This window comes from Wolbachia endosymbiont of Tribolium confusum (genome assembly GCF_020405475.1).
Taxonomy (GTDB): Bacteria; Pseudomonadota; Alphaproteobacteria; order Rickettsiales; family Anaplasmataceae; genus Wolbachia.
Genome location: NZ_JAIZNT010000002.1, coordinates 1 through 57,671 on the forward strand (window position 1 = coordinate 1; position 57,671 = coordinate 57,671).

The window sequence follows — 57,671 nt, forward strand, 5'->3', positions numbered from 1 at the left end:
CAGTCATTTTATATTCAAAATCTTTTTTATATTTGAAATTTAGTATTAGATAATTCTTGTAATGAGTTTGTAATCTCTTCAGTTAGCGCCATATGAATCTTTTCAGTGTCACTCAGTGATGCAAGCAGTGCTGAAACTCTATTTGGAATATTAAGCAAATTATTACGGACAACTCTTGCTACGTTAAATGCTTCAGTTTTTACCTCTTCAATTGACACAAATTTGCCTATTTCAGCTTTCACTTTAGCTTCCAAAAGTTTACCACGCTCGGTTTCATTTTTTATTCGCGTTTTTAGCAATATCGTTGAAAGTGTTTCTCCGCGCTCTTTTCTCCTAAGTGGTTGACTTGGATCTCTTATTGCTGCTACCGCTTCATTTGCTTGTTCTCGGTCAATAAGTCCATCTTCCAGCTCAACTATTCCTTTTTTTACTAAAGAACAGACATATTGCCTCGAAAACCCTTTTTCCCTTGCCCATTCTGCTTGCGTAATTCTCACCTTTTTTTCTCCTTTTTTAGCACTGCTCAGCTATAATTTCGTAAGTAGTTAACATTTGAAATATATCTAACGCTAAAGAAGGCCCGAGGTCGGGACCACCAAACCCTCCAGCTTGGCCAAAAGGACCCACTTTTTATGATATTTCCAACATATTAAAATCTTTACTAAAATTCATAACATAGAACATTAAAGCTAAAGAATCTGCTTCATTATCATCTGTTGGACAAAAACCCTTTTCCTGCACTGCTTCAATTACATCAGCTTTACTTGCATTACCCTTGCCAGTTATAAAACGTTTAATAGTCTTAACCGAAACACCTTGATAGGGAATATTGCTTTCCTCACACCAAGCAGAAAGGTGTGCTAAAAACCCTCCATAGATATGTGCAGCATCAGTTCCTAGATGTCTTCTCACTTCTTCAAAGTACACAACTTCAATACCTGGAAATTTATACTTAAGTGCATTAAGCCAATTACGAAAGTTTAAAAACTGCACTCCACCACCACTAAACCTGCTAACATGAAAACTCTTACTTCCACTTTGTACTATTCCATCATGTAAAATAGTCCAACCAGTTTGTTTACCAAGATCTAGTGTAAGCATTCCCCTTTCAATTGCCGAGTACATATATATACAAGATTTGAAAAAATTACGTCCAAAAAATCTTTAATTTTCGAAATTTAACAACCAACATGAAAACTCTTTTACAGCCAGTTTGTTTACCAAATCTTTCAATTGCCGAGTACATATATATACAAGATTTGGAAAATTTTCGTCCAAAAAATCTTCAATTTTTGAAAACCTTATTTATCCCCAACATGATTTTTCTACTTTCAGAGGTTCTTTTATTATTCTAATCTGATATTTTATATGTTTTTATATATGTGTATATTTTTATATATGTATTATATATATATATTATATATAAGGGTTTCAGGAAGCTAGAATCCTCCATATTGGCGGACTTCAGATATGCCGTTCCTAGGAACGGTTTTAGGAACGCATGGTGAAAACCAGCCATACAGGCTAGTTCTAGATTCCTGATTCCTAATTCCTGATTTAGGAAGCCAGTAATTAGGAACGGAACTTAAGGTTATAGAGAGCATACTTTTCAACTATTTTCCTCTTAAAAATTTAAGCTATTCTTTTAATAGCGAAATCCACATTTTTAGCTCTTTAGGTGATATTGAATTTCAAAATATGAAATTCTTATATGTTTTTAATATAACTTTAGGAAGCTTGAGCTACCCATTCTTTGAAATCCATTCAAAATAGGTTCCAAAAACCTGAACTGTATTATTTTAAATTGCACCGGTATTATTCTCAAAAAAAAATAACAGAATATCAATAGATTAAAAATCGCATCAGTATTATTTATTTTTGCTCTTGTCCTACATAAGGGCATTAATAACTCCCATCCTTAAAGCATTAATTTGTTTTAGGGAAAACCATGAAATCAAAAAATATAGCTATAATTGTTAAAAACGTAAAATACCAAGCCTATAGACTAAAACTTGCCAAGTGCTTTGTTGATGAGAATAACGAAGACCTTGAGCAAGAACTCTTCTGTGAAATTTGGCCATGCCTTGATCAGTATGATGAAGATAAAAGTAGCTTTAACACCTTTGTAGCAAGGTTAACTGAAAATAAAGCTATTAACCTGTTAAAGAAACAGCAATGTGCAAAACGTAATATCAATAACTATCTTAGCATTGATGTAGCAGAGCTATTTGAGGGTGAAATAACAAAACGCATTGATGTAGACTATATGATCTCGGTTTTACCAAAGAAATGGCAAAATATATGTGAGCAACTTAAGTTTTTCAACTTACATGAAGTTGCCAAAATGAACAACGTTTCAAGAACCACTTTAAACAATATTATCAAGAAGATACGTGCCAAACTTTCTCCTATTTACTACGAAGGCAAAAAGAAAAATTGAACAAAATTTTTGCCTTTCTTGTATATATATACATCGTAGCATGGATAAATAATGGTTCTTAAAATTTTGAATAATAATGAAAGATTGCAAACAATATCAACTGTAAAAATGGTCATCTTTGGTCCTTATGGTATTGGTAAAACAAGTCTCCTAAAGACCGTAGATGAACCAACACTTTGCCTTGATTTTGAAGCAGGGCTTCTTGCCGTTCAAGATTGGCAAGGAAGTCTTCGCACTTGGAATGAAGCTAGAGATATTGCTTGTCTTATAGGGGCTGCGCTGAAGTATGATCAAGCATATAGCCAAAGACACCATGAACATGTATCTGGTAAGTACAAAGATCTTTTCCCTGAGTTTTCTAAATACCGATGCATCTTTGTAGATAGTATAACCGTTGCTTCACGTTTATGTCTATTATGGGCAAAAATGCAACCTGAGGCTTTTTCTGAGAGATCGGGAAAACAGGACATGAGAGCTGCATATGGATTACTTGCTCAGGAGATGATGGCTTGGCTCAATCAATTTCAACATATCAGAGACAAAGACATCATCATAGTTGGTACTTTAGGTCAGTATTTAGACGATTTTAATCGTCCAAACTGGCTACCTCAATGCGAAGGGGCTAAAACTGCTAGTGAAATTCCTGGAATAGTTGACGAAGTAATCAGTATGGTTGGAATCAAGAAAGATGATGGAACGGAGAAGCGCTCTTTTGTTTGCCACACTTTAAACCCTTGGCAGCTAAAGACCGCAGTGGACGCCTGAGTATGGTTGAACTTAGGCAAGCTACTTACAAAGATTAAAAGCAAGTTTTAAAATTTAAACATGGAGAGTGATATATGTTACAAAACCTATTAACTGATTTTAACACTGTAAAACCGCAAAGTAGATTGATACCAAAAGGTACAATAGTAAAGGTAAAAATGACAATCAAGCCTGGAGGTTATGAGCATTGGTTTACTAAAAGCCCCACTACCGGTAGCATTTATTTAAATACAGAATTTACCGTTATTGAAGGCCCATACGCAAAGCACAAAATTTATCAAATAATTGGTATTAAAAGTAGTAAAGCAGAAGATACTTGGGGAGAAATGGGTCGTTCTATGCTTCGCAGTATCTTGGAATCGGCACGTGACATTCATCCACATGATAACTCAGAAAATGCAATCCTTGCTCGTAAGTTAAATTCAGTTGCAGAATTAAATGGCTTAGAGTTTACAGTAAAGGTAGGTGTTATAACTGATGAATATGGAGAGAAGAACAAAATTGCTTCGGTAGTTACTCCAGAATACCGCAAAAATTATGAAATTGACAGAGTACCATTTTGAAGTACGACGAGGAAAAGCTTTGGTCTGCTGTCGTTACTAGAGGTATTCAGGACGCAGTAGGAAAAAACCCAAAGCTAAGAGAAGAAGCAATTCATTGGCTGAATTCAAAATCTTTTGAAACTGTTTGTGAGCTAGCTAATCTTAACTTTACACGTATGAAAAATATGTATGGGAATTTTATGTCTAAAAAGCAAAAAGAGTTAAAGATGTTATTGATTGATAATATCAAGGAGTGTGTTTCTTACCTACTTCCAAATGGTGAGTTTTACCGAGATAAAACTTATATTGGAGACTTAAATGGAAATACAATTACAGTTAAAATAGTAGGTAAGGAAGCTGGTGATTGGCGTAATTTTACTGAAGGAACTGATGGTGATATTATTGATCTTTGGATTTTAATTAAGGGTGATATATATTCTGCTAGAAAGTGGCTCAATAAAAAATCAAAGAGTGGAGAAAAAAAGGGGGGGAAAAGAGAAGAAAAAATATTTTCTGTAAAGCAGTACTTAAGTGATCAATCACCAATACCAGAAGATATAATAGCTCCACGAATTCTCACTCCAGGTGGTCTTTTAGTCATTGGTGGTACGCCAAAGGTTGGCAAAAGTTATTTTCTTCTCTCTTTGCTTGCACATCTTGCAGCAGGAGTGTCGTTTCTTAAGATGAAGTCAGCAAGGCCACTAAAAATAATCTATCTGCAAAATGAGATGGAGTACAATTATATCAGGGAACGCATACAACAAATCATAACTAATCAAAGGCTGCCAAATCTAGCAGAGGAAAACTTGATTGTTACTACAAAGATGAGATTAACTTTAAATGATGAAGGTATAGAGAGAATAAAAGATATAATAGGAGAAAAATTTAAAACGATAGATCTTATCGTTTTGGATTCTCTTGACTATGAAAATATGTTTTCTGGCCTGCAAAGCAGAGTAGAAAAACTACGTTCTGTAATTAATCCTATGGCTGGAATCATTATTACACGTCATACCAGAAAAGTATCCACAGCTACACTCGCAAAAAGTCCTTTTCAAGCTTTAATTGGTGCTAATGCTTTAAGAAGTTTTTATACGTCTGGTATGGTAATGTTTCAACCAAATAAACGTGCAAATGTCTTGCAAGTAGTATATGAGCTAAGAAACGGTAAATCAATACCAGCAAAATTCATTAGCAGAGTAAATGGGCGTTGGCAGAACTCTAAAGTTATAGCTACGGCTTAATTTATCCACAAAAACCGACACTATGCTAGAGCTAAAAACTCAGCTTTTGCAAAACATCAGATCTTGTCTTTTTCATCTTTTACCAAGAGGGACATTTCGTGGTGATAAGTTTTATGTAGGTGATGTACAGGGTAACAAAGGCAAAAGTACTGTAATAGAATTAACAGGCGAAAGAGCCGGATTATGGAAAGATTTTGCAACAGGAGAAGGTGGTGACATTATTGACCTTTGGGCAACAGTACACGGGAAGAATGCGAAAACAGAATTTCCTGAAGTAATGCTTTCAATAAGTGAATGGCTCGGCATCAAAGAAAAAAATAATACTAGAGATTTAGAACAATACCTGACTTGTAGCTGGAACTACTACGACGAGAGCAATCAAGTAATCGTAATAGTCTACCGTTATGATCCTCCTTTAGAGAAAAAACAATTTAAACCATTTGATGTTAAAAAACAAAGATTCAAAGAGCCGGAGATAAGGCCACTCTACAACATTCCAGGTATTTTAAAGTCCGATAAGGTTATTCTGGTTGAAGGAGAAAAATGCGCAGAAGCACTTATAGAGAAAGGAATAACTGCAACAACTGCGATGTTTGGAGCAAATGCTACCCTTGATAAAACAGATTGGACTCCGCTAAAAGGTAAACATATTATCATTTGGCCAGACAACGATGAAGCAGGTAATAAATATGCCAAAAATGCTGAAAAGAAGCTTTTAGAACTTGGTGTTGCATCACTTGCTACGCTTAAGATTCCACCGAATAAACCAAGGAGTTGGGATGCTGCTGATTGTGTGTTAGAGGGAATAAATATTGAAGAATTTATCGAAAAAAACTCAAGAAAAATAATTATTAAACCACCACTTGATATTTTTAGCTGGAGCGTAGAGCGTTTTGTAGGTCCAGTACCAAAGCAAAGATTCTTAGTTGAAGGATTATTTCCTTTGGGTGTAACCTCCATTTTGGCTGCAATGGGAGATACAGGCAAAGGTATGCTTCTTCTTGACCTAGCCCTCAAGGTTGCAAGTAGCATAGACCAGGTGTGTGGATTTGGCCCACCTGTTACTGAGCATGGGTCTGTGGTGATATTTTCCGCAGAGGATGATACAAATGAAATACATCGTCGCTTAGAACGACTTGATCCAAAATGCGAGAGATTAAAATATAAAGATAGGCTATTTATTGTACCATTGCCAAATATAGGAGGATCATTTACCATACTTAAGAATGTTCGCGGTAAAGTTGTAGAAATATCTCCAGAATTTGAGTCGGTAATGAAGCAGCTGAGCAGAATAAAGGATTTAAAGCTCATTATATTTGATCCCCTTGCTTCTTTCATTCATGCAGATTTAAATGCTGATCCAGCAGTAGGGGATTATCTCATGTGTTTATTATCTGATTTAGCATGTAGCACTGGAGCTTCAATAATTACTGCACATCATATGAGAAAGCTGAAGGGAGAAAAGCCTATATCAACAGTAGAGCAAGCACGAGATGCTATTCGAGGTACTTCTGCTCTCGTAAATGGAGTCAGGTGTTCTTTTGCTTTTTGGCCTGTTGAAGATATGACTAAACCAATGATTTTTAGGTCAATTGGAAAAATCCCAAGACAAAATGCACTATTTTATGGAGCTGTTGTTAAAGCAAATGGCCTGGCTGATCGTACCATACGCACTTACCTAAGAAATGAAGAAACAGGACTATTGGAAGACATTACTGAACAATTAAAAGCTCAAAATATTAGCGATAAAGATCTTAAAATATATCTTATTGATTCAATTGCGCGAGCTGCTATTTCAGGACATCCATTTACTCATACAGGAAGTGCAGGAATACATAAACAACGACATAGATTGCCTGAAGTTTTTCATAGTATGGGAAGGGATAGACTAGAGCGTATAGTGCAAGAGCTTTTACAAGCAAAGCAAATAGTTAAAGGAATGGCTAATGGTTCAAAAGAAGATAAATGGCTTGATGTAAAAACAGGACCATTTGCACGTGGAGTTGGAAAATTTACTCATGGAGCTGAAAATTTTTAAAATCAGGAAATTCTATTTTTTTATAGTCAAAGTAAAAGGGTTAATACGATAACCATATGATGATCTTTGCCAACCAAGGGTTTGTATTACATCATCACGTTCAATACTTAATCCTAATTTCTCAGCAAGTGTAGATTTGATTGTTCTTTGCATCTTATTTAATGGCTTTCTGATTTGTTGTTCTAAATCTGCTTCTAAACTAAGTCCCAAGAGTTTTTCTAACCGATTAATATTGAGAAGTGTATGTTTTTCAGGTGGTAATTCTTTCTCACAGTCATGTAAAAACTGCCTAAATAATATTCGAAAAATATTAAGACATGATGCAGCTTTTTTATTTATAACTTCAATACTATTAACATATACCATACCTTTAACTACCTGTAACTCCAAAAGCTTTGTTGGTATAATTGGTTCAACACGTTTAAGCGAAATATATGAAGCTGGTAAAACTTGCAAAGAAGTATTTTCTACTACCTTTGCTACTCCTCTTTTAGCTGCTTCTTGAAATATCTCAATTAAAGTCTTATACTGGCAAAATAGTTCTGCCATTCGCACTACATATAGGCTCAATAATAGATTAGGTATATCTTTTTTTAGAGTGATGAGAACTGTCGGATGGACTCTCAGTTTATCTATAGTTAAAAATATCGCATCAGTACAAAAATCAAGGATTATTAGATTTACAATACGACCTTGATTACAAATATAATAAACTCCTTTTTCCACTTTTTCCCACATAAGTCTTGAATCATTCAACTTTGTTTCAAACCAGTCTATGATTTTCTCTATATTTAAGTATATGGATAAGAGATGAAATCTCTGTTTTTTATAAGTATTAGGCAAAATATGACGAGAACAGTTTTCACAAATAGCGTCATCACATGCTTCATCAAAGTCTGGATCGATAAAAATCTCATTGCTACAACTTGGATCAATTACATTTGGCCAATCAAGATGATCTTCTTCACGAGAGCAAACAATATAGTACCTTTCTTGCATTTTTATCAATCCAAGATCAAATAAGTATCTTGCTGCTTTAATGTGATTTTGACTTGGATTAACCCAAGAACTATTTGAACTTAAAAGATCAGCAATTTGCTCGTGAAAGGATTTTAAGACCATAAGATTGTTCCATATGTTTCTTCAGGTCCTCTCTTTCTTTTTTATTGAGCGGATGCTCTGAATAATAAATTTCCCCACTTGATTTGAAAGAAAATGTTACCTTTTTGTTTTGGAACATTACTTTAGCTGATTGAATAGATTGTAGTATGTTGCCAATAGACGGCTTTAAAATATGTAACTCTGGTGCAATAGGATCGTACGGCTTTACACTCAAAGTAAGATATGTATTACTATTTTTAAAATAATCTGACTTAAAATTTAACTCAAATATACAAATATTAGGGTCAGAACCCTCTATACATGCTTGAAGGAATTTATGCACTTGTAGTAGAAAGTTCTTATCCTGTATATTTACAAAAGTACATTCGCAGTTAAAATAACCACTTACAATACTATTTGCTATTTCCACAGCTTTATTGGTATTTTTAGCACAGAGATTAACCTTTGTACCATCAATCGAAAAATCTAAAATCATCCACTCAGGTTTATGGCCATGAACAACTTTGTTTGAATTAAGCAGTAAATCCATGTCACTTCCTCGACGTACAAACATATATATCCGATCTTGATGATGGAAAAAACCCTGCAATTGGTTTTCAAACTTCAGTATCTGCTCTACAGCTTCTTGTGACATAAATTCCTTGAATGAAGTGTTTATTTGTCTTGGTGATTTCTGTAGAGCAAATGATACGAAACCTCTCTTTTGTACTTTATCAAAGTGATAGACAGATTTTAGAAGTTCACAATTTATGTGAAACAGTAAAAATAACAAGGATCTTTTATCATACTTAGTATTATTTTTTATCAGGTACGATCTCATTAACTCTTGAGTGAGGGCAAATCTTGCTACTTCACTGACTGTAGCTTCAAGTTTCGTACGATCAAAGTAGCTAATGAGATAATAGTTAAAAAGAGAGTCAGAGTAACTGGCAAGTATCTTACGTTTTTGTTGAGTGGATCTATCATCGTAGTCTCCGTCTTGAAAAAGTTGTCCATTTAAATGATTTTTAAAGCAATGCTGAAAAATAATGCTCAGTTGTTTACCAGAAAGGGAATCTAACCAAGACTGACGTATATTAGAATCCTGAAAACGATCTAATAAAAGGTTAACAGGAACTTCTAAGTCGCTCTCCCAGAATTTATGACTTGGATAAATCTCCATAACATATTAAATAAGCCATGTTATACATAATATGATGATTTAGGCAAAGATTTTTTGGACATAATTTCTTCAAATCTTGTATATTTATTAGGGAGAATTTGTGTGAACTAGATAGCTTTCTTAAACGAAACATAAGGTGTGCATTGGTTTAGTTTAATAGAAGTCTCCTAACCTATAAAAAAATTCACAGGAAGAAAAACATGCAAAAGGGAGAGTTGGCTATTTATTGGGGTTATAAACCTAATAGGTTGGCAGATACATATTTGGCAGATGCTTATGAACAATTATTAAAATGTAAAACAAAGGAGGTAGAAGAAAATGACAACGGTAAGCTTGTATGCAAGAGTTTCATCAAGACAACAGGCACAGGAGAATACAATAGAGAGTCAGATTGTAGAATTGGAGCGTCGCATTAGTAGTGATGGACATGAATTGTTAGATGAGCATAGGTTCATCGATAATGGTTACAGTGGATCAAATTTAGAACGTCCTGGCTTAGAGAGTTTACGTGATAGAGTAGCAGAAGGTAAGATTGATAAGATATACATTCATTCACCTGATCGGCTATCACGGAAATCTGCATACCAAGCGCTCTTACTCGAAGAATTTAGAAAAGCAGGATCAGAGGTTATTTTTCTAAACCACAAATTTGAGGATAACCCAGAATCTAATATGTTTTTAGGAATTCAAGGATTAGTAGCAGAGTATGAGCGTGCAAAAATTATGGAACGTAATCGCAGGGGAAAACTTCATGCAGCTAAAACTGGTCGCATAAGCGTAATGAGTAATGCACCTTATGGTTATCGCTACATAGCAAAACATGTAGGTGAAGGAAGTGCTCAGTTTGAAATTAATCAAGAAGAAGCGGATGTAGTGTGCAAAATATTTAATTGGATTGGCCAAGAAAGAGTAAGCATCAATGAAGTTATACGTAGACTTAGCGAGATACCGGTAATAACACAAACAGGAAAAGAACGTTGGAAAAGAAGTACTATCTGGAAAATGTTAAGAAATCCTGCTTATATAGGACGAGCAGCTTATGGTAAAACTAAGGTATGCTCGAAGCCACAAGTAAGGAAATCAAAAAAAGGAACTTGTGGTAAACTCAAAAATGGTCATTTTAGTAATGATAAAGAGAACTGGATTTATGTTTCAGTGCCAAAAATAATCAGTGATAATTTATTTGATTCAGTGCAAGTACAGCTAACTGAAAATAGACAAAGAGCAAGAGTACGGGAAAGAAAAGAAACGTTTTTGTTGCGGAGTTTAACAGTATGTCAGCGCTGCCAATATACTTATTGTGGTGCATATAGTAGAAATCAACGTTATTCTTACTACCGTTGTTCTGGCTCCAGGTTTAATGGCAACAGAGTATGTGACAATAAATCAATACGTACTGATGTACTCGATACAGTTATATGGGAAGAAGTTAAGAGTATATTAAAAGAGCCAGATAGGATTGCAAATGAATATCAACGTAGATTGTTAGAGAACAAAAAGCCTTTACATAATCAAACACGTGAAAAGCAAGAAAGTAAGCTAAGATTAAGTATCAAAAAATTTATTGATAGCTATGCCAAAGGGTTTATAAGCCAAGAAGAATTTGAGCCAAGAATTACAACAATGAAACAACATTTAAAAGAAATTGAGGAGGAAAAAGAAAAAGTACTTGATCAAAAGAAATTACAACAAGAATTGAGCCTTGTTACAGATAGCTTGAAAAACTTTTCCTCAAGCGTCGAATCAAAACTTGATCTAGTAGATTGGCAGACTAAACAAAATATTATTAGAATGTTAATTCATCAAATTGAAATCAATCACAATCACTTGTATATAGTATTTCGCATAAAAAGTCTTGCAAATTTTGATCAAAATAGCCATAATAGAATTATGCAATGTTGTACTGGCAGTCAATATTGTTGGACTGCCGGATAAAACTGTTGCAGAATCCAGAGAGCGTATCAGAGCAGCGTTAAATTCAATCAATCTTCTGTTACCTCCAAAAAGGATTACGGTTAATCTTTCCCCTGCGGATTTGCTTAAAGAAGGTAGTCATTATGACTTAGCTATTGCTGTTGGATTACTTGTTGTAATGAATGTGATACCAGTTGAAAAAGTTCAGTCTTATATAATTATGGGCGAGCTTGCACTAGACAGCAGAGTCATACCAATCTCAGGAGTACTTCCAACAGCAATCAATGCAAAACAGGCAAATAAAGGAGTAATTTGCCCAAGGGGAAATGGAGTAGAAGCTTCATGGGTAAAGAATGTTTCTATTCTAGCTATAGAAAAGTTAACTGATATTGTCAGGCATTTTAAAGGTGAGCAGTTAATTGAGCCAATAGTTTTTAACTATCGTGATGTACCTAAGGAGAAAAGGTTGGCTTCAGATATGAAAGATATTAAAGGCCAAATTGTTGCAAAAAGAGCAGCTGAAATTGCAGCAGCAGGTGGACACAATATGCTTCTTGTTGGACCTCCTGGTACTGGAAAGTCAATGCTTGCTAAGAGATTTATAGGGCTATTACCCGATTTGACTGAACAAGAGATGATTGATGTTAATATTCTCTCTAGCATAACAAAAGCCGGTAACGAAACATTTAAAGTAACTCGTCCCTTTCGTGAACCTCATCACTCATGCTCGATGTCAGCGATGATAGGAGGAGGGAAAAATGCAAAGCCTGGGGAAATCACCATGGCTCACAATGGTGTGTTATTTCTTGATGAGCTACCTGAATTTCCAAGGCTTGTGCTTGATTCTCTACGCCAACCACTTGAAGATAGAAAGGTAACTATTGCACGTGCAAATGCTCACATTACTTATCCAGCTAATTTTCAACTTATAGCTGCAATGAACCCTTGCAGGTGCGGTTATTTAGGTGATGTAAGCAGATCGTGCAATAAAGCTCCAAAATGCGGCACAGATTATAGAAATAAAATATCAGGACCTTTGCTTGATAGAATAGATATATGCATTGAAATGCCAAACGTTAATATACTCTCTCCTGAAATTTCTTCAGAAGGAGAAAGCACTGAGAACATTAGAAAAAGAGTGATAGCAGCGAGAAAAATTCAAGCTGAGCGTTATAGTAAATTTAATATTCGTTGCAATGCAGAAGTCAGTGGTGAAGCATTAAATAAATTCACTGAACCAGATCAGGAAGGGTTAGAATTGCTAAAGTACGTACTGAAAGAAAATTATATTTCTAATCGAGGCTACACACGCATATTAAGAGTCGCAAGAACCATTGCAGATCTTGTGAAAAGTGAGGAAATAAAAAGAGCACACATTGCAGAAGCGCTGAATTACAGAATAAGAATGTATAAATAAATTAATTTACTTGACGGGCAGCTTTTTTTTGCTATATACTGCCGTTAGTGAAATTTTAATATTTTAGGAGCAGATTTATGACAAGAATTGAAATGATAAAAAATAAATACAAAAGTGAAGGGCTTTGGTCAGCAGCTAAAGAAGTTCCTGTGCAAAGTTGGGATCTTGTAAAAGAAAATCCGCGTAAAACAGCTGGTACTTTTGTAGCAATTGCAGCAGTAGCTTCGCTTACGGCTGCTTATTTTTTAAGTCCAGCTTATGCAACTTTTGTTGGTACAGTTGGAACGAAAGCTGCAACACTTGTTAGTCCTGCTATTACTGCAATGTCTGCATTTGCAGTTGCTCATCCACTTATTGCTAGTTTGGTAGTCCTTGCTGCAGTAGCAGCTTTAATAACTGCACCTGTGCTTGCATATAAAAACAGTGGTAAATCAGAGGAAATTAAAGCCCTCAATGGCAATATTGATACAATACGAACAATAGTAAAGGATGGGGATAAAGAACCAGACACTAAGATTAATGAACTTAAAGTACATCCTTGCTTGGCAGTTCGTTCTGTAAGTTAGTTTTCAACAAAAGGGATAGGTTTCTGTCCCTTTTTAAATTTTAAGTAGAGTTATCTGAAAATCTATAATTATCACATCTATTAATGTTAAGAATAAGTAAATCTTATTTACTATTTGCATATGTCAAAATGAAAAATGTTTGCATATTGTTAAAAAAGCAGTAACTTGTTATCAAGTGAATTCACTAATATTTGAGTAAAGTTTAAATGTCAATTGACCTTAGTTTACCAGAGCTACCTGTATTACACCCAAGGATTACCGTTGTGGGAGTGGGTGGTGCTGGTGGAAATGCTGTGAATAACATGATTCAATCCAATTTGCAAGGAGTAAATTTTGTTGTAGCAAATACTGATGCTCAAGCGTTAGAGAAGTCATTATGTGATAAAAAAATTCAGCTTGGTATTAACTTAACTAAGGGTCTTGGTGCCGGCGCTTTGCCTGATGTTGGTAAAGGTGCAGCAGAAGAATCAATTGATGAAATTATGGAGCATATAAAAGATAGCCATATGCTCTTTATCACAGCAGGGATGGGTGGTGGTACTGGAACAGGTGCTGCACCGGTAATTGCAAAGGCAGCCAGAGAAGCAAGAGCGATAGTTAAAGATAAAGGAGCAAAAGAAAAAAAGATACTGACTGTTGGAGTTGTAACTAAGCCGTTCGGTTTTGAAGGTGTGCGACGTATGCGCATTGCAGAGCTTGGACTTGAAGAGTTGCAAAAATACGTAGATACACTTATTGTCATTCCCAATCAAAATTTATTTAGAATTGCTAACGAGAAAACTACATTTGCTGACGCATTTCAACTCGCCGATAATGTTCTGCATATTGGCATAAGAGGAGTAACTGATTTGATGATCATGCCAGGACTGATTAATCTTGATTTTGCTGATATAGAAACAGTAATGAGTGAGATGGGTAAGGCAATGATTGGTACTGGAGAGGCAGAAGGAGAAGATAGGGCAATTAGTGCTGCAGAGGCTGCGATATCTAATCCATTGCTTGATAATGTATCAATGAAAGGTGCGCAAGGAATATTGATTAATATTACTGGTGGTGGAGATATGACTCTATTTGAAGTTGATGCTGCAGCCAATAGAGTGCGTGAAGAAGTGGATGAAAATGCAAATATAATATTTGGTGCCACTTTTGATCAGGCGATGGAGGGAAGAGTTAGAGTTTCTGTTCTTGCAACTGGCATTGATAGCTATAATGACAAGCCAGAAGCTTCATCTATTAATCAAAACAAGATCCCAGCAGAGGAAAAAAATTTTAAATGGCCTTATAATCAAATTCCAATATCAGAAACAAAAGAATATGCTCCAACTGAGCAAACAAACGAAAGAGTTAAGTGGGGTAGCAATGTTTATGATATACCAGCTTATTTAAGAAGAAAAAAATAATGCAATTTTGGCTACTCAAGTCAGAACCAAGGGAATACTCGTGGCAAAAAATGGGAGAGGAGCAGGTGACGCAGTGGAATGGTGTATGCAATTATCAAGCTCAAAATTACATGAGAGCTATGAGATTAGGCGATCTTGCATTTTTTTATCATACAGGTAAAGAGAGAGTTATACTTGGAATAGTTGAAGTATTAAAGGAGTATTATCATGTTTATAATTCCAAATTTGGACTAGTGAATGTAAAACTTTTGAAACCTTTAAGTAACAAAGTGACGTTAAACAGTATAAAACAAAACCCACTTTTGAAAAATATGGCTATATTAAAACAATCACGTTTATCAGTTTCTCCGGTTTTAGAGGCTGAATGGAATGAAATAATAAGGATGAGTGATGTGTAATACCTGTTGCCAAACAATATTACCTCAGCACACAACATACAACTGTATGAGTGTTTGTTTCGAAGTAGCCGATTTTGCATCGAACACAAAGCAGTGCTTGAGGCTGGAATCCAGCTGTAATGCAACCACATTAAAAATATTGTGTTTTAATATAGCTTTTATATTCACTTACCTAATGTCTAATCAGAATTCCTGGATCCTAGTGTCGAGGCACTGGGATGACATCCTTCTAGTGTACAATATTCGTATAGTTGTGTGTATGATACGATGGTCTATAATTCTTCTTTTTTGGATTCCAATGTTAAGTTATGGGATAATGTCCTTTCTGGTGCTTTATTCATGTTAGAAGTAAATATTCTTGATAAGAGGTGGCATAGTATTACGAAGGACCCACAGAGTTTTGTATTAAATATTATTAATGCTTCTCTAAAAGAATTAAAAATAGATCATTATAAACCAAATATATCAATAGCTCTCGCTGATGATAACTTGCTACATCAACTTAATCTTAAGTTTAGAGAAATAGATAAGCCAACTAATGTACTATCATTTCCATGCGAACAGTTATCTAGTGAATGTGATCTAGGAGACATAGCAATTGCAGTAGATACAATAGAAAGAGAGTCTCATGAGTACTGTATATCTATCCTCACTCACACTGCACACATGTTAGTTCATGGATTGCTGCATTTACTTGGCTATGATCATCAAAAAGAAGATGAAGAAATTATAATGAAAAGTTTAGAGAGCAAGATTTTAGCTTTGCTTGAATTTGAAAAGGAAAAGTATGGTAGATAATACCAAAATATGTTATTTACAAAAAAGGGGTTTTAGCTGTAAAAGGTAAGCAATATGGTTCAGTTTTCTTTACCAAAAAATTCTAAAGTTAATAAAAAGGGCAAGATTTATCCTACTCCTACTGGAGCAAAAAATATTAGAAGATTTCAAATTTATCGTTGGTCTGCTGATGATGATAAAAATCCAAGAATAGACACATTTTTTATCGATATGGATAATTGTGGCCCTATGGTACTTGATGTATTAATAAAAATAAAGGATGAAATAGATTCAACCTTAACTTTTAGACGCTCTTGCAGAGAAGGAATATGCGGATCTTGTGCAATGAACATTGATGGTACTAACACTCTTGCATGCACTAAATCTATACATGATATAAAAGGTGAAGTAAAAATATATCCACTACCTCATATGTATATAGTAAAGGATCTAGTTCCAGATCTAAGCCAATTTTATGAGCAATACAAATCGATTAAACCTTGGTTACAAACAGATAAATCTGCCTTACAAAATAAAGAATACTTTCAATCTCCTGAAGATAGAAAAAAATTGGATGGTCTGTCTGATTGTATACTATGTGCTTGCTGTTCGACTGGTTGCCCAAGCTATTGGTGGAATGGTGATAAATTTTTAGGGCCAGCGATATTACTGCAAGCTTATAGATGGATTGCTGACAGTCGTGATAATAAGAAAGAAGAAAGACTTGCTTCTTTAAACGATCCATTTAAGTTGTATCGTTGTCATACAATAATGAATTGTACAAAAACCTGCCCGAAAGGGCTTAACCCAGCAAAAGCGATAGCGAAAGTAAAACAGCTTATGGTAGAGAGAGAAGGAATTTGAGTGTTATTTCTGGCACTCTTCGTAAGAAAATAGTAGACCCTCTGAAGCATAGGGTATTGTTAATACTCTAAATGTTCTTCCATTCATGAAATGTATTGTTTCACCATATGATTCCAGTAATCTTTTGAACAACTCATGTCTTTGATTATTAATAGTTTGAAAATCCTTTTTTCCTAAAAGCTTTTTAGATTCAAATAGGTAAAGCATAATCTCGTGATAAGTTGGATAAGACTCCAAAAATTTTGGATCAAACTGAAAAGTTTTTATAAAAGCATTATTATAAAATTTTAGCTTTTGATTCTTACTATATATCGCTACAGCAATCGATAGCTTCTCAAGCAAATTTTCTTGTGCAGCTAAACAATTGCTTAGCTCAGTATGTAATTTTTTTTCATCACTAATATCTTTTCCATACATTACTATGCTATTAGAATTTTGCATTGGAACTTCAACAAAATTAAAAACCTTAGGTTCGTTCTTGTAAGTTATTACACACTCTCCTGGTTTTACGTTATAGGAGCCACTCGCAACAGTAAATTTTTTAGAGCTGCCTATATATTTATCATAAAATAAGTTATAAAACCTTACTTTTTTATTCTTATTGTGCTTCAGTATTGGAAATGGTAAAGAGTCAAAAATTTTTTTATAGTTCTCCAATTCTCGCATAAGCTTACTATTTTCTAACTCAAGTTCATTAGCTTTTATCTTATAATCGGAGATATTCCTTATCCATAACAACACACCAATCACATTATTAGAATAATCTATTATGCTTTTACCATAACATGTGCAATAAACCTCACTGTCTTTTGACTTTAAATCTAGAGTAAAAGATTTATTTATTTCCTTTGCCTCAGCAAAACTTTTAATTAAGTTTTCTGATTGCTCAAAAAAATTTACAAACTCATTAAATGAATAAAAAACAGTATTAAGCAAAATTAGTAAATTGGGAGAAAATTTTTCTATACGTTTTTTTGCGTCCCAAATATAAAATCCATCATTTACAGTATCTATTAAATTATTTATGATAACATTTTGATGTTGTAAGTCCTTAATTTTATTACTAATTTTTAATTTAGAATATGAGAAAAAGAAGAATACTAGAATTAGTAGTAAAACTATTTCATACAAAAAAAACATGGCATTCTAAAACAAATATAAAAATTTGTAACCTCTCAGCAAAGAGATTGTACTGAAGAGGTATACAAGTAAAGATTGCCCAATACCCTAAAGCCTAATCTCTTATAAAGGTTTACAGAAGGTTTCATGCAATGTGCTACTATGTATTTGCATTCAAATTGCCTAGCTATCTTTATTCTTTCTAGCACCATTTGAGTTCCTATTCCACGACCCCTGTAAATTGGTAAAACTCCATCGCTATAAAAACCAGCTATGCTGTCTTGAATATAAAGACCGCATGTTCCAACAATTTCGTTATTTAGCATTACAAGAAAAAATCTTAACCTTGAGCTCTTATCATCATAATTCGATAATTGGCGAAAAAATGTGCTAACAATACTAATTCTGTGATAAAAAATTTTAGAAGTGTGTAAATCTAATTGCTCTAAGAGCTCACTACTATTTACAACATTGAACTTCAAATTTGGAACAGCATCATCAGGCAAAAAATAATCTTTTATATTGAGTAAAACTTTTTTTGGTGTACTAACGTGTTTTATTTCGCATTTTTCTAAAATACCCCCTATTTTTATACGTGGACTTATTATCCATGTTGCTTCTATATTTCGTGCTTTGAGATAATCTAGAGTTCTGCATATGGAAAGCTCAGTACATTGATCTTCACAAAACACAAAATTAAATAACGATTCTCTGGTACCACTTACTGTAAATATAACATTATCAAATTCGTCATGTATTTCCCACTTGGACAAATTCGTTGCATAAAGTATATAATCCTTTAGGTTCTGAATAATTAAGCTTGAATAACAAATTTTTTTATTCTGCATAAACCAACAATAAACAATAAAAGGCTCCTATAAAAACAAAGGCTAAAATTGCAGCTACAACATCATCTAGCATAATACCTAAAGGACCTTTTGTATTTTTATCAATCAAATTTATAGGCCACACTTTTATTATATCAAAAAACCTAAAGGAGAAAAAGCACACCAACAATACAGAGCTATTCATTTCTTGTTCTAATAATATTGAAACTAGAAGTACTGTCAGCAATTGACCAACTACTTCATCAATTACTACCTCTTTTGGGTCATGCGGAGCTTTGTAATGTTGTATATAATTGCCTGTAGACCATAATCCAACTAAGAATAAAAAAAAAATAATTGCTGTACCTAAAATTCTGTCATTGAGTAATATAGGAACAATTGGGTAAGCAGCCAAGCTGCCTATAGTACCTGGCATGTTTTTTACTGTGCCAGATAGCCACCATGTTGATATTAATTTATATAAAAATTTCACAATATACCAAAATATAAAACTAATTTATAAGAACAGAAATAGTATCTTCTATAGAAGTATTTTCATATAGCAATCTATAGATCGCTTCACATATGGGCATTTTTATCTTTAGCTTTTCTGCTAAATCAAATGCAGACTTAGCAGTGTTAAAACCTTCAATTACCGACTTACCCTCTGATAAAATCTGCTGAGCACTAGAACCATTACTATTAGCTACTTTAGACCCAAAAGATAGATTTCTTGAATTTAATGATGTGCATGTCACAACCAAATCGCCTAAGCATGCTGGTCCAAGTAGTGTACTTATATCTACATTGCCGTCACCAACTTTTGCTGAGTATAAAGCCTTAATTTCACTCATACTTTTCGTAATTAATGCTGCATGAGCATTAAACCCAAACCTACCTAGAACAACCCCACATGCTATAGCAAAAACATTCTTTAACGCTGCACAAACCTGTATTCCTATAACATCGCTACTAAGGTACAATTTAATATTTTCTTGCTGTAGCTCTGATACTAATTTTGAACCTAATACTTCATTTTGACATGCAAGAACCATCGAATATGGTAATTTTCTTGCAACTTCTATAGCAAAGCTAGGACCAGAAAAAACAGCAAGAGGATTATTAGGTAAAACTTCATTGACTACTTCACTAGGTAATTTTAATGTAGATTTTTCTATTCCCTTACAAGCCAAAATTATTGCTACATTTTTTTTTAGGTTACAATCATTCAATTGATAACATATCTCCCTTAGAGACTGAGTGGGAACAGCTAGAATTATTACTGAAGCATTAACTGCATCTTCAATAGCTAATTTTACTGATACATTATCAGAAATTGGACAATCAGGTAGCTTGTCACTTTCTCTTTTCTCTTTAATTGATTCAAATATGGCCTTATTGCGAGTCCACAAAATTACATTTTTCTTACTACTTAATGAAATCGCAATTGCTGTACCCCATGCGCCAGCACCTAAAACTGATATTACCACTCAATATTCCTGAAAGTATTACTTATAATTAAAAACTGTAGAATAAGTAAATTAAAAATATAACATAGAAGTATAAAATAGTTTAAATATCTATTAACCTAAGTATTCTTTTAATAAAAATAGCTTCTATTCAATATTTACTAAAAATAGTATTATTATAGTATATCTATTGTATTTTAGATCTATTTGTATAATTTTGGAACAACACATTAACTATTAATTAATAAGTGTAATTTCTATTATTCATTAATAAAAATTTGATTTGTTACTTTCCTTGGTTATATATATTACTAAAATTATAAATTATTTATGGGGTGTAAAATATGCGTATATTATTAATTGAAGATGATCAAGTAAGTGCAAGGACTGTAGTTAATGCCTTAACTTCTGATGGACATTTTTGCGACGTTGTTACTTCTGCACAAGATTATAACAATAATATGGTTTCCTCGGGTGGAGACTATTACGATCTAGTTATTCTAGATATACACTTGCCTGGTGATATTGATGGATATGATATACTGTTAAGATTAAGAAGTGCAAAAATCAAAGTTCCTGTTTTAATACTTTCGTGTATCTCCGCTGCCAACCATAAAGCTAAAGGACTTGGGTATGGTGCCGACGATTACTTAACCAAGCCATTTCACAAGAGCGAATTATTAGCTCGAATTAAGGCTATAGTCCGACGTACTAAAGGTCATCCCGAATCAGTGATAAAGATTGGTAATATGAATATCAATTTTGATCACAGGGTTGTTGAGGTAAAAGGCAAAACAGTTCACCTTACTAACAAAGAGTATTCCATGATAGAATTGCTGGCATTGCGTAAAGGAGCAGTGTTGACAAAAGAAATGTTTTTAAACCATCTTTACAATGGCTTGGACGAACCTTCAGACAACAAAATAGTTGATGTTTTTATGTGTAAATTACGTAAAAAACTTGAAAGTGCAAATGATGGAATAAGCCACATAGAAACCGTTTGGGGTAGAGGATATGTTCTAAAAGAGTATGTTGACGATGAAGAATATTCTAGTGCTAATATAAGCGAAAGCAGTAGTGACTATCAAGCAGAACAAGTGAAGGACAGCGCATGAAATGCTTTATTCACCCATTCATTGAAGCAACAAAATAGGTAGATGAAATAAGATAAAAACCAATCGTAAAAGTGAGGTAACATGGTTAGTCTTTTAGAACTTTACAAAGGCTTGCAGCAAAAAATAGAAAAGTTGGAAGCTAAGCTAAAAAGTTATAGGTAAGAAAATAAGGTTTTAGAGATAGAGGGTGATGAGTTAAAGGAAAAGCTTTGTTAAGTTCAAAAGGAAATACAAAAAGAGATAAGCCAAGAAGTAAAAGGAATATAGGTGGTCAAATTGAGCGTACAGGATATGTGAAATGTTTGATACATTCACATAGTACGACTGACATTCATGTATTGCCTAGGTGAAATATAAGCCGAGTTCTGTTTATGTAGCTATTTATCTAGAGTAAATGTTACCATTTACTTCATGCGATTTACCCGAGTAGATATGAGAAAAACATAGAATCTACTTCTATTTAATCTTGCTCCTAGTGTTGGTTACTTGACTACCAATGTTGCCATTGTTATGGTGTGCTCTTACCACACCTTTTCACCCTTGCCTAATAATATTTAGGCGGTAATTTTCTGTAGCCCTATAACTGGAGTTACCTCCGGCGGGCGTTACCCGTCACTATTTTTCCTTGGAGCTCGGACTTTCCTCTGCTGTGTTTATCACACAACAGCAGCTACTTATTTCACCCAGGAGTTATATTTTAACACGAAAATCATAAAAGCAAAAGAAAATTTCCTAACAGTCTACATACTAAAAACATTCAGACAAATAGCTAAAGGTGATATTCCGGTACATCATCGCTATCCCAAGATAAGCTTTTTTGGGAGTGTTAAATAAACTGTGTCAAACCAAGAAATAAAAATATAATTGATATAAAAAAATGGAGGTTTGACATGAGTCAAGTAAACAGAACTACCGGTTTGGTAGACTATAAAGAACTGGAAGCAAATATTCTATCATCGATAAGAGAAGGAAGGCCGCTGACGGGAAGAGATGGAGCATTAACACCGTTTATAAAAAGGTTGCTAGAGGCAAGTCTGGAAGGTGAAATAGAAAGCCACATGTCAGCTAAAAGTGAAGAAAATAACCGAAGAAATGGGAGAAACGCAAAAACTTTACGCACGAGTGGAGGCTCATTTGAGTTGTTAACACCTAGAGACAGGGAAGGAAGCTTTGAACCCCAAATAGTTAGAAAAAGACAAACAAGCCTACATCCAGAACTTGAAGCAAAGGTCTTAAGCACATTTGCCAGTGGCATGGGATACAGAGATATAGCGTCACATATTGAGGAAATTTACGATCACAAAATATCGGCGGCAGAGATATCAAGTATTACTGACAAACTGCTACCAGTAATCAACGAATGGCGTAGTCGTCCGCTGCAGTCTGTATATCCGATAGTTTTCATGGACGGAATATTTTTTAAAGTCAAGGAGGACGGGCATTGTGTAAGTAAATGTATGTATAATATATTAGGTATAGATCAAAATGGCAGAAAAGAAGTATTAGGTTTTTATTTAGCTGAAAGTGAAGGAGCTAACTTCTGGTTGGGAGTACTAAATGATCTCAAAGAGAGAGGAGTGGAAGATATTCTAATTGCATGTGTAGATGGGCTAAAAAGCTTTCCTGCAGCAATAAACGGTGTGTTCCCTAATGCAGAAGTGCAGATGTGTATAGTGCATCAGATACGTAACTCACTGAAGTATGTAGCTAGTAAAGATGCAAAGAGTTTTTTGAGTGATTTAAAGAAGGTATATCAAGCTTCAAGTAAGGAAATTGCCGAGAATTATCTGTTGGAATTAGATGAAAAATGGGGCACAAAGTACCCTATGGTTATAAAATCTTGGCAGAATAATTGGGAAAACCTATCTGGTTATTTTAAGTATTCCGATCCAGTTAGGAGGATAATCTATACTACTAATCCCATAGAGGGGCTACATAGGCAAATTAGGAAATTCACCAAAACCAAGGGCTCATTTACCAACACAAACGCCTTGTACAAACAGGTATATTGTGCTATAAAAAAAGTAGAGCAAAAATGGGTAATGGCTTTGCCTAATTGGGCATTAACTATATCTCAGCTCGATATTTTCTTTCCCAACAGATTGAAAATTCAGTTGAGCTAAAAATGTGGTTTGACACAGTTTATTTAACACTCCCGCTTTTTTCACTTTTAGATTCTAGCTCAGTCAGTCAAGACCCTGGTCCACCGCTTGAAGACGATGAGCTACTTCTTGACCGACTACTACTCTCCACCGATATACTGTCTAGCACCGTTCCAGATTGATCCATAGTTTGCATAGATATATGGCTCATTCTGTTACTAGCAATAAAAATTTCTTCATCGCTACCATTTGAATGCGATTCCAAATCAGCTAATTCTAACATATGAGTAGTATTATAATAACCGTGATATTTCTTAATACATTTATATGCTATGAATCCTATAATTCCAGCAACACCTATTGCTCCAACCAAAGACCCACCTATCATTCCTGCCCTATCAGACCCTATAGCAAGTTTAGTAGGCTGTGGTAAAGGAGTAGTTTTAGGAAGTAAAATTGTAGTAATCAGAGGAGTTGTTACTTTTGTTCTAGTACTTGGCATAGTGGACAACGTTTGTATAATTTTCTCTGAGTTTGTTGTTGGTGCATTAGTTGGCATTGTAGTAATCATAGTCGCTTGTGAGGTCGCAATAGTTTCAGCTACTGTTGTTGATTCTGATGCCGTACTTACTTTAGTTGTTAATTCTGTTAAAGGCCTACCCATCGTAGTACTGCTTGCTGTAAAAGTTAATGCAACAGTCGCTGCTGTAGATTTTACAGTACTTGTCTCAGTTTCTGAAGTTACTATCGGTGCATTAGTTGACGTTGTAGCAACTGTGGTCGCTTGTGGAGTAGTAGTTGTTTTTGCTACTGTTGTTGACTCCACTGTGACTGTACTTGCCTGAGTTGTTGACTCTGTTGAAGATTTACTCATTGTGGAAGTTGGTACAATGATAGTTGATGCTTCTGTTGTTAATTTGGTAGTCTTTACAGTGTCGGTTTCTGTTGTGCTAGTAATTGCAGCAGTCGTCGTTTTCTTAGAAGTCACAACCGTCTCTGTAATAGTTATAGGAGCCACAGTACTGCTGGAAATAATACTAGGCATCAATTGGCCGTTAATGATATTAACAAAATCACTGAGAGCTTTGATACTGCTTGTCGGTATTATCGTTGCTTCAGAAGATTTTCCAGAGCTCTCTCTATTAAAAGTTATAATACTCTCTCCACTTACCGCAGTGACGATAAAACCTCCTTGGCCACTGTCTTTAACATACAATTGTTCTATAGGATCTTCACATTCACAAACAGTAAAATTTGATTTTGGTCCTTTCTTAGCAAGCCTTGCTAAATGCAATTCTTGCGTATTAGAAGATTGTTTTTTCGCAAGAAAAGCAACCTGATCATCGCCTTCAGTTCGTTTTACGTACTGTAGAAAATTTATTTCACCTGGATTAGAGATAATAAATGATGCTTTATCTATTTGACAATTTTTCTTAAGCAAACATTCATCTTCTTTTCTATCTTTCAGCTTCTGAGCCACGTCAATCAAGTCGAATTTAAAGATATTTGTTCTTACTTCTTGATTTTCAGGAACGTTTGGTCTCACTTGCGAATAAAGCATCGTATTTTCATCTAGTACTAATTGCCCTGGATTATCAAATTTGAATAATTTTCTTTCTATAAGACCGTTTTTTTACGCAAAACCTTAAATTTTCCATCCGTGTCTGATTGTAAATACCAGGAGACTAAAGTTTGATCCTTTAAATTATGAGCGATTACAATAACATTACCGTTACCAACTTTTACTGCTTTTGGTTGAAAGTAGCTATTGCCTTTATTTGCATCATTATGGTTATTAATGTTTTTTTGTAATTTTACTTTTCCTGAATGCTCAACTGAGGGTGCATTAGTTGAATGTTGAATTTTATAAGTGTTAAATATTAAACTTTTTATGTATTTTTTTCCTTCTTCGTTAATTTCTTCTGTAGGAAAAATAACTCCAATTTTATCTACTTCAGCTGAATTTTCTATTAGTGTGAGAGATAATTGGTCCTTGAATTCATTTGTTACGTTAACACCTGTACAACACTCATATGTTTTTGATTGATATAACGGACTAATGAGTAATTTTACTTCACTACTTCCATCACTGTTATCTCGATAATTAAGTCCATAAGCAATTTCATTTTGCTCGATAAACTCCATGTTTGCTAGATTGAAATCTGTTACTTCTTTAACTTTTAGTATAATTGTATTAACTCCAAATAACCTACTTAATATAGACATAATTATATTTAAAATCTTAACAAAATACTATTATGATTGTTCCTGCATGTTAATGTCAATGAAAATTTTAACTAAGATTAACAAATTAATTTTTTTAAATACTCTGAGATAATATGCTAATAAAGCCAGAATTTCTCATAGAAAATATATTTCCTTTGAAACCATATAATAAATTTAGCAGCTTGTTGACAACAGAAATTCTTTTACAAATTGTCCCAATTTCCTTATCATGACAGTAAGAGTATTTATCCTTGTTTTTAATCTCTGCAAATTTAACAACAAAATTCAGGTATATATTGGCAAATTGCATAAAATTATAGCGGCTGCATGTCTTTTTTATTTTTTCTACATTCAGCTAAATCGCGCTTGTTAGCACATTATTACAACGCCAATTTACATTATTATAGGGTCAAAACTCGTTATACGGGGTTTTTTTGCCTTTTTTTTATTTAGTTAATTTCTTAATGCTTATAATTCCGCTACGTGTTAGTGATATAGCTATACAAGAAGTAGTAGAAAGCTAGCTTGTATTAGCTTTACTTGTCATGTATATTATATGCGGTTTTATAAAGTGAGGAATAAATATGCCAGAAGTTACCGAGCAAGATTCTAATAAGGAAAGTAGAATAGAAAACGAGCTACAACAGGATTATGAATATGAATTGATTAAAAGTTTATTCATGTTTCCTGATAGGCGTCATTTGGTAGATATTGCTGAAGCTACAAAAGGCTCGTTTGATAATTTAATGTGTGCGTGGCTTGTTACAACTGAGTTAACAGACAGTCAAGAAGAGTTAGATGAGAAATTGCTATCTATTTTTAGTGCAATGAGATCTTTGAGTGCAGGAGATAGTTACCGGCAACTTCAAAAGTTTTTGTTAAATAATAAAGATAATCAAGATCTAAAAACCGTTCTTAATTGTGAAAGGGGAGAGTCTAGTTTGACGATGTTGCACATAATATCAAGTATGGCTTGGGCAAGAAAACAATATGATTGTGCCGTAAGTTTGCTTTTAGAAGCAGGAGCTGACCCTAATATCAAGAATGATAAAGGGAGGACACCTTTACACTATGCTACTGGACCTTATAGTATAGCTGCTCTCTTAGAAAAGGGAGCTGACCTTGATGCAGAAGATAATGAAAAAAAAACGCCTTTGCATCATGTTGCTAGTGTTGGTTGTTCTGAAGGCGTAGTTTTACTCTTAGAGAAAGGAGCTATTTCTGATCGAGGTGATAAACAAGGAAAAACTCCTCTGCAAGCTGCACGTGATAATCATCATGAACATATTGAAAAGTACTTTGTGACTTATAAGCGAGAGAAGTTGAGTGATAAGTTACGTTCTATAATGGAAACAAAAGACTGGTTCGAAGATGGTTCAGGTTGCGTTTTAACTAAGAGACAGGAGGGTTTGAGAAGAAAGTTATTTGATATAGAAAACAACTTAGAAGATGATTTAGTTGTTGAAGATCTAAAAGAATTCTTAGATGACTTTGGGAATGATCAAGATCTAAGAATGGTTTTGAATTTTCGAAGTAATGAAGGAGAGTTGCAGGTGCATCAACATGCTAAAAATCTTGATTCTTTTGCTCGTTTAGGTATTGATGAAAGAGCAAATAAATTTGAAGTAAAAAGATTACTTTTGAAAGCAGATGCAATCAATTTACAATGGTCAAATTGTGATGAGCAAGAGTATTGTTCTAGGGATTTATGGAGTAATTTACCGCCGAATCGACAGATAAAGCTAAAAGAATTTTTAGATAAAGTTTCTAAAGCTCAAGATATGGATGAGCTAGAAAGAGTTGTAAACGAAGCTATTCTCTCAGGAGGAAGGTTTAACAGACGATTTTCTCAAGATAAGAAACGTAACTTTACAGATTGTGTTATGGAAAGGATTGGTGAGTTAGGAAAGAATCCTGAAGTTGCAAGCAGGATAGTATGCAAGTTGGTATCAATAGGGGCAGTGTTATATAATAAGGATAATATGAAAGTAATTGATACACTAGAATCTGAATTTAAAGAGCACAAAGGGAATATGATAGAAGCTTATTACGATTATATATATAGCACTCTAGATTTTATGGAAGTTATAAAAGGAGCAGTTATTAATGGTGTGGTAAGAAATGCAAAAATAGATAACACTACTTTATACTCGGAATATTCCGAAGATAGCATAATAAATGTTGCAAAGCTCACAGAAAAAGCTAGTGAGTTAAGGCGAGCTCAGGGAAATATAGACTATGAAAGAGATATAATAAAGATTGGTAAAAGTGAGGTAGCAATTATAACAAAGGATGGTATAAGGAATTACACCAATCTTGCGGACGATAGTGATATAGTATTGACTTTCCCTACCACTCAGGGAAAGTTAAAAGTCAGGTTGTATCCTGATAAGCAAAATAAAAACTGGATAAAGGTAGAAGTAAGAGATCAAGAGAAGTTGAAAAAATTAAAAGATTGTGGGGAGAAAATAGGAGTAAATTGCTTACTTGGTGGTTACTCAGTGTACGATGCTATTAAACGTGGGTACTTTAAAAGACCTACAGGAATTTTCCAGGGAGAAAGATTACAAAGTGGTGAAAAAGTTTCTCATGTAGATCAATTACAACGTAGAAAAAATAATGAGGTATGTCAAATTAGATCACCCTAAGCTTGATTTACAGCAGGTCTTAAATTATGCAAGAAGTCTAATTGCAATTGTTAGCTTTTCAAGTATAATTTGTTGAGATTTACAAGAGACTTATTAGATGAAAGAGAAAGAAGAGGAGTTTAGTTTTACATCAGATAACCTGAAGAAAGCGAAAAAGTCTATAGAGATGTATCCTAAAGGTAGAGAAGGTAGTGCTGTTATGCCTTTACTGTATCTGATTCAAGAGCAATGCGGATGGGTTTCTGAATCTGCTATGCGTTATGTTGCTGATATGCTGCATATTCCACATATTCGTGTATATGAAGTGGCAAATTTTTACACCATGTATAATTTAAAACCAGTAGGTAAATATCTCATACAAATTTGTAGAACAACTCCTTGCTGGTTGTGCAATAGTGAAGAAGTATTAAATACCTTTAAAAAGAAACTAGGAATCAATATCGGTGAAACTACTAAAGATAATCTATTTACTTTAAAGGAAGTTGAATGTCTTGGTGCATGCGTTAATGCCCCTGTGGTGCAGATCAATAATGACTTTTATGAAAACCTCACTCCTGAAAAAGTGGAAAATATCATAGCAGAGCTTTCAAGCAAATAGATGGAAAAGTTTTCGTTTAGGATAACCAAGCAATCAGGTTCTGCAAGAGTTGGCACAATTAAAACTCCAAATGGAAACATAGAAACACCAGCATTTATATTTTGTGCAACCAAAGCTGCCATTAAAGCTGCAGATATCGAAAGAATCAGAGAAGCAGGTACTCAGATAATACTTTCTAACACCTATCATCTAATGCTCCAACCAGGGGAAGATACCGTAGCAAAACTTGGTGGATTGCACAAGATGATGGGATGGAGTGGACCAATGCTCACTGATTCTGGTGGATACCAGATATTTAGTTTAGGGCACGGGTCAGTTTCGGAAGAAATAAAGGGAATAAGACAGAAGCAAAAAACTCTGATCAAAATTAACGAAGATGGGGCAATTTTTCGTTCTTACATAAATGGTAAAACTTATTGTCTAACTCCTGAAAAGTCTATACAAATTCAACAAAAATTAGGTGCAGATTTAATCCTAGTTTTAGATGAATGTACTCCATTCCATGTCAGTAAAGAATACACAAGAAAATCAATGCTCATGAGCTATAGATGGGCTGAATGTTCTTTAAATGAGTTTGAAAAAAATAATGATGGCAAACAGGCGCTGTATGGAATTAGCCAAGGCGGAGTGTATCAAGATTTACGTGGAGAAAGTTGTGACTTTATCAACAATTTGCCATTTTTTGGTCAAGCAATAGGTGGATCGCTTGGTCAGAGTAAAGAGCAGATGTATGATGTAGTTTCCTTTACTATGGAACATTTAAAAAAAGATAGGCCTACTCATTTGCTTGGTATTGGTGGAATTGTAGACATTTTTCGTGGAGTAGAGCTTGGAGTTGATACATTTGATTGCGTGCATCCAACTCGCCTCGCAAGACATGGTGGCGCACTTGTTAAAGTAAAAAACAGAGATTCTATTTCTTCAAAGTGTAAAGAGCATATTAATTTGCGAAATCAACGATTCGAACTAGACGATAACCCAATTGAGAGTGATTGTTTGTGCTTTACTTGCAGGAGACATTCAAGAGCTTATATACACCATTTACTAAAAGCGAAGGAATTGCTGGCTTATACACTTGTTACCATTCACAATGTTTTCTTCATGAATAAGTTGATGGAATCAATAAGACAAGCGATATTGAATGATAGGTTAGATCAGGAAAAAAATAATTGGATTAGTGAAATACCGCTGCATTGTGAATTATATACCTAGTTCATATCTTTTCTACGCTTATTTTATGTTCTTTAAAACAGAAAAAGCCTTCCTCTTCCTACTCTTTCCTGGCTAATCCATAATTAGCATCTTTTGCGCATGTGTGTTGCATTTTTTTTAAACTTGACAGTATATTATATATACTAGCATACTAGAAATATAATTTTGTGAGGCATTTATGGTTAAAAATAAAGAAAAACATCAAATAGCGTTTTGTGTTTCAGCCTTTACACTCTTAGCTGGTTTATCATTAATCGCAACTGGAGTTGCAGTAGGTACCGTACCTGCTATAGCTTCTTGTTTAGTGATAGGAGGAATTTTGACTGCCTTGTCTATTGTGCAATCAGTAGAAAGCTATTTATTTTTACAAAACAGCGAAAAAACTTTCAATAAAATAATTAGTGGTATATGCGACGAACCAGAAAGCAAACTTTTTATAGAAAGGATTTTGCAACCATTCATTGAACTTTTTAGTGAGCATAAGCAACATAACTAAAGTACACTAAGCATAGAAACCACTTTATCGTAACTTGGCAGTGAATTAATTTCTCCAATCGCAGCTAAAGTAATTTTTTCATGCTGAGATAGCAATTCTTTTGCTACCCTTTTTATATCAGCAATATTAACCATGCTTGTTTTTTCTATTAATTCGTTTTTACTGATGTATTTATTATAGTTGCCGTAGTAGTGTCCTAACGTTTCAGCACGCGAGCTAACACTTTCGCGTGACATTAAAATTTGGGATTTTACTCGCTCTTTTACTCTATTTACTTCTTCTTCCTTCAGATCGTCTGTGGACAATTTCTTTAGCTCTGTCGTTATGGATTTTAAAAATTTATCTAGATTACTACTATCTGTACCGGCAAAAATGGAGAGTATTCCTGTATCAGCATAACTAGAGTTGAATGAGTAAATGGAGTAAGCAAGACCCTGCTTTTCTCTTACTTCCTGAAACAGGCGTGATGACATTCCGCTTCCCAGTATGGCATCAAGAACTTTGAATGTATGATATCTATTATCATCACGAGAAACACTAGGTAGACCAATTAATAAATGTACTTGATCTAATTTACGATGTTCTAAATACTCACCACCGGTATAACTTGCATTCTCGCTTTTTTTCAGCTCTTTTGAATGAATCTTTGAGAGAAAGTCTTTGATTAATTGAACAACTTCCTCATGTTCAACATTTCCTGCAACAGCAAATATAATGTTCTCGCCAAAGTAATGCTCATTGATGTAGTTATCTAGATTAGCTCGAGTAAAAGATTTGACAGTATCTTGCGTACCCAAGATTGACCTACCAAATGGTTGATCTTTATAAGCTGCTTCAAAATACTTATCAAAGATGATATCGCTCGGTGAATCATTAGTTTGAAAAATCTCTTGTATTACAACACCCTTTTCGCGTTCCAATTCATCCTCTGGAAATGTAGAATTCATTAATATATCTATTAATATATCAATGCCAGTCTTTATATCTTTTTTAAGAACCTTTGCGTAATAACTGGTGCTTTCTCTACCGGTGCAGGCATTGAAGGCTCCACCTATATCATCAAAAGCTTTTGCAATTTCAAATGCAGTCCTCGTTTTCGTTCCTTTGAAAGCCATGTGCTCTAGGAAATGAGATATTCCATTTTGACTTGCGCTTTCTGCTCTACTGCCAACACCAACCCGTATATTTAAAGCTACAGAATCAACTTCATGCACTCGCTCAGTTATTATGCGCAAACCATTATCTAGTTTTGTTACTTGTGGTATATTCATCTTATATATTCTTCTTTAAATTCTCTTCTACAAAATCCCAATTGATCAAATGATCAAGAAAAACTTTTATGTAGTCAATTCTGCGATTTTGGCAATCCAAATAGTATGCATGCTCCCATACATCCATAGTAAGTAGTGGCACCTGGCCATAAATTAGCGGTAGATCCGCATTTGGAGTTTTAGTGATTTTGAGTTTTCCTTTTTCAAGCACTAACCACACCCATCCACTACCAAATTGGCTTACTCCATAATTTGAAAATTCTTCACAAAATTTGTCAAAGCCACCGATATCATCTTGAATTTTTTTTGCTAGAAGACCATCATCTTTAGGTTTACCACCACCATTTTTTTTCATTGAATTCCAATAAAAAGTGTGATTCCAAACTTGTGCTGCATTGTTAAAAATAGGAACTGTATTATTATTTCCATGAACTTTCGTTACTAATTCCTCAATTTCCATATGTTGATAATCTGTGTTTTCAACCAGTTCGTTGAGTTTATTTAAATATCCCTTATGGTGCTTATCATAATGAAAATCTAATGTCTTTACAGATATATAAGGCTCTAAAGCTGCTTTATCATATGGCAACTCAGGTAAAGTAAAACTCATGCTGACCTCTTTATTTTCGATGGTATGGTAATATGTGCTTTTGCGCAATAAATAATTTAGTTAGGTAGTGATCGCATTTATTCTAAAACAAGCGATATTAGTAAGATAATTATGTTTTTATTTTAGAGGGGTAATATGTTAAATTTATATGATAATTTTAAGAAATATGCTAAGTTCGGAGATGTTCCTACCAAAAGTGTTGGGTGTAACAAAATTCCACAAAATAGTTTCTATAAATCCGTTTACCTTATCAACAGTGTTGTTGGGCAAGTGAAAAATGTAGCTCTTGGTAGTTACCAAAATCCTTCTATGATTCAGACTACTACTTTTGCGTTAGCTAGTGTAATTCTGCAACCTTTATATCTAGCATTGGCGTATTTGTCATACTGGCCGGCAAAAGGATTAGCGAAAGCAATAGATAGTTTTGATCTTAAGCGTAACACAAAATCGTTCATAAATTATTCATCCATGTTGTCACGTAAGACATGGGACCATAGTAGTGCATTATCTAAATTTGTTAACACAGTTTTGAGTTATGTTGTTAGTGCTGTCATTTGGGCTGCTGCGCTTGTTATTACACCACTAGTTTGGACTATTGATAAAGTAGCAAGTAAGTTTAGTGATGCAAAAAGTGAAGGTGTTGGTAGTCCTTCTCAAAATAGATAGCCTACCAAGTACATGTGAAACCATTGTATCTGTGTGGCAAAATAAAGTAGACGAGATAAAGACACCTATAGAAGCAAGAGGATGTCATGCCAGTGCGTGACACTGCCATCCAGCTTTTTCGCGCAAAAAACGTTGTAAGGTGTTTACCAACTTAGTTGAATCCCAGCTGGGATGACACTTGGTTATGCAAGAAATCTATTGTCAAAAAAAATTACTTCCGCATATTTTGAATCTGATTATAATGACAATTAGAGATATTTTAAGAGCTCAAAATCTATCTTTGTCTGCAGACTTTCAACTAACTTTTCAATAAAAAACGTAGCGTATCTTTTTCAGCGTATATACACGTCTGTCATATGTGCGCTGCATTTTTTTCTAATCTTTTTATACAGGAGGATTTTATGTCCAGAATTCCAGATACTTGACTTTTACTTTAGCTAATAATGGGCGCCTATGATTTTTATAAAGAAAGTGTAGGAAATAGAAACATTTCTGTTTTTTGAGTAACAAAAAACCACTTTAACTTGCCATTTATATTTGAAAAGTAATTATATTAATATAATATTCATATTTATATACTAATATTAGTATATTTGCAAAATTAAGGAATGTATTATGTTTCAAGGAAATTTACAGGGTTTCAATAATGAGGAAAAGGAAGTAGATTTACAACAAAAGTTGGATGATTTTTCAAGTTACAGTGTAATTCGAGACATTATGCGTATATGCTCCAATAAATGTCAAAATAGTTCATCACTGCAAGAATGCCTACAACAATGTCTTCAAGCATTACCATTTTATAGTCTTGAACTTTCCGAACCTCGTTCACAAATTAGTGAGAAATTAGCAGCTAGTACAAAAAGTCTCTATGATGAAAGCGAAAAATTATTGCTTATAGTAGATGAAATACACAATCAAGATCCAATGTATTTTTAATCACAAAAGAAGATATTAGTAAACTAATATCTTCTTTTTTTTATCCGTTTAGCAGAGTGATAAACTAAGGTAGACAGATAAGACCACCATAAGAATAAACGGTATCATGCCAGTGCTTAACACTGAAATCACGATACAATGTTGAACACTTTTTTTTGCCTTTCGAGAGTAAGTTCTTTCAATCGAAACACTATATGTACGTTATCATCGTCAATTTCAATGCATTGAGCTAATTTTCTTATTATATCAAGTTTAGTTTCCGAATATGCCTGATTAAGCTCTCTCAGAGGAAAAATTTTCTACAATGTTTGTGATAAAATCTAATTCTCTCTGTAGCCTCTTTTCATCGATAGCTTCTTCCCTTTGATCTCTGATTCCTTTTAACTCCTTTTTCATGCTCTCAACTTCTAAGTCATACTTTTCCTTCGTTATATGACCCCTTGCATATACATAAGCTAATCTTTCTATACCTTGTTCTATTTTATCTGCGCGTTTTTCAATCTCATCCTTTGCCTGCTTATTTTCATATTTTAAAAGTCTAACCTTTGTCATTGCCTCTGGTTCTTTGAGTACCATCTTCATTTCTTTCCATACTTCTTCTAGTATATCAACTCGTATTGATTTGCTGTTACACACCCTATTCCCACCAAAACGAATTGATTTTTTCTTTCAGTCCTCGGAAAAATCTTACTCAGCTTAGCTATAGATGTTTACAAAAGAAATTCAAGTGAGTGAAGAAAGAAAAATTATTTTTGCAATACCGTAGGTACGCTCCACAATTATATTGAAGTTTTTATTGCACTCAAAACCTTCATTTTTCCTCATTTCTAGAATTATTAACGCATTATCATTTAACCAGCCTGAGTGAGCTAACTCGTCTAAAGTTGAGTTAACCAGATTGATATTATAAGGTGGGTCCATAAAAACTACATCGCACTTTGAAATAGGTCTTGGTAATCCGTTAGCATTGCAACAAATTAACGTGATATCGTTCGTAATTCCAAAATCTTCTGCTGTTTTCTTAGGCAGTTGCAAATTGTAATAATCTGAATCTACCATGAATGCATGTTTAGCACCTCGAGAAAGTGCCTCAAATGAAAAAGAGCCACTTCCGCAGAATAAATCAAGTACATTTAGGTTATAAATAGGTTTTCTTGAAGAAAGTATACTAAATATTGCTTCTCGGACACTACTCATAGTGGGCCGTGCAGCTAAATTCTTGCCTGTAGTTATTTTTCTTCCACGATATTTACCCGCAATAACACGTAACATATAAAACAAGTTCGAAGTTAACTAATTATTTATAATACACATTTAATGTCAACATAGCTTCAGCAGTCTAATAAAAAGAAGATTGCTTGTGGAGAAACGCAAGATCAATCGCTTTTCTTTGATTTATTTTCTATACTGATTGCACGACCAATCTCGTCTTGTAAATCATCATGGTTGTTTTTTTCATCATGACCCATCCCTTCAATTCTACTTTCTAACTCTAACTTAATTATAGTATTGATTTTCTCTATATTATCGAGGAAGTTTTTACATTCTTCATCACTATATTCCTCACCAGATGCTTTTTTTTCTATAAATAGATTTTTTAACCCTATTAGATCAAAACTCTGATTGGCATTTAACACAATATTTCTCTCTATAAAACTAAGATCTGATAGTAACAAACTAACCTCTAATAGATCTTCACTTTTAATGTTTGCAAGATTATCAAGATTGTCTAAAATAGAGAACATCTTAAGCTCCTTCTGTGCAATTTCTTTGTCTTCTTTGTCAAATTCTGACGATAGCCCTTTATCATCTATAAGTCTCTCATTCAGAGCTTTATCTAGCTTTGAAAGATTAACATCACCTTGCTTAGTGCTATCTAGTAACAAATCTACCCTCGCTCTGCGTGCATTCAAAATATCATCATAATCGTTTAGCTGAATATTACCACCTTCATCCTGCTGCAAACCATAATATTTTAGTCCTTTAAAGTTAGGATTCTTCATTATTATCTCTGTTATCATTCCTTTCATTATCTTGAAGCTCTCTATCTTCTCCGGCACGTATAGCTTCTGTAGTGTTTTTTAGGTCTTCTGGTTCCGTACCTAATTTTCGATTTGATTGATTAGGCTTATTTTCTTTTGATGATTCATCTTCTTCTGGTTCTCTCTTGCGGCCGATAGTGTAATCATGAAGCCTTTCCAAGAACTCACGTCTGTGCGTTTTTGCTCTATAAAGTAAATTATGCTGATAACCATCTTTTTCTCCCGTAGCAGGGTTAATTCCTATAGAGTCAAGACCATGCTTCCAAGTAAATTTCATCGCATCTTCTATTGTATAGCCCAAATGTGATCCTACATATCCTTTATAATATTCTAAATATTTATCAATTCTTCTATGTGCAATATCTTCTTTATCAATTCCAAACGTCCTGTAGATTTTTTCCTCAAGCTTATCAATATCATTTTTAGGTGATGTTGCAAATTTTGTTGCTTCAATAGTAGCACCTACAAGCTTGCGTGGCACATTAATAGCATATTTCAGCACACCCCCAACTCCCGGTATTCTACCTAGCAAATTAGCTGTACCTCCAGCTAATCTGTCTGGTACATGAGTAGCCCAATCACCTAAAGACTCTAACTTTCCACCAGCAAAGTTCTGCCACTGTTGCTTTAATCCATCTGTAACACTAGCTAAAGGTGATGCTTGATACATACTAGATATACTGTAAACACTAAACCCACCACCGGCAATGCTTGAGCCCATCTGTTGTACAAACTCCTTCAAAGAAAACATCAAAAATGAAAGCAAAAATAGCACAAAAATCTCTCCTGCGTTGATTAAATAACCTCTCTGTATGTCTTGCACCCTTTGGTAATCACTATTTTCTTGATAATTTTGATTTACATCATAAAAATTCTCTGATTGGCAGCTCTCGCTCTGCGTAATTACACCTTGCACTAAAGACTTTATTTCACTTATTATTTTCTTATAATTGCTACATTTGTTTATATCTTGACAGTGGCGTTTTACTATTTCGCTAATACTAGTACTACCTACCCTTTTATCTATATTATCTATCAACAATAAGATATCAGCCTTTTCTGATGCATGTAATAAACTATTCGTTAGACGCACTAGATCTTTTTCACTACAATTAGCATCAACTACTATATCACTTTCTGCTATATAATGGTCTGCTGGATTTTTCTCAGTACCAGGCACTGGGTTAAAGAAAGGATAATCTATATAACGAAAACCTTTTTTAATGTAATCGGGTGGAAGAGGGATATATCCAGCACCACCGGTGAATTTTACTGCACCACCTTCTCTGCTTATCTTTTCTATACCCTCTATGTTCTTGTCTACGTTCAGTGGAGAAGCCTCCCCGATAGTATAAGGTACAAAAATTTGCCCTGGAGTCCAGCCAAAGTATTCTTTATCAACTATACAAAAACCACCAAATACCCATTTTGGAGCGCATAACTTTATTTCAAGCCATTTATTATAGCATACAGTAAAACCTAACTGTTTATAAAAGGTATTCATTATCATTGCAGCAAGTAATGACAACAAAGCAAATATCATAATTGATTGAAAACAGAAACTAATACAGAATTTGATCCAACCCTCAAATAGACTTTTCAATGGTGAAAATAAAATAGAGATTAGGAATAGCGGCATTATAGCTATAAGAAAAGCTATACCCATAAAACCAGAAAGGAATATTATGTAAGCATACATACACAGCAGGAAATATAAGACAATCCCTATAAAAATTGCCGGTATCATAAGGAGACTTGCCCACATTTGATAATGTAAAAACGCCGCAAATTTTTTCCAAACAGAGTAAGCAAAAAACTTATTGAACATGTCTTCCATGAAACTGAACAGCTTAATACGTGCCTCTCCATCTACTTGAGCAGTGGTTGCAGTGTTCATATGGGGTGCAAAATTAGTAATTATACTTATCAACTGTTCAAGACCTTTAATAAATAAAATGAGAAAATGATCATAGAAAAACTTAAAACTTCCAGGAGATATAAGCACTATTACTAGAGTAATTTTCATCATTCTGATGAGCATATCATGCTTAGTTTGTTGTACCATACCAAAAAGATAGAGAAGCGATGAAATCACCACGAACAGGACAAGTAAAGAAAGAACGAAATTATGAAAGCTCGTACCTTTTTCAGCTATGTTTTCAAACATAGCTTGTGCAGCTGCAGGATCTTTACTATCAAAATGCTCTTTGCAATTTTCGTTAATCAATAATACACATTTTAGATAGTTATAAACGTAATCAAAAAATCCAAAGGTACTTGGCTGCTGCACTCCGCTCAAAAATTCAAAAGAGTAGCCACCTGCATTATCTAGATAATATCTATCTAATATCTTTACATATATTTTCCATCCTTTTTCTAACCTCAACGTATTACAATTCCTGTCCTGTAATGTGGTGTTATCTCTGTCTAAAGTAAAAAGCCCACTTCCATCTTCCGCTACGGAATTGTAACCTAGATGTACAGTAGGAGACTCAGGGTTACGCATGGATTTTAAATTTTCGTTAGGACTAGAATCGCTAGGCCTTTTAAATAAAAGATAAGCACCATGGCCGTTAGTAAACCAACATGGAGCACCACGTTTTTCTCTGTTATCATCTTCACTAATACACTTGCAATTTACAGTACAACTTGCATTAGGATTACTTGAAATTTTTTGTGTACTAGATTTGTAATCATTACAAATTAAGCGAAAGTTAGGCAAACTATTATCGCCTTGTTTACCTTCAAACTTAGTCGCATATTTTAGCTGTTCCAAGCTTTGCAAATTATAACTACCTTTAGATTCTTTCTTATTATTATTACTCCAAGATGTCCATGCACCATTTACTCGTACTACTAAACTATCTCCATTGGTTTCAAATCCAGTATCTTTCCACTTCACCACTTGATTAGAGTGAAAACCATAATTGACCTCACCAGTATCATAGTCAATAATTTCCTGATCTTCGGGAACAAAGGCATCGTGATCTCTTGAAAAATGAGCACCAATTGCAATGGGTTCAGGACCAAAATAATCAGCAGATATACATCTTGGAAAAGGCATATCATTCTTACTACAACCTGTAACCAGCACACAGATTACCAAAATTAATAACCTAAACCAACATTTGCCTAAGCGTGATTGCATACCTAAACTTTTTCCAATACAGAATAAATTTCTAAAACCTTACTTCAAATATCTTTTTAATTAGTTACTCCATATATCTCATCAATCTTCCTTGACTTGTCCTTTTGTTTTATCAGAATCCTTTTGCTTATCTGGCTGGCTTAGTGTTTCAGATTTGCTCATTTCTTTGCCAGAACTCCCTTTCTCACCTGCTTGCTTTGGTGTATCAGGCAATTTAGCTTCAATTTTGCTACGATCTTTACTCATTCCCTGCTTGATGTTATGTATCATATTTTGGGTTCTATCATCAAGGCCAACAGTTGACAGCATAGCTTGTGATGCGCTCCTAGCAATATAACTAACACTTTGAGCAACTCCATAACCAGAGCTGAACAACGCCTGCGCCATAGTTTCTGATATGGAAACAAAAGCTTCCATTGCACTAGCAATGATTAGATATATAAATGCCTGGACTAGATCTATAGGTAATGCTGCAAAATGCCCACCAGATTTTTCTCCAGTACTGAGCGCAACATCAACACTAGTACCAGGACTATACCCAAGAGGTAATATTGATTTCATAAGACACAGATCATACGATAAAAAATTTACACTAATTAAGCATTGATAGCATGCAGAAAAATTTGTGAGGTTGTATAGAACTGAATACATTAACTGATTTAAAAGAGACAAGGATGAAAATAAAATGACTGGTTGCAATGAAACATGAGCCAGCGTTTTTATCCAATTATCAAATAATGTTTTAGTTTGTTGAAATAGAATAAATACGATAAATAAAGGTGCCAATGACAATAAAAATGCCACTAAAATAGTAGATATTACATACTTAAACGTAGCACTAATAATGCATCTTAAAAACACAAAAGTAGCATAAAGTATTGCCAAAAATGCAATAAAGCCAAAAGGTCCTGATAGCATTAAAGATAAAAATTTCAGCCATGTTTCTCCTGTAAATAATACTCCCGCTGTTAAATCTAAGAATGCAAATTTTTTACCTCCTTCTCCTATATAGCCAGAAAAACTATCAACTAAATAAATGCTACCATCAACAAAAAACCCAGACAAAGTTGTACCAAAGAATTCCCAACTTCTATCACTAAAAGCAAAAGCTATAAATGCTATTTTGAATATTCTTATAATAAAATCGAATTTACTTAATTGTATTGTTCCAAGCATATAGCCAACAACAGTAAATATAACGTATAGAATAAGCAAAGCTCTTATTCCTTGTAGAAGCCCCTTTCCATATCCTTCATATGGAATTTTAATTCCGTCCTCACTCCCGTCTGTTATGAAATCAAAAATCTTGTTTATAGTTGATGAAATAAAATCGTTTATTTTTCTTTTTAAAAATAAATTTACTGTGTATTTGTTATCTTCATAATATTTGCTATCTTTGTCCGTAATATCATCTTTCTCTACGTTTTCTACATTAATACCAAAATATATTTTCTTAGACTCTTCATTTACCAAATGACTTCCATCTATTATGTAATAGTCTACATTATCCTCTGTTATTTTATTTAAATTCTTTACTTCCTTGAAATCATTAGTCTTTGGAGCAGACGGATCCTTTGGCGGACTATCACCCAAGTACATATACAGTTTTTCACCACTATCGAAGTTACATGATCTCGTTACTTCAACATGATACCCTCCCCTGTTAGCACCATAATAACCATAATCTGCAATAGCAAGCATCAGACTACTGCCAGTCTCTACGCTATTATTCACTATATAATCATGATTTAATCTTAGAGAGTAATCTTCAAATTTATAATTAACTTGTGAACACACACTATCTCCCTCCGCACCTTTCTCATTTGGAAGACATTGAGTACCTTTAGCAGTATCCTGATCATCAAGATCACCAATTTTTGCAATAAGCGCTTCAGCCCAGGAGATATCTTCAGTACCTTCTTCAATGCTTGATGTAAAATCAGTGTTACCTTTTTTTTCTTCAATCTTTTTTAGCTCATCCTCAATGTCTTTAAGGTGAGAATACATGTCACATTTATTGCCTCTATCATATTTCTTGTACCTAATAGAAGAAACACAATTTTGTTTTCCTTCTGCACCTATACCCAAATTCCACATACCCTCTTGATTGTAGCATACGTTCTGATAGTAACAATTAAGCTCATAAGAGCTGTACTTGCTTATCTCATTAAAATCACATTTTTTTCCATTACATAATTTATCCAGTCCTATTTTAGTTCGTCGTAAATCTAACAATGCACCATTTATCCATAAATTTTGAATATAATCCTTATTAAAATGTACCTTATTATCATGTGGAGTGTAGCCATTACCAACTAGCACTCTTCTTTCTTCTATGTTCTCTTTATTAATCTTAGGAAATTTTACTTCAGGCCTTTCATCATTTTTTTTACAAAAGAACGTTCCTCCATTGAGCATTTCTTCTATTGTAACTCTATCTTTGTCATCTTCTTTTTCAGTTCTATAGCAATTGTCATCAAAGCTGATGCCTTTTCCTTCTGGATTATCATAGTCAATTGGTACCTCTCTGGAAACTAAGCTAAACCTTAATTTATCACCTGGATTCACTTTTATTTTAGTGTCTACATAACGTCTCCTACTATAGAATTCATTATTTCCAAAACCTATATCCCCACACACTTCTCGTTCATCAAGACCAGCATTATCAATTAACTTATTACTGTAATTTGGTATTAAATCATTAGCACAAAATACAGCAGGCACAAGTACTCTCTTTGGATTTTGACCTTTTTTAAGAGGACAGAAATTCGCTGATCCACCGAGAGTAAATTTGATTTTCTCATCCTGGCTAATTACTTGACCAGAGTCAATCCAATGAATTTTAACTCCTTCGCCAGTTTCACGAACTGGAACATTTATACTGACACTAGTATCTCTGCTCTGCAACCCAGGTTCAACACAATCCATTGTGCAGCCAGTAATTACAAGACATAGTATCAATAATAATGATTTTCTGCTCATCATTGATTTCCTGTGTTTGTCGGTATTTTAGGTGCTGATCTTTGAGCTGATTGTGGTATTTGAGGTCTTCGACTTGGTGTACCAGATTGCTGACCTGCTCTTCTTTGGACACTTTGTTCATCTAAACCTACTGTTCCCATTAAGCTTTGCTGATATTGCCTTCCTGGTTCGCTTGCTACATAAACACCAAACAACGAATCAGATATTGTTGAAGATGCCTCAACTAAAGCTTTCATGGCATGTCCCAAAATCACAAAAGCCATTATAGCTGTGATGTTAGGTGCATGTTTGGAAGCATAACCATAAATAATACAAGGATTAAAAATCTTTAAGTTAAGATTAAGTATACATGTAGGGCAGACCTCAAAATTAAAGACCGAATACACAATATAATCCATAACCTGGCTTATTAATGATATAAAAATTAAAAGTACTACCGGATGAATTGCAAACCTTGCTAAATTTTTGACCCAATTGTGAAACATCTGTCTAGTATATTCAAATAGAAGGCAAATAATAAAAAGAGGCGCCAAGGAAAGCAATAATGCAACTATTGCTATAGATGTGATAAAAGAAAATAAGGCGTTAAACATCGATAAGCTCACTGTTATCAAACCCCAAATCACCAAGCAAAACGATACAATACCCAAAGGACCAGAGAATATAAGAGATACTATTAGTAACACTGAGTGTGCTGATAAAAACCTATTGAGCGGTAAATCAAGAAATTCAAAAACATTTGATGTTGTACCTCTGAAATTTGCTATTTCTATTAACTGTTTTGGAGCATTAACAAAAATAGAAAATGCATTGTTATAAAAAAAACTCCAACTGTTATCGTTCAGCAATTGGGTAATAACTCCTATCTTTACACATATAATTAAAAATTCATATGTAGAAGCATGAGACAATCCAAAAAAGTAATAAAGGGTGTATAAAACTATATATAATACTAATAACGACACTATTGTAGATCTGATGGTATTTGTTCTATTTGATGCTACAAAACTTTGATAAAGAGACTTCACAGGGCTAGTATCAGAGTGAATCGCATTAATGTCTTTGTAGCTAGAACCGAAAAATGCAACTTTTACTTTTTCATCAAAAAAATTATATATCGCACTAAAAGTTCTTACAGGTGGCTCCTTGGTTGTTAGATTGATACTAAACTGACCTTTATTTTCCTTATGATCATAACCATGATCTTTTATTCCATAATATATGGTACCTGTTTTGTCTTTTAACTTTTCTTTTAATCTTTCCATATACTCAGTATTATGAACTTCACTGATATCCACAGGTATATCCCCCAGAATTTCACCAGGATTGTGCTCAGGAAACTTATCAGAAACATGTATATATAAGTTTTTTGCTAGACTATGGCTCTTTGTGACCCTTATATTATATCCCCCTTTACCAGCATTCTTTTCTTTAGCATTTTTAAGTGTAAATACTAACTCTGTACCCTTATCATAGTTTTCTTTGATCTTATGATCAAAGTTAGTTCGTATACCATCACTCCTTACATATTTAAAACTTTCCTTTCCTCCTATCGACACCTTTAATGATGGAATGTAAGTCTTTATCCTCTTCATTTTCTTTTTTCTTATATCATCCACAGCTCCCTTGGTATTTTTTTCTGTATTTACTTTATCCTTTTCACCATCTGAATTATCGCTGTGTCCTTTAGCTATGTTGCTATCATCTAACACTCCCATTATACCATCTACAGCCTTCTTGATAGCTTCTTCCTTACTTACTTTTCCAACAGCCAGTTCGTTGGCAAGATTTTTAGCTACATTACGTTTATTGCCATCTATAGTATTAGATTCAATTTGAACACAATCTTGACTGGCATAATAACATGTATTCTCGCACGCAAGATTTAAAAGGTACGTATCTATCTCAACTTTCTGATTGCTCAAAAGTCTTCTGCAGTCTATCTTTCCTCCTTGTTTTATAGAGTTAATAATGTTTTCAATCTCCTCTCTCCTTGCATCTTGATCTAACTTTGAAAAACCTGAGCTCCAATACTCTTTTCCATTCAACCATTCTGCGTTACCTATGATATATTTATTAGGACATATTTCACCTTGACAATTCTCTTGATTTAAAACATGCGCGAAATGCTCTACTTCTTTTTCACTGCACTTTTCATCAATGCTTATATACCTGATTTTTGTATCATCTTCCTTATCTTCACATACTTTACTTCCAATAACACTAAAGGCTAGCTTATCACCTTTTTTAAGTGCAAATGGTAGCTTCACAAAATTTTCCCCAGGTCGAATTGCAAAATCTTTATACTGCGGACAAAAACTAACCTTGTCAGGTATTATGTTAATCTCTGTTACTTTTATTTTATCCGAAATATAGACTCCAGAATCAACCCATTTCTGCTCTGTTGACACTATATCCAATTTCTCACGCAAGCCTGATGAATCTTCTGGCTTAATACACCCGCACCCAGATAATAAAAAGAGTATCACAAAACTTATGCATAGCTTAACTAAGTTTTGGTTGCTCAAATGCTCAAACATCTGTTACTCACCTGCGCTCACTCTCCACCTGGTTTTATAGATTCACTAGAGGAAGATCCCGATCCCTTATTATCATCTCCACCTCCTCCAATAGCCCCTCTTGCCTTATTTACAGCCGCAGCAGCAACTTGACCAGCACCTCCAGCAGCAGCTTTGGCAGCAGATAAAGCTTTGTTTACCATTTGTGCAGGAGTGCTGCCTGAACCAAGTGCTGCCCTGTGATTACCAGCAAGCTCAGCAGCCATACCGGGAAGAACGTTTAAAAAGTGGTAAAATAAGAATAGCACTAAACATAACTTCATTAACTCTCCAAGTACAGAGTTACTAAATTCAACATACGCAAAATCAACCAGACCAAGTAGCATGCTTTTTTCCCATTTATATTCCTGTAGCATGCATGCTAAAGTATTTGGATTTTTAGTACACTCTCCTTTTTTCAGCTTAAACCATCGTTTTTTACTACCACCCGAAGCTTTTATTTGTTTCTCTATTTGTTCCTCATATTTCTCGTCTAACTCAAAACTCAAACCTCTATAAAAGATTTTATCACACGCTATAAACATAAAAGATAGAAATGCAAAGAGGATAACTGGGTATAAACTGTAGGTAATTAACTCTTTTAGCCAACCATCAAAATATCCTTTAGTATGTTGAAATAAAACCATAGGAATGAATAAAGGCGATAAGATGATAATTACACTAAGCGCAACTAAAGATAAGATAAATACATAGCACATCCACAAAATAACCATCATCATCAAAATAGCCATAAATATACAGACAAGAGCTACTAAGATCTGTCCACCAGCAAAAATAATACCGATTACCGAACCTGCAACTAATAAGACAGGAGCAGCACCAAGCAAAACCATTAATGTTACAGCACCCCCTGCACCAATTTTACCACCAATTCCATCTAAAGGGGCACCTAAATAGAATAAAATTCTACAATCAAGCTTATCCCAAGGAGCAAGATAGCTGTAAGATATTCTTTTTCCATCTACTTTACGCATGTATTCATAATCTTTGCCTGCTTCGTAATTACATATACCTTTGCTCTCAGATGATGCTTGCAATACTATCTCCGATAAACCATTTGAAAGTTTGGTTAATTCTCCGTAATAATGGGACATAGTACTGCCTGTTGTGAAGTAAATCACTAAAGCAAACTTAATAATCAACATGTACATTTCTTGAGGACTGCGAACACCACCAGACATGGCTTTTATAGAGAACAGTATTAAAGCCAAAACTAGGACAGCAGTTACGGTGTTTTTTAGCTTTTTCTGTGCTACAGATAAAAAACTACCCTTAGCATGTCCATCTTTATCTTTCAGTAGCTCACCACTTGAACCAATACCTGCCACTAAATTATCTAACGATTCCTTAATGCATTGCACTATCATAGAAGTGATGGGAAGAGGAGCTAATGATTTACTCCCTGCCTGATTGTAGCAAGCTTCAGAGATATACGAGCTAAAACAGCCTTTGTTGTCGTAACCTACAAAAATTTTTCCCTCTCCTTTCTTTTCCCTTATAATAGTTTTGTAATCTTTGTCCTTATTTTTAGAATTATTAAGATCTTCCTTATATTCACTTGTACCATCTTTATTTTTGAATATCATCACAGATTTTTCACACATAGGAGCAAGTGGGTCAGGTGGCAATTCTGTGCATCCTATATCAATTCCTTGCGGCCAAGCAGTTCCAGCTGCCCTAACTTCAGCCAATTCCACACATAATCTGCCCATTTTTTTCACTGCTTTGAACGTTGATCCATGTATAGTTTCGCTCTGTCCAGCTTTAAGAACTTTACATTCCAGATCACCATCAACTCTTGGCGACCATGACCCATCTACATATCCAGTGTCTTTCTCTCTGATATCAAAGTCTATGCATCCATCTTCCCCTCTGAAATTAAAGTCATTCTTCTTGAAAAAGTTGCCAAATGTTAAAGGATTGCGATGACACACTTCTATGTATTCACTATATTGCACGCCATTTTTTGGCCAGTAGTAGTGTTCACTATCAGCATTCCAGTCAGTAGAATTCAAAATCTCCTTTTCTGTTTGTTTTCCATCTTTTTCTGATCTTTCCTGTAATGCAGAAAAATATTCGTCTTCTGTTTGATAATTTTTATCTGTGAGGTCACGATATTCCTCATTTTTTAAATTAAAATTTTTATACTTTCCATCATGATTACGTGCAACTGGGTGTTTAACAAAGCTATGCTGACAAACAACAAGTCCCCCTACCGCCTTCCAGACTCCAACAATTGCAGCTACCATTCCAACGATAACAAGAGCAGTAAACAAACCAGCAGAAGAGACAATCAAAACAATACCAGTAAATATTGCACCAATAGCAATTGCTATCCCAGCAACTGCTGCAGCTGTTTCAAACGCCTTACAGTCAGGATCAGAGGCACGGCTAAAACTACCAGTAGAATTAAACCTGCTAACAAATTCCGTTTTGTCAGTACCACTTACTGTATCTGCAAACACTGGATATGAGAGTAAAAAATCTATATTTAATAAAAATATCGCAACTAACAGTAATGACAGTTTAGTTTTAAACATTTTTCACCTTTTGATAAAACACAGGCAACCACATCTTTGGATCATCTCCGACTTCTTTCAATATATCATGTAACAATAGGACACTTTCTGCACGTCCAGATAACACGTTGACCACATCATCCAAATCTTTCAGATCTATTCTAGCTACTACAGCATTAACTCCCTGCTTTACTAAAAAGAATCTAGTACTTGGATCTGTGTGTTTGATCAGTATGTACTCACGTTCAGTTAACATAAAAACATCTCGATAGACACTAGTAGCTTTCAGATTTGGCAAAAAAATTTGTGTTGCTGTCTGCTGTACAAGCGTATCACTAATAGCACTTTTACTTGCATCTTCAACACTCTGAGTAGCAAAAACCACAAAAGCATTTAACTTTCTCAGCACTTTCAACCAGTCTTTTATCTTAGGTGCAAAAACTGGATTATCTATTAACGCCCATGCTTCATCAAGAACAATAATAGATGGAGTGCCATCAAGCGATATACTAATCCTATGAAACAAATAAATTAAGACCGGCCCAAGAGCAACAGGATCTTTTAGCAAGCTAGCCATTTCAAAGCCAAACACTCTTGCTTTTGAAAAATCTAGCAAATCTTCTTTATTGTCAAATATTGCAGCATGAGAACCATCACCATGCCACATAGATATTGCTCCAGCTAGAGTATCAGGACCTGCAAGTCCTAAAAATGGTACGAGATTCCTTAAGAATCTATCCTCTTTTCTCAATTTAAAATTTCCTTCAATTGCATCATTAATTCGTGCAATATCCTCTGAAGTAAATTTATCGGTGTATACTGAGATTAAAGATTTTATCCACTCCATTAAAAATGTTCTATTATCAGGAGTATCGTCAAGTTGCAGAGGATTAAAATTTGTCTTAGTTCTTGGTTCTATTATAGTATAGATACCACCAAGTGCTCTTAAAAAAATTTCTGCACCGCGATCTTTATCAAAAAAGAATATTCTTGGAGAAAATTTCATTGCTTGAGCACATAAAAAATTCATTAAAACAGTTTTGCCAGCACCTGTTGGCCCAATTATCATAGTATGTCCAACATCCCTTATATGAAAGTTGAAGAAAAATGGAGTGCCAGATGTTGTATCAAAAACTGTAACAGCATCTCCCCAGTGGTTATTGAATTTTTTACCAGTAGGATAATTATGTTGAGATGCAAAACCGGCCAAATTAAGACTACTTATTGTACCTTTTCTTACTATATAATCAAAATTACCAGGAATTTGCGCCCAAAACGCTGGTTCTAGATTAACCCTTTCACGAACAGGATAAACACCACAATTAGAAAGCTCCGATTCAAACAATGATAAAGCATTGTCCAATGATTTAGGGCTTTTTTCTATACATAAGATAGTTAAATGGTGTGCACCAAACGCAATTTTACCACTCATTGCATCATCAAGCGCATGAGAAATTTCTGCTATTTGAGAAATAGCTTTATCTGCAGATTGTATCATACGATTTTGCTGTATCTGCATTTTCGCAATTGCCATTTGCCTATTTGTAAATTGAAAAGACTGCGTGATAATAAATTCATAAGGAAGTTGTAAAAAAGAATCAAGCATTCCTGCAGAAGTATTATTTCCATATTCTTTGATACTAACTATTCCAGCATATTTACTTTCATTATGAGTCACAACCTGTATCATCTTATGGCCAAAAAATAACCTATGAACTGGTAAGTATCTTGATATTTCAGTTTTTAGTGGAAAAAGCGTATTTGTAACAAAGCCACAATTTACAATTCTAGACAGAAACTCCATTATTTCACAAAACAGTCCGTTTGGAGTTTCTTTTACTCCAAGAACTTTAGGCGAATAATTCCTAAGGCTTGTTACTATACGATTTGTCGTTTCCTCTAAATCTTCATAGGTATCACGCATATCACTTTCCCAGGCATGTTTTGAAGTTACATGCCCAAATTTTTTCAGTAGATGTGATAAAAATTCTACTCCCTTTGTATCTGCCCTACGAATAATCGTAATGTATAAATCATTAATAAAAGATTGCCTAGTTGCGTGTTTTTCTCTCCATTTTAGATTTACATGGTTAGCAAAAAAATTTGGTAAACTCTGGTTTGCAAATTCATCAGAAAAGATATTCTTCTTACGCCTGATGGTATGAAAGTACAAACTAAATGCTGGAGATGAAATGCTTCTTAGCATCTGATTTCTGATATTATTTTGTATCGCCAAGTCTTCATCATCGGCCGTTTCAAATGCAAAGCCATTTAATTTTATAAATTTAACTAACCAGTTCTGCTTTGTTATCAAGGTTGTACTATTCCAATAGCAAGAATAAGGTATAAATTCAGCAGCGTGAACCTCTCTACTTAGAATAGATTTATTCTTTGATTGAATAGCTCTAAATCTCAACATTGCATAACATCAAGTAATGTCATAAGAATTGGCTCCATGATAAAACCGATTTAAACATTTGGAGCATTTTCCCAACTTTACCATAAATAACTCAATAAACAACGGTTCCTTTGCAGAAGCTATATAGCCAAGTCCATGTATACCTGGTAACATCAGGAGAATTACTCTAAGATCATTTGTATTAATGAAAATTAGCATGCAAATTAGAACGTTTAATATTGCAAACATATAACTCACACCAAAGAGCATTGCAGGTCTTGTAAGACCTTTAAACAACTGATCCGTTTGTACGCTACCTGTAGACATATCTTCAACCTTCTAATAATAGCTTTAACACTAATACTACATCATTAATTAAAAATCTATTGAAATGAATAGCACTTTAGGTAAGATAATTAATTTAAATTCAATGATTATAAGCTGGCCATTTCAAGAAGCAGAAAAAATACTACAAGAATTCCCTAATAAAAAAGAGATAATATTTGAGACTGGTTATGGTCCCTCAGGTTTACCACATATTGGTACTTTTGGGGAAGTTTTTCGTACCACAGTTATTGCAAACGCTCTAAAAAAAATAGCTCCTAGTATAAAAACCAAAATCATTGCAGTTTCCGACGATATGGATGGTTTACGAAAAATACCAGATAATGTACCAAATCAGGAAATGCTAAGAGAGAATCTGAACAAGCCACTAACCATGATACCTGACCCATTTGGCACTCATGAGAGTTATGGTCATCACATGAATTCGTTGTTGTGTAAATTTCTTGATTTGTTTGGATTTGAATACGAATTTAGGAGTGCAACAGAGTGTTATAAATCTGGCGTTTACGATGAAAAACTTTTACTCCTACTGAAAAATTATGATAAAGTGATGGACGTAATGCTTCCATCATTTCGGGAAGAAAGGCAGCAGACTTACAGTCCATTCTTGCCGATATGCCCAAAAACTTCCCAAGTTTTACAAGTTCCAATAATTGAAACAAATACAGATAAAGGAACAATCACGTATGAAGACCGAAACGGGGAAAAAATAGAAGTTCCAGTGACAAAAGGAAAATGTAAACTGCAATGGAAACCTGATTGGGGGATGAGGTGGGCTGCATTCGGAGTTAATTACGAAGCTCATGGAAAGGATTTGACTCCATCTGCTGTGCTTTCAAGTCAAATATGTAAAATACTTGGAGAAAAGCCACCGCTTTTGTTTTGCTATGAGTTATTTCTTGATAAAGAAGGAAAGAAGATATCAAAATCAAAAGGAAATGGTATTTCAATTGAGGAGTGGCTAACTTACGCGCCAACAGAGAGTTTAGCGCTATACATCTTTCAGAGTCCTAAAAAAGCTAAACGTTTATATTTTGATGTGATACCAAAATCAACTGATGAATATTTAGAGTTTGCTAAGCGTTACAATGAGAGTGAAGAAAAGGATGTAAATAGCCCTGTATGGCACATCCACCAGGGTAAAGTTCCAAACGTAGAAACTTCAGGCATAAATTTTTCTTTACTTTTAAACCTGGCAGCAGCTTGTAATGCTGAAAATAAAGAGATTCTTTGGGGTTTTATATCAACTTATGCACCAAACGTTACACCAGAAAGCAACAAAATGCTAGATAGGCTTTCGGATTTTGCAGTTAGGTATTATCACGACTTTATCAAGCCAACAAAAGCGTATAAAGCTTCAAACGAAAAAGAGAAAGAAGCGTTACTAGATTTAAAGAACAACCTACATTCCCTGCCTATTACAGCCACTGCTGAAGAGATTCAATCTCAGGTTTTCTCCATCGGAAAAAAACATAATTACAATAACTTACGCGATTGGTTTCAGTTTTTGTATGAAACATTACTTGGACAAAAAACCGGTCCTAGAATGGGATCTTTTATCAAGCTTTATGGGATAGATAATACAATCTCTCTTATAGAAAGTGCTACTGAACGTACACTTTAGAGTTTACCTTTTTTCATTTGAGCCCTCTAGTTTTACTACTTGACAAAATTTTCCAACTCCCTTATCATACCAATAAGATTATTTATCCTTGTTTTTGATACGCACAGTCTCAATGACAAAATTCAGATATTTATTGGCAAATTACATAAAAATTATAGCGGCTTTTTTTATTTTTTCTACATTCAGCTAAATCGCGCTTGTTAGCACATTATCAATTTACATTATTAAAACTCGCTATACGGGGATTCTTTTGTCTTTTTTTATTTAGTAAATTTCTTAATATTTGTAGCTAAAGTAATTTTAGAGAGCCAGCGCGTGACCAACCTGGTCAGTTTTCTGAATCCCAGTACTGGGATGACAAGAAGAGAGCTGACTTGAATGACACCAAATGGACACTGGGACAGAGGCTACTTGAATAATATTTCACCATGTCATTCCAGCACTTGATGCTGGAATCCAGAAGTTTTTTTGAGCACAAAAGTTATGCTAAGTTTTTCTTGGTAAGAAACCAGTGTCAGCTACTTGAATGAAACTATTTTGGATGAAAATCAGTGTCAGCTACTTGAAAAGGAAGAAGGGACTTCTTCCTTCTACTTAACTACACTGTTGCGCCTAACTCTGAAGAAATTTCTGATTGCACATCAACTCCATTTAGCTTCTTACCAGGATTTGACATTGCTTGTGCAATAGCTTCTTTTAGCTCATTACAAGGCTTATACACTTCATATATAATACCACCAGCAACAAGTCCTGTGAGTACAGCAGCAGCCACAGCTATCCCAGCCATAGCACCTACTGATAATGACACACCAATAAAATATGCAGAAGTAACTACTATAGCAGCTACAACAGATGCAATAACAAATATACCAACACCATAGACTATTCCTTGTATCTTGAAAAAAGCATCTAATGTTTTAAGCTTGAGCATTAGGTGGAGAAGGGAAAAATTTTGTGTTCATTCCTAGATATAAAATCTGTATGAGAGTTAAGAGTTCCCTCCTCAAAAGTAGAGGCTGAACGGTATCGTAGAAAGACCTAAATGGTTCTAATTCTGTATTCACAAGGTTAGCCTTACTTTTCATTTTTAATGGTAACGTATGGTGGCATATATGATCAACAACTTTCTGGGTATAGATATTTCAAAAGAACGCTTTGATGTTTTTCTTTCATTCATCAGTAAAAAAGGGAAACGTGAAACTAGGAAAAGGAGTTTTAAAAACGAGGATTCAGGATTTCAAGGTTTACTGGGCTTTTTGCAAAAACATAATGTAGAAGAAGTAAAAGCCTGTATGGAATCTACAGGTTGTTATGGTGAAGCTCTTGCTGAATTTCTACACAATGCTGGACATTTTGTTAGTGTTGTAAATCCTTATTGCATAAAATGCTATGCAAGGAGTAAGCTTGTACGACAAAAGAATGACCAGACTGATGCAGAGATTATTGCAGATTATTGCCAAAGACAGGAACCTTCCCGTTGGACACCACCTTCTTCTGAAAAGAAAAAATTAAAGCATCTTTATCGTTGTTTAGCTGCATTAAAAGATGAATTAGTATTAGTAAATAATCATTTAGAAAAGAAAGAGAGAGACTGCCTAAAGAAGTCGCAAACGCTTGGGAAAACCTTGCAATGAACATAGAACAAGAAATAAAAATAATAAGAAACTCCATACGTGAACTATTAAAACAACATAAAGAATTGTTGGAAGATTTTCAACTCTTATTGACTATTCCAGGCATAGGAGAGGAATCAGCAATAGCTATTTTAGCTGAAATTCCTGACATAAAAGCTTTTATAAATGCCAGGCAATTGGCAGCATACGCTGGAACTATACCACGAAATATAACATCAGGCTCATCTGTACATGCCAAGCCCAGATTAAGCAAAACCGGTTCACGAACATTATGTAAGGCAATTTACTTTCCTGCTATAGTAGCTAAGAATCACAATCCTATTATTATGACTTTTTGCGAAAGGTTAAAAGAGAAAGGCAAGCATAATATGGCCATTGTAGGAGCTGCAATGCGTAAGTTACTCCATATAGTTTTTGGTGTTTTAAGTTCAAGAAAGGCTTTTGATCCAGATCATATCAACAACTATAGGACTAGGAAGCTGACTGAAGGTTTAGTACTTTAAAATCAACATTTGATTTTATGATGCAATTTTTTGTTGACTCGCAAGACGGTATCTCTCATAATCGCGTCTTCAGTAACCATTTCTGCTAGATTTTTGTTACAACGACCTTTTACTAAAGGATTAGCACCTTTTTCTAATAGAGCTCTTACTACCTTGTGATGATTGTTATCAGCAGCAATATACAAAGGAGTGTGTCCATCTATATCTGGCAAATCAATACAGTTAGGCCCCTTAGCTAATAGAGCCTCTACTATCTCCATTTTGCCTTTCTTAGCAGCACGACATAAAGGAGTGCTTTCACTTTCATCTCGCAAATTAACATCAGCCCCCTTATCTAATAGAGCTTTTACTACATTTTCATTACCTTTTTCAATAGCCAAATGTAAAGGAGTTTTTCTATCTTTATCTCGCAAATTAACATCAGCCCCCTTATCTAATAGAGCTTTTACTACATTTTCATTACCTTTTTTAATAGCCAAATGTAAAGGAGTTCTTTCATCTTTATCTTGCAAATTAACATTTATTCCGTCTACTGCTAATAGAGCGTTTACTACATTTTCTTGACTATCTAGACATCCTATATGCAATAATGTTGGTTCTTTTCCGCTATCATAACTAAATAGATGATTTATATCAAAATTTTTCTTCTGCCATTCTTCATAAGTAGATGAGTCTACTTTTTTTAGTTGCTCTTGTATTTTTTCAACTATGTTATTACCATTCAAATCACTTTCACGATTTACTATACTTAATATCCATTTGAACAATTCTAAATACATATCAAACTCTCCTATAAAAATAATAATATACTTTAATTATTACATATCTAAGTAATAAAGTCAAGAATTTAATTAATTATCATAAATATTTAAACAAGAAAAAGGGCTTTTGTGCGAGCGTTATTAATCTTCAGTTTAATAGGATAAGATTCGTCAACGTTTCTGTAAGTATCTGCTATACAGAATAGTTGCCACCAATAAAGCCTAAACTTACTAAATACATTTCTGTAGATTCAGATCTACTTGACTTTGGTTTGAAGTATCTTACTGTTTTGAACATTTTTTTTAGCTCATTGCAGAAATCTTTATCAGACTCTCCTTGAAAAATTTTTACTACAAATTTGCCATCATGATTCAAAAAATGCTTTGCAAAATTGAGCGCTGCTTCGCATAAAAGCATAATTCTGATATGATCTAACGATTTTAAACCGCAAGATTCTGGTGCCATATCAGATAAAATTACATCAAATTTGTGATCCTTGAATTTTTCTCTTAAAATTTCAAGTTCGCTGATAATATCACACTGTATACACTCTACTCCACTAATTGCGTTTATTGGTTTTATGTCAACAGCAATCACACTCGCTCCTTTCTTAGATGCAACTTGTGACCACCCACCAGGAAAAGCGCCAAGGTCAATAATTTTTTGCCCTTCTTGGAGTAGTTTAAATTTATCGTCTATTTCTATTAACTTATATGCCGAGCGCGATCTATAACCGTCCTTATTGGTTTTTTGCACATACTGATCATTCAAATGGCGATGTAGCCATCTTGTTGAAGATAATTTTCTACCTCTAGCTGTTTTTACTCTGGTCTTTATACTAACAACCTACTTATTATTGATTATATCTTTGAGCTCTTTTTCAACTACTTCTTTTACCAATGCATGCAGATACTTATTCAGCCACTCTGAAAGCTGAGGTTTTAAAAGAGATACAACTAATTCTTCAACAGTAAGATCCGCTCTTTTTTGTTGTTTATGCCGTAGTTCGCTTTGCATCTTTTCAAGCAATGTTTTAATTTCCTCCATATTTTCTTTTAAAACTAAATGCTCGTTACTTTGTTCTTGATAGCTCACTTTGTTATTACTCATTTGGATATTATCATACAAATTTTTCTCTTCTGAGTTGTAACTATTAAATTGGTTATTCATTTTCTCACTTTGGCAATTATTCTCTTCTTCACTATTTTCTTTTTCTTCGATGTCCTCTGGGTACTCCTCTTCAAGGCATAATACGTCATCATCTTCATCTATTATTTCTGCTCTATCGCCACTTGGATTTTTACCCGATATAGCTTTTTTTATATCTTCTAGTATATCTTTTACAGATTGATTATCGCTCATACCATTAAATTTAAAGGTTTATACTATTTATCATAAAAAGCAAGTTGTAAACACTAATTACATAATTGCTTTTTGCCTGAATTAGATCGGAACGTGCTTTAAATAATTCATCTTCAGTATCCAAAAGATCAGTTGTGCTCTTTAAATTTAAGTTTACTTCTTGCTCAACTCCTTCCAATGCTAAAGCTGCTGCTTTTTCTGCTTCTTGACTTGCTTTAATAATAGCTTTTGCTGTCAGCACGTTATTCCAAGCATTTATAACTGCTTGTTCTATACTTTTTACTGCTTCGTAATAATCGTAAGTGGATTGTTTTGCATCCATTTTAGCTCTACTAACACCAAAAACATTAACTCCTCTTTTAAAGATCGGAATATCAAGAGTAAAGACAACATTCACATTTTCTAGTAACATATCTAATTTTATATTGTCCTTTCCAAAATTTTTACTTGCGCTTAGATTCAAAGAAGGAAGCCACTTGGAACTTTCAGCAATCACTTCCATTCCAGCAGCTCTTTTTTTATAAATAGCTGCTTTTAGGGACAAGTTGTTGGTTTTTGCTAACTGTAAACATTCATTTAATTCTGGTATAGAAGGTAGTTTACCATTAGTCTCGTGAAGATTATCAGCATCTTCACCAATTAAATGATAGTAAGCAATATTAGCCAGCTTTAATTCACCTTCAGCATCAACTCTTTTTGATATAGAAGATGAAAATTTTGCTTTTGCAAATAAAACTTCAGCATTAGTAACTTCTCCAAGAGAAAAGCGTTTTTTCATAGCTGACAAATGTTCTAAAGAAACACGTTCTTTATGTTCCCTCAGTTTTAATATTTCTACCTTTTGTAAAACATTAACATATGCTTTCACAGCGCTGAGTGCAACTTCTTGCTTAGATTGCTGAAATCTAATTTTTGCTGCTTTAAGAAGATGATTTGATCGGCTGAATGTAGCAAAAGTACCACCACCATCTATTATTCTTTGACTTAATGTTAGACGCTTTCCAGAGTTTTGTAGATTGTTAATAATATTAAAATTACTATCGAAATTATATTGTAAATTAATGTCAGGTAAAAACCCAGCCAATCCGGAAGATTTTAGTTGTTTTTCAGCACTCTTATATTGGTAAAATTGAGACTTTATTTTTGAGCTGTTTTTGATAGCTTTGCTTATAGCTTCCTCCAAATCAATTGCATAGCAACCTATGGTACAAAAAGCAATTATAAATATAATAATCAATCGAAACATTTTGCTTTCTAGCATATTATTAAAGTTATTAGCATAAATTACTTTAATAATCAATAACTAATGTTGTTGACACTATCAAGCAACTTAGTATATCATAATCTACTGTTATGTATTGATATATGAAAACTTTTTTCTTAAAAGAGAAACAAGTCGATAAAAAATGGCTTGTTATAGATGCAGAAGGATTAGTAGTAGGAAGGCTTGCAGCATTTGTAGCAGCGCTATTGCGTGGAAAGCATAAGCCTGAATACACACCTCATATGGATTGTGGAGATAATGTAATTATTGTTAATGCAGAAAAGGTACATTTTACCGGAAAGAAACTTAAAGATAAAATCTACTATAGGCATACAGGTTATTCTGGTGGCTTAAAGAAAACTACTCCAGATAATATTTTAAATGGCAAATTCCCTGAGCGTGTGATAAAAATGGCAGTAAAAAGAATGCTTGATGATGGTCCTATGGCACGTAGACGGTTTGAAAATTTGTATGTTTATTCTGGTTCAGAACATAAGCATCAAGGACAGCAACCTGAAAAAATAGATTTTGCCTCTTTAAATCGTAAAAATAAGAAATAATGGAG

Annotated in this window: 47 protein-coding genes, 1 other RNA gene and 2 pseudogenes; 23 read left to right on the forward strand and 27 right to left on the reverse strand. The window is 34.2% G+C overall.

All coding sequences use genetic code 11. The features are described from left to right. Window positions 1-26: 26 nt before the first annotated feature. Window positions 27-497 (reverse strand): hypothetical protein, encoded by a 471-nt coding sequence (locus tag LEM02_RS01760; RefSeq protein WP_226079475.1) that lies wholly within the window; start codon window positions 495-497, stop codon window positions 27-29. A 133-nt stretch (window positions 498-630) separates the two neighbouring features. Next, entirely contained in the window at window positions 631-1,101 is a 471-nt protein-coding gene (locus LEM02_RS01765; protein WP_226079601.1) for a RuvC family protein, read from the reverse strand. A gap of 847 nt (window positions 1,102-1,948) precedes the next feature. Here LEM02_RS01765 and LEM02_RS01770 point away from each other — a divergent pair. The 5 genes and pseudogenes from LEM02_RS01770 to LEM02_RS01790 all read left to right on the forward strand — a co-directional run bounded on the left by LEM02_RS01770 (window position 1,949) and on the right by LEM02_RS01790 (window position 7,029). After that, a complete protein-coding gene (locus tag LEM02_RS01770) occupies window positions 1,949-2,440 on the forward strand; it encodes a sigma-70 family RNA polymerase sigma factor (protein WP_226079476.1) in 492 nt (163 codons plus the stop codon). A gap of 51 nt (window positions 2,441-2,491) precedes the next feature. Next, window positions 2,492-3,256: pseudogene (locus LEM02_RS01775) on the forward strand (ATP-binding protein). A 23-nt stretch (window positions 3,257-3,279) separates the two neighbouring features. Continuing rightward, on the forward strand, window positions 3,280-3,768 hold the full coding sequence (locus LEM02_RS01780; protein WP_015587751.1) for a hypothetical protein: 489 nt from the start codon (window positions 3,280-3,282) through the stop codon (window positions 3,766-3,768). After that, a complete protein-coding gene (locus tag LEM02_RS01785) occupies window positions 3,765-4,991 on the forward strand; it encodes an AAA family ATPase (RefSeq protein WP_226079477.1) in 1,227 nt (408 codons plus the stop codon). Before LEM02_RS01780 ends, LEM02_RS01785 begins: the two co-directional genes overlap by 4 nt. A gap of 22 nt (window positions 4,992-5,013) precedes the next feature. Next, the gene (locus LEM02_RS01790) at window positions 5,014-7,029 is read left to right on the forward strand and encodes an AAA family ATPase (RefSeq protein ID WP_226079478.1); all 2,016 of its coding nucleotides are present in this window, start codon (window positions 5,014-5,016) and stop codon (window positions 7,027-7,029) included. Between the two features lie 12 nt (window positions 7,030-7,041). Here LEM02_RS01790 and LEM02_RS01795 read toward each other — a convergent pair whose 3' ends face one another. Together LEM02_RS01795 and LEM02_RS01800 are read right to left on the reverse strand one after the other, a co-directional pair. Continuing rightward, on the reverse strand, window positions 7,042-8,151 hold the full coding sequence (locus tag LEM02_RS01795; RefSeq protein WP_226079479.1) for a hypothetical protein: 1,110 nt from the start codon (window positions 8,149-8,151) through the stop codon (window positions 7,042-7,044). Then, on the reverse strand, window positions 8,117-9,313 hold the full coding sequence (locus LEM02_RS01800) for a hypothetical protein (protein ID WP_226079480.1): 1,197 nt from the start codon (window positions 9,311-9,313) through the stop codon (window positions 8,117-8,119). The genes LEM02_RS01795 and LEM02_RS01800 overlap by 35 nt, the downstream gene beginning before the upstream one ends. Before the next feature lie 318 nt (window positions 9,314-9,631). On the opposite strand from LEM02_RS01800, the gene LEM02_RS01805 reads away from it, so the two are divergent. From LEM02_RS01805 to LEM02_RS01840, 7 genes are all read left to right on the forward strand, one after another. After that, complete coding sequence (locus LEM02_RS01805) at window positions 9,632-11,248, forward strand: recombinase family protein (RefSeq protein ID WP_226079481.1); 1,617 nt, start codon at window positions 9,632-9,634, stop codon at window positions 11,246-11,248. Beyond that, a complete protein-coding gene (locus LEM02_RS01810; RefSeq protein WP_226079482.1) occupies window positions 11,178-12,644 on the forward strand; it encodes a YifB family Mg chelatase-like AAA ATPase in 1,467 nt (488 codons plus the stop codon). The genes LEM02_RS01805 and LEM02_RS01810 overlap by 71 nt, the downstream gene beginning before the upstream one ends. Window positions 12,645-12,721: 77 nt before the next feature. Beyond that, a complete protein-coding gene (locus LEM02_RS01815) occupies window positions 12,722-13,210 on the forward strand; it encodes a hypothetical protein (protein ID WP_226079483.1) in 489 nt (162 codons plus the stop codon). Between the two features lie 206 nt (window positions 13,211-13,416). Then, a complete protein-coding gene (ftsZ, locus tag LEM02_RS01820; protein WP_226079484.1) occupies window positions 13,417-14,610 on the forward strand; it encodes a cell division protein FtsZ in 1,194 nt (397 codons plus the stop codon). Further along, window positions 14,610-15,008, forward strand: coding sequence for an EVE domain-containing protein (locus tag LEM02_RS01825; RefSeq protein ID WP_226079485.1), 399 nt, complete (start codon window positions 14,610-14,612; stop codon window positions 15,006-15,008). Before ftsZ ends, LEM02_RS01825 begins: the two co-directional genes overlap by 1 nt. 339 nt (window positions 15,009-15,347) lie before the next feature. Then, window positions 15,348-15,806 (forward strand): rRNA maturation RNase YbeY, encoded by a 459-nt coding sequence (gene ybeY / locus LEM02_RS01835; RefSeq protein ID WP_015587883.1) that lies wholly within the window; start codon window positions 15,348-15,350, stop codon window positions 15,804-15,806. A gap of 54 nt (window positions 15,807-15,860) precedes the next feature. After that, entirely contained in the window at window positions 15,861-16,649 is a 789-nt protein-coding gene (locus LEM02_RS01840; RefSeq protein ID WP_007302009.1) for a succinate dehydrogenase iron-sulfur subunit, read from the forward strand. Window positions 16,650-16,652: 3 nt separating this feature from the next. On the opposite strand, the gene LEM02_RS01845 is transcribed toward LEM02_RS01840, so the two are convergent. Genes LEM02_RS01845 through LEM02_RS01860 form a run of 4 tightly spaced genes read right to left on the reverse strand, consistent with a single transcriptional unit; the run spans window position 16,653 to window position 20,085 of the window. Beyond that, window positions 16,653-17,789: a hypothetical protein gene (locus tag LEM02_RS01845; RefSeq protein ID WP_226079487.1), complete on the reverse strand. Its 1,137-nt coding sequence runs from the start codon at window positions 17,787-17,789 to the stop codon at window positions 16,653-16,655. 35 nt (window positions 17,790-17,824) lie between these two features. Further along, the gene (locus LEM02_RS01850; protein ID WP_226079488.1) at window positions 17,825-18,616 is read right to left on the reverse strand and encodes a GNAT family N-acetyltransferase; all 792 of its coding nucleotides are present in this window, start codon (window positions 18,614-18,616) and stop codon (window positions 17,825-17,827) included. Then, on the reverse strand, window positions 18,606-19,088 hold the full coding sequence (locus LEM02_RS01855; protein ID WP_015587887.1) for a phosphatidylglycerophosphatase A family protein: 483 nt from the start codon (window positions 19,086-19,088) through the stop codon (window positions 18,606-18,608). Before LEM02_RS01855 ends, LEM02_RS01850 begins: the two co-directional genes overlap by 11 nt. A 19-nt stretch (window positions 19,089-19,107) precedes the next feature. Beyond that, complete coding sequence (locus LEM02_RS01860) at window positions 19,108-20,085, reverse strand: NAD(P)H-dependent glycerol-3-phosphate dehydrogenase (protein ID WP_226079489.1); 978 nt, start codon at window positions 20,083-20,085, stop codon at window positions 19,108-19,110. Window positions 20,086-20,408: 323 nt separating this feature from the next. Here LEM02_RS01860 and LEM02_RS01865 point away from each other — a divergent pair, with 323 nt between their 5' ends. Further along, on the forward strand, window positions 20,409-21,179 hold the full coding sequence (locus LEM02_RS01865; protein WP_226079490.1) for a response regulator transcription factor: 771 nt from the start codon (window positions 20,409-20,411) through the stop codon (window positions 21,177-21,179). A gap of 339 nt (window positions 21,180-21,518) precedes the next feature. Here LEM02_RS01865 and rnpB read toward each other — a convergent pair. Next, window positions 21,519-21,865: RNase P RNA component class A (rnpB, locus tag LEM02_RS01870), an RNA gene on the reverse strand. Between the two features lie 204 nt (window positions 21,866-22,069). Here rnpB and LEM02_RS01875 point away from each other — a divergent pair. Next, window positions 22,070-23,302: an IS256 family transposase gene (locus LEM02_RS01875; RefSeq protein ID WP_226079221.1), complete on the forward strand. Its 1,233-nt coding sequence runs from the start codon at window positions 22,070-22,072 to the stop codon at window positions 23,300-23,302. A gap of 67 nt (window positions 23,303-23,369) precedes the next feature. Here the strand turns inward: LEM02_RS01875 and LEM02_RS01880 are convergent, their stop codons facing one another. Beyond that, complete coding sequence (locus tag LEM02_RS01880) at window positions 23,370-24,827, reverse strand: hypothetical protein (protein ID WP_226079491.1); 1,458 nt, start codon at window positions 24,825-24,827, stop codon at window positions 23,370-23,372. Between the two features lie 71 nt (window positions 24,828-24,898). Then, window positions 24,899-25,507 (reverse strand): hypothetical protein, encoded by a 609-nt coding sequence (locus LEM02_RS01885; protein WP_226079492.1) that lies wholly within the window; start codon window positions 25,505-25,507, stop codon window positions 24,899-24,901. A gap of 584 nt (window positions 25,508-26,091) precedes the next feature. Between LEM02_RS01885 and LEM02_RS01890 the strand changes: the two genes are divergently transcribed. The 4 genes from LEM02_RS01890 to LEM02_RS01905 all read left to right on the forward strand — a co-directional run bounded on the left by LEM02_RS01890 (window position 26,092) and on the right by LEM02_RS01905 (window position 30,461). Then, complete coding sequence (locus tag LEM02_RS01890; RefSeq protein ID WP_226079493.1) at window positions 26,092-28,155, forward strand: ankyrin repeat domain-containing protein; 2,064 nt, start codon at window positions 26,092-26,094, stop codon at window positions 28,153-28,155. Between the two features lie 97 nt (window positions 28,156-28,252). Continuing rightward, window positions 28,253-28,753, forward strand: coding sequence for an NADH-quinone oxidoreductase subunit NuoE (nuoE, locus tag LEM02_RS01895; protein WP_226079494.1), 501 nt, complete (start codon window positions 28,253-28,255; stop codon window positions 28,751-28,753). Further along, window positions 28,754-29,965: a tRNA guanosine(34) transglycosylase Tgt gene (tgt, locus tag LEM02_RS01900; RefSeq protein ID WP_226079495.1), complete on the forward strand. Its 1,212-nt coding sequence runs from the start codon at window positions 28,754-28,756 to the stop codon at window positions 29,963-29,965. It abuts the gene before it with no gap. Window positions 29,966-30,143: 178 nt separating this feature from the next. Further along, entirely contained in the window at window positions 30,144-30,461 is a 318-nt protein-coding gene (locus LEM02_RS01905; RefSeq protein WP_226079496.1) for a WD_0736 family protein, read from the forward strand. On the opposite strand, the gene LEM02_RS01910 is transcribed toward LEM02_RS01905, so the two are convergent. Together LEM02_RS01910 and LEM02_RS01915 are read right to left on the reverse strand one after the other, a co-directional pair. Continuing rightward, on the reverse strand, window positions 30,458-31,732 hold the full coding sequence (locus LEM02_RS01910) for a M16 family metallopeptidase (RefSeq protein ID WP_226079497.1): 1,275 nt from the start codon (window positions 31,730-31,732) through the stop codon (window positions 30,458-30,460). The two genes, LEM02_RS01905 and LEM02_RS01910, sit on opposite strands and share 4 nt — an antisense overlap. A gap of 1 nt (window position 31,733) precedes the next feature. Next, window positions 31,734-32,342, reverse strand: a complete 609-nt coding sequence (locus tag LEM02_RS01915; RefSeq protein WP_063630582.1) for a superoxide dismutase — start codon at window positions 32,340-32,342, stop codon at window positions 31,734-31,736. Between the two features lie 135 nt (window positions 32,343-32,477). Between LEM02_RS01915 and LEM02_RS01920 the strand changes: the two genes are divergently transcribed. After that, window positions 32,478-33,008 (forward strand): hypothetical protein, encoded by a 531-nt coding sequence (locus LEM02_RS01920; RefSeq protein ID WP_226079498.1) that lies wholly within the window; start codon window positions 32,478-32,480, stop codon window positions 33,006-33,008. 615 nt (window positions 33,009-33,623) lie between these two features. Continuing rightward, a complete protein-coding gene (locus LEM02_RS01925) occupies window positions 33,624-33,944 on the forward strand; it encodes a hypothetical protein (protein WP_226079499.1) in 321 nt (106 codons plus the stop codon). 273 nt (window positions 33,945-34,217) lie between these two features. Here LEM02_RS01925 and LEM02_RS01930 read toward each other — a convergent pair whose 3' ends face one another. The 9 genes from LEM02_RS01930 to LEM02_RS01970 form a co-directional block, all read right to left on the reverse strand. Then, on the reverse strand, window positions 34,218-34,580 hold the full coding sequence (locus LEM02_RS01930; RefSeq protein ID WP_226079500.1) for a hypothetical protein: 363 nt from the start codon (window positions 34,578-34,580) through the stop codon (window positions 34,218-34,220). Between the two features lie 87 nt (window positions 34,581-34,667). Next, on the reverse strand, window positions 34,668-35,216 hold the full coding sequence (rsmD, locus tag LEM02_RS01935) for a 16S rRNA (guanine(966)-N(2))-methyltransferase RsmD (RefSeq protein ID WP_226079501.1): 549 nt from the start codon (window positions 35,214-35,216) through the stop codon (window positions 34,668-34,670). Between the two features lie 104 nt (window positions 35,217-35,320). Then, on the reverse strand, window positions 35,321-35,950 hold the full coding sequence (locus tag LEM02_RS01940; RefSeq protein ID WP_226079602.1) for a WD_0853 family protein: 630 nt from the start codon (window positions 35,948-35,950) through the stop codon (window positions 35,321-35,323). Continuing rightward, window positions 35,934-39,134 (reverse strand): TrbL/VirB6 family protein, encoded by a 3,201-nt coding sequence (locus LEM02_RS01945; RefSeq protein ID WP_226079502.1) that lies wholly within the window; start codon window positions 39,132-39,134, stop codon window positions 35,934-35,936. The genes LEM02_RS01940 and LEM02_RS01945 overlap by 17 nt, the downstream gene beginning before the upstream one ends. 81 nt (window positions 39,135-39,215) lie before the next feature. Beyond that, entirely contained in the window at window positions 39,216-42,119 is a 2,904-nt protein-coding gene (locus LEM02_RS01950; RefSeq protein ID WP_226079503.1) for a TrbL/VirB6 family protein, read from the reverse strand. Beyond that, complete coding sequence (locus tag LEM02_RS01955) at window positions 42,116-44,656, reverse strand: TrbL/VirB6 family protein (RefSeq protein ID WP_226079504.1); 2,541 nt, start codon at window positions 44,654-44,656, stop codon at window positions 42,116-42,118. The genes LEM02_RS01950 and LEM02_RS01955 overlap by 4 nt, the downstream gene beginning before the upstream one ends. Before the next feature lie 17 nt (window positions 44,657-44,673). Further along, window positions 44,674-47,235 (reverse strand): TrbL/VirB6 family protein, encoded by a 2,562-nt coding sequence (locus LEM02_RS01960; protein WP_226079505.1) that lies wholly within the window; start codon window positions 47,233-47,235, stop codon window positions 44,674-44,676. Continuing rightward, window positions 47,228-49,633, reverse strand: a complete 2,406-nt coding sequence (locus tag LEM02_RS01965) for a VirB4 family type IV secretion/conjugal transfer ATPase (RefSeq protein WP_226079506.1) — start codon at window positions 49,631-49,633, stop codon at window positions 47,228-47,230. Before LEM02_RS01965 ends, LEM02_RS01960 begins: the two co-directional genes overlap by 8 nt. 9 nt (window positions 49,634-49,642) lie before the next feature. Next, the gene (locus LEM02_RS01970) at window positions 49,643-49,939 is read right to left on the reverse strand and encodes a type IV secretion system protein VirB3 (protein WP_226079507.1); all 297 of its coding nucleotides are present in this window, start codon (window positions 49,937-49,939) and stop codon (window positions 49,643-49,645) included. A gap of 64 nt (window positions 49,940-50,003) precedes the next feature. Here LEM02_RS01970 and LEM02_RS01975 point away from each other — a divergent pair, with 64 nt between their 5' ends. Next, window positions 50,004-51,581 (forward strand): lysine--tRNA ligase, encoded by a 1,578-nt coding sequence (locus tag LEM02_RS01975; protein WP_226079508.1) that lies wholly within the window; start codon window positions 50,004-50,006, stop codon window positions 51,579-51,581. Between the two features lie 598 nt (window positions 51,582-52,179). On the opposite strand, the gene LEM02_RS01980 is transcribed toward LEM02_RS01975, so the two are convergent. Then, window positions 52,180-52,512 (reverse strand): hypothetical protein, encoded by a 333-nt coding sequence (locus LEM02_RS01980; RefSeq protein ID WP_226079509.1) that lies wholly within the window; start codon window positions 52,510-52,512, stop codon window positions 52,180-52,182. Between the two features lie 181 nt (window positions 52,513-52,693). Between LEM02_RS01980 and LEM02_RS01985 the strand changes: the two are divergent. After that, window positions 52,694-53,718, forward strand: a pseudogene (locus LEM02_RS01985) (IS110 family RNA-guided transposase). Between the two features lie 2 nt (window positions 53,719-53,720). Here the strand turns inward: LEM02_RS01985 and LEM02_RS01990 are convergent. From LEM02_RS01990 to LEM02_RS02005, 4 genes are all read right to left on the reverse strand, one after another. Next, window positions 53,721-54,497 carry an ankyrin repeat domain-containing protein gene (locus LEM02_RS01990; RefSeq protein ID WP_226079510.1) on the reverse strand — a complete coding sequence of 259 codons (777 nt, stop codon included), beginning with the start codon at window positions 54,495-54,497 and terminating at the stop codon, window positions 53,721-53,723. A gap of 175 nt (window positions 54,498-54,672) precedes the next feature. Next, on the reverse strand, window positions 54,673-55,251 hold the full coding sequence (locus LEM02_RS01995) for an RlmE family RNA methyltransferase (protein ID WP_226079511.1): 579 nt from the start codon (window positions 55,249-55,251) through the stop codon (window positions 54,673-54,675). Between the two features lie 75 nt (window positions 55,252-55,326). Continuing rightward, window positions 55,327-55,842: a PopZ family protein gene (locus LEM02_RS02000; RefSeq protein WP_007302034.1), complete on the reverse strand. Its 516-nt coding sequence runs from the start codon at window positions 55,840-55,842 to the stop codon at window positions 55,327-55,329. A 10-nt stretch (window positions 55,843-55,852) separates the two neighbouring features. Further along, on the reverse strand, window positions 55,853-57,103 hold the full coding sequence (locus LEM02_RS02005; RefSeq protein WP_226079512.1) for a TolC family protein: 1,251 nt from the start codon (window positions 57,101-57,103) through the stop codon (window positions 55,853-55,855). 104 nt (window positions 57,104-57,207) lie between these two features. Here LEM02_RS02005 and rplM point away from each other — a divergent pair, with 104 nt between their 5' ends. After that, window positions 57,208-57,666 (forward strand): 50S ribosomal protein L13, encoded by a 459-nt coding sequence (gene rplM / locus LEM02_RS02010; RefSeq protein WP_006014941.1) that lies wholly within the window; start codon window positions 57,208-57,210, stop codon window positions 57,664-57,666. Window positions 57,667-57,671: the final 5 nt, after the last annotated feature.

What these genes read in the sequence shown, in the direction of transcription:
- LEM02_RS01765 (WP_226079601.1), bottom strand. Translation starts at nt 1,101, where the DNA reads ATGCTTACACTAGATCTTGGTAAACAAACTGGTTGGACTATTTTACAT.
- LEM02_RS01770 (WP_226079476.1), top strand. Translation starts at nt 1,949, where the DNA reads ATGAAATCAAAAAATATAGCTATAATTGTTAAAAACGTAAAATACCAA.
- LEM02_RS01780 (WP_015587751.1), top strand. Translation starts at nt 3,280, where the DNA reads ATGTTACAAAACCTATTAACTGATTTTAACACTGTAAAACCGCAAAGT.
- LEM02_RS01790 (WP_226079478.1), top strand. Translation starts at nt 5,014, where the DNA reads ATGCTAGAGCTAAAAACTCAGCTTTTGCAAAACATCAGATCTTGTCTT.
- LEM02_RS01795 (WP_226079479.1), bottom strand. Translation starts at nt 8,151, where the DNA reads ATGGTCTTAAAATCCTTTCACGAGCAAATTGCTGATCTTTTAAGTTCA.
- LEM02_RS01800 (WP_226079480.1), bottom strand. Translation starts at nt 9,313, where the DNA reads ATGGAGATTTATCCAAGTCATAAATTCTGGGAGAGCGACTTAGAAGTT.
- LEM02_RS01805 (WP_226079481.1), top strand. Translation starts at nt 9,632, where the DNA reads ATGACAACGGTAAGCTTGTATGCAAGAGTTTCATCAAGACAACAGGCA.
- LEM02_RS01815 (WP_226079483.1), top strand. Translation starts at nt 12,722, where the DNA reads ATGACAAGAATTGAAATGATAAAAAATAAATACAAAAGTGAAGGGCTT.
- ftsZ (WP_226079484.1), top strand. Translation starts at nt 13,417, where the DNA reads ATGTCAATTGACCTTAGTTTACCAGAGCTACCTGTATTACACCCAAGG.
- LEM02_RS01825 (WP_226079485.1), top strand. Translation starts at nt 14,610, where the DNA reads ATGCAATTTTGGCTACTCAAGTCAGAACCAAGGGAATACTCGTGGCAA.
- ybeY (WP_015587883.1), top strand. Translation starts at nt 15,348, where the DNA reads ATGTTAGAAGTAAATATTCTTGATAAGAGGTGGCATAGTATTACGAAG.
- LEM02_RS01840 (WP_007302009.1), top strand. Translation starts at nt 15,861, where the DNA reads ATGGTTCAGTTTTCTTTACCAAAAAATTCTAAAGTTAATAAAAAGGGC.
- LEM02_RS01845 (WP_226079487.1), bottom strand. Translation starts at nt 17,789, where the DNA reads ATGTTTTTTTTGTATGAAATAGTTTTACTACTAATTCTAGTATTCTTC.
- LEM02_RS01850 (WP_226079488.1), bottom strand. Translation starts at nt 18,616, where the DNA reads ATGCAGAATAAAAAAATTTGTTATTCAAGCTTAATTATTCAGAACCTA.
- LEM02_RS01865 (WP_226079490.1), top strand. Translation starts at nt 20,409, where the DNA reads ATGCGTATATTATTAATTGAAGATGATCAAGTAAGTGCAAGGACTGTA.
- LEM02_RS01875 (WP_226079221.1), top strand. Translation starts at nt 22,070, where the DNA reads ATGAGTCAAGTAAACAGAACTACCGGTTTGGTAGACTATAAAGAACTG.
- LEM02_RS01885 (WP_226079492.1), bottom strand. Translation starts at nt 25,507, where the DNA reads ATGTCTATATTAAGTAGGTTATTTGGAGTTAATACAATTATACTAAAA.
- LEM02_RS01890 (WP_226079493.1), top strand. Translation starts at nt 26,092, where the DNA reads ATGCCAGAAGTTACCGAGCAAGATTCTAATAAGGAAAGTAGAATAGAA.
- nuoE (WP_226079494.1), top strand. Translation starts at nt 28,253, where the DNA reads ATGAAAGAGAAAGAAGAGGAGTTTAGTTTTACATCAGATAACCTGAAG.
- tgt (WP_226079495.1), top strand. Translation starts at nt 28,754, where the DNA reads ATGGAAAAGTTTTCGTTTAGGATAACCAAGCAATCAGGTTCTGCAAGA.
- LEM02_RS01905 (WP_226079496.1), top strand. Translation starts at nt 30,144, where the DNA reads ATGGTTAAAAATAAAGAAAAACATCAAATAGCGTTTTGTGTTTCAGCC.
- LEM02_RS01910 (WP_226079497.1), bottom strand. Translation starts at nt 31,732, where the DNA reads ATGAATATACCACAAGTAACAAAACTAGATAATGGTTTGCGCATAATA.
- LEM02_RS01915 (WP_063630582.1), bottom strand. Translation starts at nt 32,342, where the DNA reads ATGAGTTTTACTTTACCTGAGTTGCCATATGATAAAGCAGCTTTAGAG.
- LEM02_RS01920 (WP_226079498.1), top strand. Translation starts at nt 32,478, where the DNA reads ATGTTAAATTTATATGATAATTTTAAGAAATATGCTAAGTTCGGAGAT.
- LEM02_RS01925 (WP_226079499.1), top strand. Translation starts at nt 33,624, where the DNA reads ATGTTTCAAGGAAATTTACAGGGTTTCAATAATGAGGAAAAGGAAGTA.
- rsmD (WP_226079501.1), bottom strand. Translation starts at nt 35,216, where the DNA reads ATGTTACGTGTTATTGCGGGTAAATATCGTGGAAGAAAAATAACTACA.
- LEM02_RS01945 (WP_226079502.1), bottom strand. Translation starts at nt 39,134, where the DNA reads ATGCAATCACGCTTAGGCAAATGTTGGTTTAGGTTATTAATTTTGGTA.
- LEM02_RS01950 (WP_226079503.1), bottom strand. Translation starts at nt 42,119, where the DNA reads ATGATGAGCAGAAAATCATTATTATTGATACTATGTCTTGTAATTACT.
- LEM02_RS01955 (WP_226079504.1), bottom strand. Translation starts at nt 44,656, where the DNA reads ATGTTTGAGCATTTGAGCAACCAAAACTTAGTTAAGCTATGCATAAGT.
- LEM02_RS01960 (WP_226079505.1), bottom strand. Translation starts at nt 47,235, where the DNA reads ATGTTTAAAACTAAACTGTCATTACTGTTAGTTGCGATATTTTTATTA.
- LEM02_RS01965 (WP_226079506.1), bottom strand. Translation starts at nt 49,633, where the DNA reads ATGTTGAGATTTAGAGCTATTCAATCAAAGAATAAATCTATTCTAAGT.
- LEM02_RS01970 (WP_226079507.1), bottom strand. Translation starts at nt 49,939, where the DNA reads ATGTCTACAGGTAGCGTACAAACGGATCAGTTGTTTAAAGGTCTTACA.
- LEM02_RS01975 (WP_226079508.1), top strand. Translation starts at nt 50,004, where the DNA reads ATGAATAGCACTTTAGGTAAGATAATTAATTTAAATTCAATGATTATA.
- LEM02_RS01980 (WP_226079509.1), bottom strand. Translation starts at nt 52,512, where the DNA reads ATGCTCAAGCTTAAAACATTAGATGCTTTTTTCAAGATACAAGGAATA.
- LEM02_RS01990 (WP_226079510.1), bottom strand. Translation starts at nt 54,497, where the DNA reads ATGTATTTAGAATTGTTCAAATGGATATTAAGTATAGTAAATCGTGAA.
- LEM02_RS02000 (WP_007302034.1), bottom strand. Translation starts at nt 55,842, where the DNA reads ATGAGCGATAATCAATCTGTAAAAGATATACTAGAAGATATAAAAAAA.
- LEM02_RS02005 (WP_226079512.1), bottom strand. Translation starts at nt 57,103, where the DNA reads ATGCTAGAAAGCAAAATGTTTCGATTGATTATTATATTTATAATTGCT.
- rplM (WP_006014941.1), top strand. Translation starts at nt 57,208, where the DNA reads ATGAAAACTTTTTTCTTAAAAGAGAAACAAGTCGATAAAAAATGGCTT.